This is a genomic window from Ensifer sp. GW101-20A05, assembly GCF_059424735.1.
In genome coordinates, this window is record NZ_JBWKZT010000028.1 from 1 (window position 1) to 48,033 (window position 48,033).

Sequence of the window (48,033 nt, forward strand, 5' to 3'; positions counted from 1 at the left end):
TCGGGCCTAGGGTGAGATACGGCCCTGGAACCAGCACAGTCAGATGCGGAAAACTTTCCGATTCTGACTGGAGGTCATGGAAGTAACCACAGCGTATCGGAAGCCGATGTCTCTGTGTTGGAGCGGCAATCATTTGAAGATCGAAGGTGCCGCCCGGCTCAAGGCCGTTTCCATCGACTCGCCTGTGGCGCATGCCCTGTGCGCGCGGCCATACCTTTTCGCGCGATGAAGTATCTCGTCGCCAAGCCGGAGATCCGAACTAAGATTACCAAGAGTTCCGATTGCTCGCGCACGGCCAATCCATGAAAACTCTGGCGCAAGTTTGGGTACGCGCGCACTGACCTTGCGCCAATTTATGGACCATCGGGCGCGATTGCCAAGGCACCGGCAGGGCTGAGCGTACCACAGCGCCAGAGCCGGTAAGATTGCTGCGTATCCCAGTCATAGTAGTAGGCCGCATCCAGTCGCTTCGCCTTGGCGAAGTCGGAAAAGACAGCGCGCATGGCGGCCATCGCGCCCTCGCGCTGGCTGTCGTCGATAGGACACGTGCGGGCCGTGTTGGCGATCCCCCACTCCGTCACCCAGCATGGCCTGCCGCTATCCGATGGCTCGCAGAAGTCGAGCAGCTCGGTGACGACGGATCTGATCGCTTTTGGATCCTTGCGGGCGGGGTAGATGTGGATGCCAAAGGCATCGACAAGCTGGTCCATTCCCCGTTCCCGCAGAAGCGTTATCACCTCAGCCGGATCGAGCCGCTCCATGCCTTGCCGGTCCGCTTCCTTGGCGCCCATGTCAGAGAGCCCGGCGGAGACAATGGCGGCACCGCTGCTCTTGGCGCTTTTGCGCACCTCGTCACGGGTGATCCTTAGCACCTCTATGTAGCGGTCGAGGCCCTCTTCGAAAGCTGCGCGATCCTTGAGATCGGCGACCGTTCGCGGCGTCGGCTGACCGGGTTTCTGATAGACGGCAAGATCGCCATTGTAGCCGGCAAGGTTGATCTCGTTTCCAGGCTCCACCGCGTCGAGGCGAACACCGAGAGCGTCCAGGCGCGTGAGCGCTTCGCGAAGGCCAAGGCGATATCGATCGAGGTCCAGCTCGGACAGGCGGTTGACGTCCCAGATGCGACCCTGGCCACTGCGGGGCCGTACCGCATCCGCATAGTAGCTTTTGTTCGCAAGCTGAATTTCGAGCAGGATACGCAATCCGAGCCGGCTGGCTATGCTGACTGCCTCGATGCTCTTTTCGACCGGCCGAGACAGGGAGAGCCGCACATGCGTCGCGCCGCTATCAGCGATCTCCTTGAGCACGCGCTCCTGCTCGGCGCGGTCGAGCCAGGCGAGATTGAGCCGATTGACGCCGTAGCGCGCGAAAGCCGCGTCCTCGGCCAACGCCGGCGAAGCATCAAAGATTGCCGCCAGGGAAAGCTGGGCGGCAAGGAGCAGCGCCCGTGGCGCTGCTCTCGCGAAGGGGCGATTAGATCCCAACCTGTTTGAGCGCACTTTGGAAGTTCGCCTCGCAAGCCGAGTACCGCTCGGTGACGGCTTGTGCATCGATCTTGGACAGGAAGTTGGCGAGATGGGCGCGCTTGTCGCTTTCGCGGTTCCACACGCCCGCCTCGATATAGGGGAAGCCGATGAATTCGAGCATCTCCCGCATGCGGTCGTCGACCGCAATCATCAACGACGGCGTACCCGCCTGCATGCCGATGACGCAACCGTGGAACCGCCGGCCGATGCAGAGGTCTCTCGACGACGACCAGGCGCGCCACTGGTTGGTGTCGAAGAACACCATGAGCTCGTTCTCTCTCTGCCACTTCTCTTGATGCTTGTATTCGGTCTTGCCGGTGATGCGCCCGCTTGAGCGGTCGTAGACCGGGGCGTTGTCGTCAACGGGAAGCGTAAGGTTATAGGCGACGACCTCGTCCTGAATGACGTAGCTTGCGACGCTATCGGGCTTCAGTAGCGCATGAGCATCGACGATCGTGTCGGCGACGCTGCCGAGATAACCGCCGAGCGCGAGCTTTTGGGCCGATGCCAGGTCCGCATTGGCAAGGGACGTCAGCGAACGTCGCATCTCGTTCGGCGCGAAGAAGAGCGAAGGGCAGCCGGTCGGCTTGACGAACTTCATGCCCTCGGCTCTCAGGAACTCCGCGGTGAAGTACCCCCGGGTCAGGAAGAAGCTCTCCTTCTGCTTCAACACTTCGAGGAACCGCAAAGTGCCGGCCGGCAGGTTCTCCTTGAGCCCTTCCCGCTTCTGGATGCCGATGCCCATCACCAGCACGGGCATCTTCAGTTTCTCGAAGACATCGGCTTCGAGATCGGCGGAGTATCCCGGGCGCAACAGGTTCGCCGAGGCGAACACGCACATGTCGAATTCCTTGTTCAGGGCATCATAGACATCGTTGGCGCCGCGGCTGTTGACCAGGTGCCAGAAGGGCACATAGGTCACGTCATGTCCGCGCAAGGCGTAAGCTGCGCCCTCGCCGATCAGGTAGTTACCGGTGTTGGCGATCTTTTTGACCTGATCGATCAGTTCCTTCTTGCTTCGGATATCGTCGAAGTAAGGCTTGTGAAGGACCGTCGCACCGGAAACACGCGAGACGGTACGCTGGAGATAAGAAGGGATTCCGGTGAGCAGGATACGCATCGATACACCTGAGTTATGGGCTGACCCACAGTTGACGTAGAGCGGGATGAGGAAACGTGGGCGCAGTCTTCCTCATCCCGCCCGAACATTATGAAATCGATCGCATTCGTGCCTCGGGTAGAACGCACCCGAGGCGTCAGCGATTTATTGGCCGATGCCGATTTCGCGCAGCACCGTTCGGAAATTGCGTTCGCGATCGGAGTAGCGGTCGACGAGTTCGGATGCGTTGAGCCCGGCCAGATGGCTGGCGACGAATTCCGCGCGGTTTTCGGCTTTTTCGAGTTCCTGCACCTCGACCGACGGAAGGCCGGTAAAGCCCAGCATTTCGCGCATCCGGTCGTCAACTGCCACCATTAGGCTCGGCACGCCTGCCTGCATGGCGATGATCGAGCCGTGGAACCGCCGGCCGAAGTTGAAGTCCATATGCGAGGCCCAGGCGCGCCACTGATTGGTATCGAAGAAGGTGCGCAAGTCGAACGGCACCTTCAGACGATCCGTACCCGGATAGGCGATATCGCCGAGCATCTTTCCGGAGCAGGAGTCAAAAACTCTGCCATCGGCATCCGGCTCGACCTTCATGTCGAAGTGCAGGAACTCATCCTGGATAACATATTGCGGCTTGGCTCCCTCGGGGTTCAGCGCAATCGCATCGACGATGCAATCGTGATTGGCGCCGAGATAACCCGAAAAGATCGTCTTTGCCTGGCCGATCTTGACGCTCGGCAGCTTCTTCATAGACGCGCGCATGTTGTTCGGCGCGAAGTAGACCGAGGGGCAGCCGGTCGGTCGAACGTACTTGAAGCCCTGGTCCTTCAGGTAGCCAGCCGTCTCATAGCCACGGGTCAGGAAATAGTGTTCACGGTCCTTGAGCACGTCGAGCAGCCGCTTTGTTCCTTCCGGCAGGCCTGTTTCCAGGTCCTTGCGGTTTTGATGGCCGATGCCGAGCATGACGATCGGCATCTTGAGCTTGCTCAACACATCGGCTTCGGCATCCGCCGACAGCCCCTTGCGCAGGAGATTTGCGCAGGTGAAGACGCAGATGTCGAAGTTGTTGTTGAACTCTTCGAAGCCGCTGCCGTTCTTGTGGCAGTTATAGAGATGCCAAAACGGGATCTGCTTGGCATGCGGCGCGATGGCACGCAGAGCTCCCTCACCGATCAGATAGTTGCCGGTGTTGCTGATGTTGCGAAGCTCCTGAAGAAACTCGTCCTTGGATTCGGGCTGTTTCTGCCGTTCCGAATAGGAAACCGACAGGCCATTCGCGCCATTGGCGAGGCGCGTGTAGTGGCCAGGAATGCCCGTCAGGAGGATTCTTGGACGCATGCGTAAGTCCCTTCTAGTTAAAAAGTCGCCCGGCGCGCTCAAACTGCTGCTGCAACGCCGGTATTGGATGTCTCACGCGCACGGATAACCTTGGCGCGCGAAAGAGATGAATTGTTCACGGAGCCGTCACACCAGCCAAGGAACTCCGCGAAAGAGTTTGGCCAGGCACGGCGCGCCGCCGTTCTGAGGCAGCCTTCCATGATGGGGGCAAGCAGGTTGCGGTCATGAGCAACCTCGGTGATCGCCTTCACCATGTCTCGTACCACTTGCGGGTCGGAGGGAGCGTCGATCAGGATGCCGTCCTCACGATCAACGATCAGCTCGTCGACGGCCCCGACGGCAGTCGCGATCGGGACGCAGCCAAGCTGCTGCGCTTCAGCGATCATCAAGGGCGCACCTTCCCAGCGCGACGGCATGACCAGCACGTCGGCCCAGCCGAGCGCCTTGATCAGATCCCGGCTTGCAAAGACGGGCGGGCGCACCTCGACGCCAAGCTCTTTCAGCCGGTCGGTCCAGGAGAAGCTGGCGTCAGCCAGGATCTCGCCGCCGATTGCCCGGGCATCGAACGGCACACGCGCAGCGCGCAGCTCCGAAATCGTCGCGGCGAGCCGGTCGATGCCTTTCTGCTGGTCGAGGCGGCCCATGTAGAGAAGCCTCAACCGATCGTCCTTACGTTCGATCCGCCGCACCTGCAGCACCTCCGCAAGCACCTTCGGCGGGACCGAGAAGCTCGCGCCGTTCGGAACCGCGAATATCTTTTCAAGCGGTACGCCGAAGCTGTGCAGATAAAACTTGAGCTGTTCCGAGCAGGTCAGGAAGGCGTCGTAGCAATGCTCGTGCGCGATCGCTGCGAAAGGCTGGCCAGCCGGACGCTTGAACGGCGTGTTGTCAACGACGTGCAGATAGCAGGCCGTGCGCGTGCCTTCGGAACGCAGCCGGGCGATCAGCGGGTGCATCGCCATGACGTGGTTGTTGATAACGAGATCGAAGCCCGAAAGCTGGCCCTTCAACGCGCCCCAATCGACCTCATGATGTTCGGCGATGAAGTCGTGTCCGAGGAACGAGCCGGAGCCGCCCCAGGCCGGAATGCCCTGATCCCAGAAATGAACGTAATCGAAGCTCGCATCGAACTCGTCGATCACGTCCATTCGGCTGGTGCCAAGCACGAACAGATGCGTCTCATAGCCGGCGGCGCGCAATTCCCGGGACGCAGCATAGATCACCTTCTCGGCGCCACCGAAGGAGGCGTTGGGCACGAGCAACGCTGCCGTTTTCTTTCCGGCCTCGCTGTGACCGAGCGGCAGCACCGGCGAACCGCCGATTTCCGTGCGTAAGGCTTTATGCAGATCGGAATAGGGCATGAGCCGTGGCGGGCGCCAGGTCCAGCGGCGGCCGGCGGTGCGGCGCAGCGGGCTCGTGGCAATGGCGTTGACGCAGTTGATCATGACCTGTTGCGGCGTGATGAGCGTGCGGCGCGGCAGGGCCCTCGGGAATGGGAACCGCACTTTGAGGACCGCCGATGTCGGCCAGACCTGCTGGCTGCCGATCGAGGCGAACCAGTCGAGCGCGTTGTTGCGGATGACATCGCGCAAAAGCGCCGTCGAAATGAAGATGAGATCCGGCTGGCCAAGGTGCTCGGATCCGGCATCGAGGAAAGTCGGCTCGATCTTGCGCTGTGTGGCGTCGTTGCCGAGGTGGACGAACACGACGTTCGCCTTCTCGCTCAGCCGCTCCAGGTGGCAAAGAACGTTCGGCAACATGCGCGAGCGCAAGAGCAGATCGATCGTCGCCCCGCTGCCGGCCATCACGAATGGCGGAAAGTGCACGTTGTCCGGCTCGCCGGTATTTGCCCAGAAGGCCGGGATGATATCGTCCAGGCGCAGCCTCTTCGGCTGCTTGGTCGGGTCGGTGAAGAACGAGATCGCCGCGTCTTCAGTGCGTGCGAAGAGATAGCGGGGGCATTCCTCGTGTTCAAAGTCGACAAGCATCGGCCTTTGGAACAGCGCTCTGTGGCGCTTCCTGAGGAAGCTTACGGACGTCGCACGGTCGCGGTTGGCTTCCTTGAACCGGCTTTCCGCCCGCAAGCGGTATTCGAAGGTCGTCTCGTGGCAAGGCGTGCCGACGAAACCGTGTTCCACGCAGGAAAGCCAGAATTCCCAGTCCTCGAAACCGTTTTGCCGGTCGTCGTTGAAACGAACGCCCTCCCGGAAGACATCGATGGAGATCATCGAGCCCGTGTCGCAGATGTTGTCGGTGATGCAGTGAACCAGCCTGGAATAGTGGTTGCCGTAGTGCGCTCGCCAGCTCACCGAGAAGGTATCGATATTGGTATAGACCCAGCCGGCGCCGCTCTCACGCAGTTGGCGGTAAAGGGTTTCGATCGTGCCCGGCAGAACGCGATTGTCGGCGTCGAGAAAATAGACAGCCTTCGCTTCGGACAGGTTTTCGAGCACATAGTCGATGGCCCGGTTGCGCGCGCCGCCCGGCCCTGCATTCCGGCCGAAGACCACGTGGATGTCGGGATGAGCCGCAGAAAACAAGAGCAATTGATCGAAGGTTTCGTGCCGTGGGTCACCATCGACCGAGACGACGATGGCGATCCGGCAATCTGAAAGCGCCGAAGCTAATGCGGACTCGATTGCCTCGAGTGCCAGCGCCGCGTGCCCGTAGAGCGGCATGGCAATCGCGATCAAGTCGCGTGGATCGCTATTGTTTGACATGAGACGCACCACCCGATTGCTTTACCATCCGGAAGCCCGACACCTTGAGCCAGGAAAAGTCGACGGAGTCGGTGACCGCGCGGCTGAGGATCATCAGATCCATGGGATGGCGCACCGGCTCATCCAATTGGAAATTGATATTGATCGGCTGCTGGTTCGTGACCTCGCGCCAGCCACTGAAAAAGGCCGAAGGCTTCACCGAGCCCTTGCGGGCGAGTTCGGCGACTTCCGAGCGCGCATTCGAAGTCGCAGGTGCCAGCAAGAAGCTGACCGCAGCCGGCGCCCCCTTCGGATGATCGACGATGGCGCTTGCCGAAAAGGATATGGTTCCGGGCTCGACCGCCCGACCGATGGCGCCGGCCGACACGCCGCTCGGCAGCGGGTGACAGACCACTGCGTGTTCGTGCTCGAGGTAGCGCACGGTCTGGAACTCCGGAACCACCGGCGTGACGGAAACATCGACGATCTGGCTCAAGAGATCCACCGACAGCCGGTAATCCTCGATGAAGTGACCGTCGAGCAGCGCCGTCGGTGCGATCATGTTGGGCATGCGTGTCGGCTTGACGCCGGGAAGGCCCGTATAGATGCGGAACGCGAGCGGACGCAGATCGAGGTCGGCGTGACGCGTTTCGGAGCGTGCGGTGTAATGCTCGCTGGCAATGGGATAACCGAGCGAAAGACCGATGGTTTCCGAGCCCGTCGTTGACACCCTCAACCGCAACGTTCTTGCGCCGCCTCCGCAGGTGCGGGGCAAGGCGAAGAAGTTCCACGTAGGCACCAGCTGTGAAAACGGCACGGACCATTCGGCCACGCCTTCGCCGCTTTCGACATAACTCAGGACGACGACCAGTTCGCCACCGTCTCTCGGAACCGAATTGAAGTGGAGCGCGATGCCTGCCACGCCATGGCTGGAAACCGGCAGGAGTTGCTCGACGAAAGCGTTGGCAATCAGATGGCCGATGCCTTCGTCCTTGGGGTCGACATAGGGATCGTGCGCAAAGACCTCGGTGACCGGCTCCCAATTGCGCGCCTGGAAGGCGTCTTCGAGCGCACGATAATTTTCGAGTAGCGTTTCGCGCTCGCGGCGCAATAGCGCGAGCTCCGAAGTGATCGCACTCGAAAACCGCGCAAGACGCCCGACACCACCGTCGACCAACGCCTGAATGATTACGGCACTCTCCGCCGCCGTGTGTGCGCTCAACCGCTTGACCGGGAAATCCGGTACGGTGCCAAGCGCACGCAAGGACACGAGCCGTTCCGCAAGGTCTTCCTCCCCCTCTTTTGAGAAGGCAAGCCCGATCAGCGGGAATACGTTTTCGAGAGTGGTTTGGGCCCGATCGCCCTTGGGAAGGAAATGAACCAGGTGCTCGATGCCGCTACCTTCGACACTCGCCCTATCATGATCAGATGCCACCACCAGCTTTCGCTTCGCCTGCGAATACCTCACGCCAGAAGACATCAACTCTTGCACGCGCCACCTTCAATATGAACAAGTTCCCTCTGAAGTTGAATTCGCCGAAACGAAATACATCGGCGAATTCAAGCTCATACGAAAAGCATATCAAGGTTATTTGCACTGCACAATAAGTGATATTTGTGTTTTTCGTGAAATAATACTTCGGATTTTGAAGTATTATCTGGATGAAACCAGTGAGATATTAGAGGTAGAAGCACTGCTTGTTGCCTTGTCCAGCAACATCATCTGCCGCGCGATGCAATCACCCAGCCGGAACCGCTGCTCGATCGTCCGGCGCGCGGCCGCACGCATGTCCGTATACTTTTCCGGATGACGCAACGCTTCGGAAACGACACCGGCGAGCGCGTCCGTATCAAAGAATGGCACAAGCAGGCCGTTGCGGCCGGAACTCACGACTTCCTGCATCGGGGCGGTATCCGACCCGATGACAAGTGCGCCGCAGGCCATGGCCTCCAGCACCGACCAGGAAAGCACGAAGGGATAGGTCAGGTAGATATGCGCCGCCGAGATCTGGAAGAGCTGTCGCAACACGCCATGTGGCACGACGCCCGGAAACAGGAACCTGTCCGCCGGCACATCCAGGGACTGAAGCAGGTGATCCCTCCAGGAGCCTCCGCCCGGCGGCGGAGCGCCGTAGCTGACGCCATCGCCCCCGACGAACACGAAGAGCGCATTGGGATGTTCCCGCGCGACTTTCGCCGCCGCCGCAAGCGCCTGTGGAAAGCCGCGATAGGGTTCGAGGTCGCGGGCAACGAAAGTGACGATCGGCGGATCGCCCGCCTTCAGCACCCGCCCATCCGGAAGCTTGAGAGACGCCGAGGCATCCGGACGGAAGACGCGCGTATCGACGCCCTCATGGCAAACGGCGATGCGTCCGCGGTGCTCGGCCGGATAGAGGCTCCTTTGCCAATGGGTCGGACTGATGCCGCCATCCATTGCCTCCAGCGACAACAGCTGCGCCATGTTGCGCAGACGCAACCGCTTTCGCGTGTCCGAATCGGGTTGGTCGTCAGGGGCAAAACCGATGTCCGCCCCTTCAGCGCGATAGAAGAATTCGCAATAGCCGAGCGCTGGCACGTTCGGCAGCACGTCCTTGACGAACATCATGCTGCCCCAGCCCGTATGTCCGACGATGACGTCGGGCACCTGGCCTTGCTTTGCCATCGCCTCGAAGGTCTCTGCGACCCGGTGACCTATGCGGACGTGATGGTCCGGGATGCCCAAATGCCTTGCCATTTGCGCATTGGCCTGCGGCCCCGGTTCCGCCCTGTGGCGGATGACCCGCGTGGACGGAATCCGCTGATCCACGGTTTCCGTCACGAGAGTTACTTCATTTCCCGTCTGCGCCAAATGGGCCGCGAGAGCGGCGAATTGGCAGAAGCCGCGCCGGTGTACAAATGCTACGTGCATGTTCCTAGCCTTTTACCGATGAAAGGACAGCGTTCGCGCCCCGGCTCAGATGCCGTAGCGCGTCGCATTCCCCCAAACCAGCTCAAGCCGGTGCAGCGTTTGAAATGCGGTTTCGAGATTGCGCCGGTCCTGCTCGCCGTGGCTGAGCACCCGTTCATAGGCACCGGCAGCTTTCCTGAGAGAATCGCAGAGCTGCCTGCCCTTTTCCGAAAGCCGAATGCGAGCCGAGCGCCGGTCGCGCTGCGATGCAGCCCGGTCGATATATTCCCCATCGCCCAGTTGCTTCAGATAATAGGACACGTTTGAACCGACATAGTGGCCGCGATCCAAAAGCTCAGCCACGGACACCTCGGCATCGCCGATCGCGAGCAAGACCATGGCTTGCGCCGGGCCAATGTCGTCGACGCCAAGCTTTGTCAGTTCGGCGCGCAACAGGCCGGTGAACCGTCTGCTGGCTCGTTCCATCATCCGCGCCAGTTCAAAATACGAGACCACGGAGGCTTCGCTCTCCTGGCCAATATCTTCGTGTTCAGCGGCACTACCAACTGCGTCATCCCCGGGGCGGATGGCAACAGCGCCGCCGAAATCTGCGAACGGATAGAGAATCTTTTGATTCATCCCTCTCTCCAACTAAGCATTACTACGATATTCAAAAATTACTTCAAATTTTGAAGCAATTTTTCGCCCCCTTTACTCCCCCCGAATATGATTATCTTGAGCATTCCACCATTATTGTGTCACACTTATCACGGCAACACTGTGATTTAAGTGATAACAAACAAAATAGCTTCCTCAAGACCCCAACGAACTTATCCAGAAATTCGCCACGCGTGACAGCAAACGAGGCAATATGATTAGCAAGAACCAAATTGGGCCAAAGACGGCGCAAAATGGAGCAAACGATCCACGGCTGCTTATTTTGAAGGCACGCCGCGTGTTCGTTTTGGCACTTATTTATGCAGCTCTGCTGAGCGCTTGCATCGGCATCTTGCAGCTCTCCACGCCGCTTTACATGATGCAGGTCCACGACCGCGTCCTGAACAGCCAGAGCATGGATACGCTTACCATGCTGACGATTCTGGTGATCGGCGCGCTCATTATCTATGGCGTGCTCGAATACATCCGGGCGCTGACGTTCCAGGCGATGGGAAGCGCGGTCGTGCGTTGGCTGAACCTGCCAGTGTTGACCGCGGCAGTGCAGGCGGCGGCCGATCAAGGGCTGACCCGCGCGACCCAGTCGCTACGGGACCTGGCTGAGTTGCGCAGCTTTCTCACGACCTCCGCCGTCAGTGCACCGCTCGATGCCGCCTGGTCGCCAATCTTCCTCGGCGTGCTCTTTGCGCTGCACCCGATGTTCGGCCTTCTTGGCGCCATTTCCATTGCCCTGCTCGTGTGTTGTGGATTGCTGACTGATTTGCTGACTCGCCGGCTGATGAAAGAGGCCAATCAAGCCAATATCGAGGCCGTCTCGAAAATTGGTGCGAGCTTGCGCCACGCCGAGGCAATTGAGGCAATGGGAATGCTCCCCGCACTCGCCCGCCGCTGGCGCGCGGCGCAACTGCATGCGCTGGATGCGCTCGAAGTCAGCGGCAGCCGAAGCAAGGCGATGGCCTCAATCACGCGCTCGATACGCTTCATGATCCAGGCGGCAGCGCTGGCGACGGGCTCTATCCTCGTGATGAAGCAGGAGATCTCGCCCGGCGCGATGATGGCTACGACCATTCTGGTCGGACGCCTTCTCGCCCCATTTGATTCGATGATCGAAAACTGGCGCCAATGGGTGCTGGCCATCGCCAGTTGGCGACGGATCGAGGCGGCACTCAAGGAAGATCTCGCCGTACGCCAGACGATGCCGCAGCCGCGCACGCAAGGCGATCTCGTCGTCGACAAGCTGGTCTATGCCGCCCCCGGTCTCGATGTGCCGATCATCAAGGGCATCGGATTTTCGCTTTCGCCGGGCGAGGTGCTCGGCATCGTCGGGCCGTCGGCTGCGGGAAAGTCGACGCTTGCCCGCCTCCTTGTCGGCATTTTGAAGCCGACCACGGGCGGCGTCTTCCTCGACGGCAACAACGTTTATCTCTGGGAGCGCGCTTCGTTCGGGCAGATGACCGGCTACCTGCCGCAATCGGTCTCGCTGCTCGAGGGTACCATCCGTGATAACATTTCGCGCATGGAGGAAGGTGAGCCTCAAAAGGTGCTCGACGCCGCCCGCCTTGCCGACGTGCACGACATGATCGGCCGGCTGCCACTTGGTTACGATACGCCGGTCGGTGACGGCCATTTGACGCTTTCCGGTGGCCAGCGGCAGCGCATCGCACTTGCCCGCTGCCTCTATGACCGCCCCCGACTGATCGTTCTCGACGAGCCGAACGCCAACCTCGACGCGATCGGCGAGCGAGCATTGATCCGTGCGATCGAGCGTGCCCGCAACGACGGCGCGATCGTCATCATGATCGCCCACCGGCCAACCATCATGCAGGCGGCAGACAAGCTGCTCGTCCTCGAAAACGGTCGAATCACCCAGTTCGGACCGCGCACCGACGTGGTCGCATCCATGACCCCGGGCGAACCGAGACGGGAAGGCGTTTCCGCATGACAAAGAAACCCAATCTACCGATCGCGCGCGATGCAAAGAACGCGGTGACAACACGTGGCGGGGAGAACCTGCCAGCCATCATCGACCGGCCTCATCCGCTGCATGGGCTGGAGCCCGATGCCGAAGGCAGCGCTTCCGCCCCGCTGCGCGGCGTGGTCCTTGCCGGTCTTACGACCATCCTCGTCGCCTTTGGCGGCTTTTTCGGCTGGGCTTTCTCGACGGAGCTCAGCAGCGCCTCGGTCGCAAGCGGCACGATCGTGGTCGATTCGAAACGCAAGACCGTCAGCCACTTCGAGGGGGGCATTCTCAAGCGCCTGCTCGTCCAGGAGGGGGATCGTGTTGCGGCCGGGCAACCACTCGTCAAGCTCGAAGATACCCGTGCGCGCTCCGACCTGCAGGCGCTGCAAAGCCGTCGCCTCGGTCTGATTGCGAAGCTTGCCCGCCTGAGGGCGGAACAGACGGATTCACAAGAAATCACGTTCCCCGATGATCTGAAGGGCGCGCCGGATCCGGCGGCCGATGATGCGGTGAAAGCGGAAACGAACTTTTTCGAGCGCCGGCGCGAAGCAAAAGCCGGTCGCCTTGATGTTCAGGGCAAGACCATCGAAGAATTTTCGGAGAAAGCCAAATCGCTCGCCGAGCAGATCCGCGCGACCGATCGACAGATCGAACTGATTACCGAGCAGCGAACCGCGATCGCCACTCTCGTCGCGAAGGAGTTCGCGCAGCGCTCGAAGCTTATCGAGATCGATGCCAAGCTCAGCGAACTGGCGGCAACCCGTGGCGAACTCGCCGGCAATAAGGCCCAGGCCGAAAAGGCGGAAGCCGGAGCAGAACTCGGGTTGACCGGTATCGAGAATGAGTTCCAGTCCGAGATTGCCGGCGAAATCACCACGGCCCGCCTTGAGCTTTCCGATGTCGAAGAACGATTGGTGTCCGCCAAGGACATCCTGACCCGCCTCGACATCCGCTCACCACAGGCCGGGATCGTCACCAACATTCAGCTGCGCACGGCAGGCAGCGCCGTCTCGGCGGGGCAACCGCTTCTCGATATCGTGCCCGAGGACGAGCCACTGCTTGTAGAAATGCATGTCGGCACCCGTGACATCGACAGCATCGACATCGGCTCGAAGACGCAGATCCGGCTGACGGCCTACAACCAACGCACGCACCTGCCTCTTGACGGCGAGATCAGCTATGTTGCGGCCGACCAGTCGGTCGATGAGAAATCGAATGTCTCCTACTACGTGGCGCGTGCCCGCATTGCGGCTTCGTCGCTCAGTGCCAACCCCGACATTCGCCTCTATCCCGGCATGCCTGCCGAGGTCCTGATCGTCCACAAGCCACGCTCGGCGATTGACTACATGGTCTCACCGATTGCGGACAGCCTGAACCGCGCCTTCCGCGAAGACTGAACTAGAACTTAACCACTATACGAAGCCGACGAAATTCATTTTCGCCGGCAATTTATTTCTAAATTTGAATTGAATTCCAAGTAATACCAAAGATACTTACCCCTTATATCCTAGGGATAATCATCAAAACGACACACAATATACATCTGAGGTAGCAGATAACAGCACAGTACATCTGTATTTATTTTGCTTTTGCTGTTGCCATATGTTTTTTTGCAGTGCAATGTCCCGGCGCTCATCCAAGGTTTTTTTGAGAGCCGGAGATGGGCGTAAGCAACAACTAAGAGGAGTAGCATATGGCCACGTTGGAAGGCGGCGCGTATGATGACGCCCTTTTTGGCTCACGCTTCGACGACTTCATCCACGCTCGTGCTGGCGATGACTTCGTGAACGGAGGCAATGGCGACGACACCATCTTCGGTGACGAAGGTGATGACCTGCTGTTCGGCGGCAACGGTAGCGATACCCTGTTTGGCGGTTGGGGCAGCGATATTCTCCATGGCGAGAACGGGAACGATGTCCTGTTTGGCGGCCAGGGTGATGACCTGCTTAATGGCGACAATGGGAACGACATTCTCATTGGCGGCGGCGGCAGCGACCTGCTTATGGGTGGCCGCGGCAGCGACATCCTGTTCGGTGGTGCTGACAACGACGTCATCAACGGCGGCCAGGGCGACGACGTCATGACCGGCGGCGACGGCAGCGATGTCTTCGTATTCGACGGCGGTGGCGGCAACGACGTCATCCTCGACTTCACGCCCGGCGAAGACCTGCTGCAGATTTCGAAGGACATCAACGGCCTCGACATCTCTTCTCCGGAAGATCTGGCATCGCGCGTCACCCAGGTTGGTGGCAACGTCGTGATCGACTTCGGCCATGGCGACACGCTGACGCTTGTCAATGCCGATGCCGACGACATCCAGGCAAACCCGAACCACTATTTCACGATCCATTGAGATTGACCGGCGCGCCCCACTTCCTCCCGGTGGGGCGCCCTCCCTTTTCGTCCTTCAGGAGTAGCGCGTGACGGCAGACGACCGTATCAGGAGCCTCAGCCAGGAGTTCGCAGGTGCTGTGGCATTCAGGCTCAGCCTTGATGTTGCTGTGCTGATCTGGGACGCACCCGCAGACCTGCCGGCGAAAACCAAATATGCGCTTTCTGCATCGCGATCCCTCGTTCCTCTTGTCAGCATGACCCTCCCGCGCGCCGACGGCGGGCAACGCGTCTTTTGGGCAATGCGTCCCGGAGACGAGCGCGAGCTTGCGGAAATTGCCGTCGATCACGATGTCCTTCAGACCGTCGTCCTCGAACCGGCTGGCCGGCTTCCGTTCCTCGATATGGCGGCGCAGTTCGCCAGCCTCATGCCGGAGGGGCGCTTCAAGTTTCTCAACACCCTGCTCACCGTTTGGCGCAGCGCATTCCGGCTTTCCCGCGACGAGTTTTTTACCGGTCTGGTCGACGACACGATCCATGCGCTGAACCTTGGCCAGCGCCCCGCGACGATCGCGTGCCGGCTTGCCCATGGCCGATACCTGGCGGAAACGACCGTCAGCGCCGAGTTTGGCGAAATCAGTGCGATCTACGCGCTGAGCGCCGACGCCGTCCTGCCGTTGCCGCAGCAGTTTGCCATAACCGGTCGGGCGGAGCGCGGCTGGCGCCGTTGCCACTTCGTGCTCGAAACACCACGCGCGCCGCAGGCACTTTCTCTCATGATCATGGGCAAGCGTGGCGTTGCCATCCGCGAGGTCGCCCATAGCAGTTCGCGCTCTCCGAGCGTCCAGGAATGGTGGCCCGAACACGGCGCCGCGCCAGGCCTCAGGGAATTCGCCGTTCGTTGCCTCTCTGCGATCCCTGAAAGCGGGACGGCGCTCGCAACCGACCTGCAGCTTCGTTCGCCCTTGCCGGCACGCCAGGCCGGAAAATCCCCACTCCACCCCGGTGCAGAGATCGATCTGGCGCTCGCGCTCCCCGATGGGCTACTGGTCGGCGGCTGGACCCGTGACCCGTCCGGCGTGCACTCGGGGATCGACTATCTTCAGGAAGACGGCACTGCGCTACCGCTTGACGCCAACTGGTATGAATTCCCCGGTTGGGCCCGCGGTGCGGAAGAAGGCTCGAAGACCGATGTAACGGGCTTTGTCAGCTGGCTGCCGATGCGCGAACCGCTCGGCGCCCTACTTCAGCCCCGTTTCCAGATGCGGCTTGCCTCCGGCGCCGTGAAATCGCTTGTGCCGAAGCCGCAGCCCTTCGATCCTGCGACACAACGCAACCGCATTTTGCGGGCTGTTCCGCCACAGCACGCCATCGATGCGGCATTCCGCACGATCCTCGCGCCCGCGCTTAAGGACGTGGAGCAAAGACTGGGAAAGACGATCAGGGTCGATCTGACGAAGGACTTCGGTCCTATGCTGGAGGCGCCTCTGGTCTCGATCGTCGTGCCACTCTACCGCGTCCTCGATTTTCTGCGCTTCCAGCTCTCAGGCCTCGCCACCGACCCCTTTGTCGCCGCCAACGCCGAGATCATCTATGTGCTGGATTCCCCTGAAATCCACGACGAGACTGAGCACTTGCTCGGCGGCTTTCACCTGCTGCACGGGCTATCGATGAAGCTGGTGGTGATGAACCGCAATGGTGGCTATGCCCGTGCATGCAACGCAGGCGCGCGCTATGCCCGCGGCTCCGTCGTCGTCATGCTCAACTCGGATGTCGTGCCCTGCGGGCCGGGGTGGCTGGAGACGCTTGCACTCCCGGTGCTCAGAGAGAAGTCGGTCGGCGCGATCGGCCCGAAGCTTCTCTTCGAGGACGGTTCGCTGCAGCACGCGGGTCTCTACTTTGCCCGCAACAAGCAGGACATCTGGCTGAACCACCATTTCTACAAGGGCATGCCCGGTGCCTATGCGCCCGCGCAAAAGACGCGCGTCGTGCCCGGCGTCACCGGTGCCTGCCAGGTCATGCGCCGGGAGGTATGGGAACTCGTCGGCGGCTATGCCGAGGACTTCGTGATCGGCGACTACGAAGACAGCGATCTCTGCCTCAAGATCCGGCAGGCCGGCTTCGACATCGTCTATGAGCCGGCTGCCTGCCTTTACCATCTGGAGCGGCGGTCGATCAGCCGAAGCCAGGATTACACGCGCGGTGTTGCGAGCCAGTACAATGCATGGCTGCACACCGAACGCTGGAACGACGACATCAGCGCGCTGATGCCAGCCTACCTCGGCGCCGAAGAGGCGGCAGCGCCGAGCGGTCACAAGACTGCCGCCAGGAGCGCCGCATGAACCAACCCGCACTTCGCCACGCAGAGAGCCTGCAAACGGCCTGGCAGCCGAACGAGGACCGCATCGACGGGATGCTTCAAACGGTTCTTAACAATCGTTTCCTGCCACAGCCCGACAGCAATAGCGTGTTCGTCGGAGACGGCAACTACCGGGCGGTTGGCGCCGAGTTTCTCGGCCATTTCATCCGCATGGGCGGATTGCAGCCGGAAAGCAGCGTGCTCGACATCGGTAGCGGCATCGGCCGGATGGCAGTTCCGCTCACACAGTATCTCGATGCCGATCGCGCCCGCTACGTCGGCGTCGATCCCGTGGAAGGCGGTGTCGCCTGGTGCCGCAAGTCCGTGACGCCGGTCTACCCAAATTTCACTTTCGAGCATGTGGACATTGCCCACGAACTCTACAATCCCATGGGCAAGATCAACGGCAAGGCGCTGAAGCTCCCCTATCCGGATCGAACCTTTGATTTCGCGATCATGACGTCGATCGTCACCCATCTCCCGCCGGACGAAGTGCTTGTCTATTTCAGCGAGATCAGCCGGATGCTGAAGTCCGGTGGCCGGCTTTTCGTGACCGCGTTCGTGGTCGATCGCGGGGCCGCGAAGAATGAAAACGGCAGGCGGGATCCGCGCCTTGGCTTCAATCGCAGCGGCGATGGTCCCTGCTGGTTCGTGCCGGGCCTGCCGCCGCTTGCCGCTGTCGGTTTCGATGACGGCTTTCTCGATCGGGCGCTCGAACGGGCGGGCTTTTCAACCATCCTGAAATCACTCGGCCATTGGCGCGGGCAGGATGCCGGTCACTACCAGGATGTCTTCGTTGCCGAACGCCGGGGTGCAAACGGATGAAGAAGCGCATTCTGGTCGCCGCGCACAATCATCCCGCACTCCATCCGGGCGGTACGGAGATTTTCGCGCACGACCTCTTCCGCGCCTATCAACGCGCCGGCCATGAGGTACTCTTCCTCGGCGCCACCAACCAGACCCATCGGCAGGTGCGCCCAGGCACGAGCTTCCAGGCGGTTGGCTCTGAGGGCGACGAGGTGCTTTTGTGGTCCGGTCACTTCGACCGTTTCTTCATGAGCCAGATCGACCTCTATGGCGTCGTGCCTGATCTGACCGAGCTTTTGCGCGATTTCCAACCGGACGTGGTCCACATTCACCACCTGTTGCTGCTCGGCGCCGAGTTTCCGCACATCGTGCGCCGGACCTTGCCCGAGTGTCGCATCGTCATGACGCTGCACGACTACTATCCGCTTTGCCACCATGACGGACTGATGGTGCGAACCAGCGGCAAGGAGCTTTGCCACAAGTCGACGCCCGACCGCTGCCACGCCTGCTTCAAGGATATCCCGCTCGACCGCTTCGTGCTTCGCGAGCAGCATCTTAAAGCGCTGTTGCGCACGGTGGATCGTTTCGTATCGCCGAGCCAGTTCCTGAGGCAGCGATACATCGACTGGGGCCTCGACGGAGAGCAGATCGATGTCATCGCGAATGGCTTGCCACGGCGGGACCTTCCGACCCGGAAGGATCGACAGGAAAACGACCGGCCGATCTTCGGTTACTTCGGTAACCTCAATCCCTGGAAGGGCACCACCGTTCTGCTTGAGGCCGCGCGGCAACTGATCGACGAGGGCCTGCGCTTCGAGCTCAGGGTACACGGCGGCGCGCCGTTCCAGAGCGATAGCTTCAAGGACGAGATCGCCCGCCTGTTCAAGAAGACCGCCCCCACCGTCCAGCAGCGCGGCGCCTACCGCCGCGACGACATTGCCGAACTCATAGCTGCGGTCGATTGCACCATCGTGCCGTCGATCTGGTGGGAGAATGCGCCGCTCGTCATTGGCGAGGCGCAATCCCAGCGCAAGCCCGTAATCGCGAGCAATATCGGCGGCATGGCCGAAATGGTTCAGGACGGTGTGAGCGGCCTGACCGTTACGCCCAACGACCCGCGGGCGCTTGCCGCCGCCATGCGCCGCATCGCGGAAAACCCGGATCTCAGGCGTCGCCTTTCGGCGAACGCCCGCAAACCCGATGATATCGACGCCACTGCCCGCCGCTATCTCACGCTCATCGATAAGATAGAGCCGGCACGAACCGCCGCGGCCTAGAGGAATGACCATGTCTGTAGTAGTCGATAAACCGGATGTCGCACCGGAACAAAACAATGCAAAGCCCTTGAAGGGCCGGGTGGACGCGATCGACCAGGGCCGCGTTTTCGGTTGGGCATTCGATCCTGAGACGCCAGAGAAACGGCTCGCCATTCGCGTGCTGCTTGATGGCAAGGTGATCGCCGAGGCACTGGCCGACCGCAACCGATCCGACCTCAAGCGCAACGGGATCGGCGACGGTAACCACGCCTTCGAAATCGCGTTGCCTGACATGGCCAGCGCCCGCGCCGGCGAACTGGTTGTCATGGCGTCTACGGAAAAAGGCGGCGAGTTGCCGCTTCGCGTTCCCAAACCCGACGAACAGGCGGCCGAGGCTTTGATCGCCGCTCCGCTGGCAAAAGTGCTCGACAAGCTCGATGTGCTGATGGCGGCACAACGTCAACTCCAGGTCTCTCAGCGCTCAGCCATCCGCCAGAAGCTCGACGACGGCGAGGAAGGCGAAGCGGCCGGACTTGCCGCTGTCAGCGACGACGTCGCGAGCCTGCGTACAGAAATCACCCAACGATTGACCGATCTCGACGTGCACCTGATGCGTCTCGATGGGGTTGTGGCTGGCATGGAAAAGAGCCTCAATGCCTTGAAGCAACGCTCGAACGGAGACTTGAAGCCGGCATTTCTGCTTCTCTTTGTGCTTGCGGGCTTTACCGCAGGTGCGATCCTGACGCTTCTCCTGCGGACCTGAGGGGCGCATCATGCCCAATCAGGAGCTTTCCCTTTCGCCGAACCCGGCACCGCTTGCCCGGATCATGCGCAGCGGACGGATCGTGGTGTGCCCGATCGACGAAGCCTTGCTGCTGGTGATCGGCGCCGGCGGCCCGATGGCCGATCAGCTGCCGGTCGAGATCGACGAAGATCCCGCGACCCAGGCGATCGCTGCCATCATCGGCTGGCGGCTTTCCACTCCACAGGCCACCGCCACCCATGGTTTCGCCGCGCTCATCCCGGTCGAGGGAGTGCGTGGCATGCCGGCAACGCTGCGCTTCGGAAGGGAAGGCAGCGGCAAACGTTACGTCGTTGCGCCCCGCACCGTGTCGACAGGTGACGTCGCCGCGATGCTGAAAGAGCTCGCCGGCCCGCAGGTCGTTCACGTGCTTGGCCGCCTGGTGGACGTGTTGATGAAGCCGCCGCTCGACCCACGGAAGCTGACGGCGATCACAGCCCTCCTCAAGGCGGGAACCGCGAAAGACGGCTACATAGAACTGCTCGGTGAGAGCCACGATGATGCGATCGCGCTCAAGGGTTGGGCGCATGACATTGCTGCCGGCGTTAGCCGGATCATCATCCGGGCCGAAAACGCATCGGTCGCCGAGTGCAGCATCGCGGTTTTCCCGCGCAACGACGCACCGGAAGACGCGGTCGGCTTTCTGGGCCTCCTGTCTGCGGATGATCTTCCGCGGGCGCGTGACATCCAGGGCATTTTCTATCGTGGGCGTGGCGCCTGGCGCTATGCGCCGGTCCACGAGCGCAAGTTCGTTGCGGGCCCCCTTGAAACGCCGGGTCATCTTCGCGCGATGCTGCTCCAAAGCCAGAGCTCGCCGCAGGTGCTGTTGCGCCTGCGCGAGGCGGCCAACGGCTTTGACGGTACAGAAACGATCTCAATCCTCCCCGTTCCGGTCCGACTCGGCGTCGACGCACTCTATCAGGGCGATGAAGGCGCCTTCCTGATCTCGGGCTGGATGCTGGATCCGGACGATCATGTGCAGAGCGTTCGGCTGCGTCGGGGGCGCGCCGGGGCGCGACTTGATGGCGCCTGGACCCGCACCGAGCGGCTGGACGTGGAAGATGCCTTCGTGGACCGGCCGGAATTCAAGGGCGCGATATCCGGACATCGCCGTTCGCACGGTTTCATCGCTTTCGCGGATGGCCTCGTCGGCGATCCGGCAGCACCCCTTCACCTCGAAGTCACTCTTCGCGATTCTCGTCGCGCCTATATGCCGCTTCACCCGACACGGCTGCCGGCAAGGCATTCGGCGCTGCGGCTGCTCAACGCCATCGATCCGACCAGTTGGGCCTTGCCCGATATCGTCGATCGCCAGATCGTTCCGTTCATCACTGCGGCTCGCACTGATGCTCCGACCATCGAGACCGTCATCGACATTGGCCGCTTCGGTGAGGCTGTGGGGGCGGCAATCCTTGTCGCCGTGGGAGAGGCCGAGGAGGATTTTGCCGCGCTGTTGGGTCTTCTGGCGCTCGATCCGCATACGCAGCAGGCACCGATCGTGCTCGTCCTGCAATCGGAACAGTTTCGCCGGCGCGCCGCCGGCATCCGGCGACTTGCGGAATTTTATCGCTTGCCGCTGCGTCTGGTGTCTGTCGAAGATTCGGGCGATGCAACCGACCTGGCGCGGACTGCGGCGCAGGCAATCGACAATGAGACCGTCATCCTGCTGTCTGCTTCCCTCACGCCCGCCAATCCCGGTTGGTACCAGACGCTTGTTATGAACCATGAGACCAGAAGCGGGAGCATCATTTCACCGACCCTTGCCTATGAGGATCATTCGATCCGTTGGGCCGGCAGTTCGTCGCTCGATCGCGCGGATCATCTGCAGTCGAGCCGGTATGCCGGTTATCCAGTCGGCGCTGTGAACCGCTTAAAGCTGACCCGGGTTGCGACCGCGTCGCTCGAATGCTGCATCATGCCCCGCAAGGCGCTTCTCGACGATACCGGCCTATCGCCCGCCTATCTCGGTGCGTCTCTCAATGGGCTGGATTTCGCCTTGAGGCTGAGCCGCAGGGGCTACGAATCCTATTGGCTGCCCGCCCTGCAGATGCTCGGGTCGGATGAAGCGTCCGGTGCCGTTTCGGCAGCCACGGCCAGGTACGTGGAGCGTGTCGATCAGACGCTGTTTCGCGGCCGCTGGATGCAGACCGTCGAGCCAGAGAACACGACCCATAATGAGGTTTCGACATGAGTGACAAACTCCGCGTGCTGGTCGTCTCGCACGGCCACCCGACCCATTCGCTGGGCGGCGCCGAGATCGCCTCCCACGGCTTGCACAAGGCGTTGAACGGCCTGCCGGGTATCGAATCGATCTACCTTGCCCGCGTCGGAAATCCCGTGCCGCGCCACGGCGCATCGGCGCTGATGAGCCTTCGCCTGGCGATGGACGAAGTGCTCTACCATGCCGAGGACTTTGATCATTTCTTCCTGTCCAACGGCGATACCGACGCGATCCGCCGCGACCTCTTGCGCTTCGTGGGAGACATCAAGCCGGACATCGTCCACTTTCACCATATCATCGGCTTCGGGCTTGAAGCGCTCTATGCGGTGCGCGACGCTTTGCCGAAAGCACGCATCGTCGTGACCTTCCACGAGTACCTGCCGATCTGTCACAACCACGGGCAAATGGTTAAGCGGTCCTCGGGCCAGCTTTGCAATGGCGCTTCGCCAATCAGCTGCCACACGTGTTTCCCCGAAATCCCGGTTTCGCGTTTCGTACGGCGTGAGCAGTTCGTGCGGGGCATGCTGAACCTTGCCGACGCCTTCACCGCCCCGAGTGCTTTTCTCGCCAATCGCTATGTCGAGTGGGGCATCGCTGCCGAGAAGATCTTCGTGATCGAAAACGGCATCGTCCTGGGTGAAAAGACGCCCGCGCGTGAATTGCCTGCGCCGACGGCACGTCGCAATCGTTTTGCCTATTTCGGGCAGATGACGCCCTTCAAGGGCGTTCACGTGCTGATCGACGCGGTATCGCGTGTGCCCGACGATATCTGGGGCGACGATTCAACGCTGATGATCTTCGGCGGCAACCTCGAGCGTCAGCCGACCGAGTATCAGGAGCGCGTCGCGAAACTGATCGAGGACGCCGGCCGTCGCGTCCGCTTTTACGGCTCCTACCAGAACCAGGACATGCCGAGGCTGATGCGATCGGTCGATTGGGTTGTGATGCCCTCGGTCTGGTGGGAAAACTCACCGATCGTGATCCAGGAGGCGCTTCACCATGGCAGGCCGATCATTTGCTCCGACATCGGCGGCATGGCCGAGAAGGTTCGCGACCGGCTGGACGGCTATCATTTCCGGACCGGCAGCGCGCAAGATCTTGCTGATCGACTGATCGATGTGCTGAGCACGCCAAGGTCATGGGACAACCTCAGGGCAACGCTTAGGCGCCCAATGAGCCATGTCGACTGCGGCCGCGAACATGTCGCGCTCTACCGGAAACTGCTCAAAGAGGAGCAGCCGGTTCACCCGAGCGCCGCTGTGGCCTGAACCGAAAAGCGCTCTGTCCTCGTCTCTCACATTGCATTTACAAGTGACCGACTTCCCGACTCGACGGCCATTCCATTGCTTATCGGGCAATGGAATGGCCTGGTTTTTTAAAAGTCAACTTGAACGGTGAAACCGGCACCAAGCGCCGGAATGGAATTAATCGCCGTTCGGTTCCCACCATCGATGGAAGTGGTGAACCGGTCCCCGACCCTGCCCGATTTTGAGCGCTGCTGCGGCAACAAGCGCCTCATGCAGATAGGTCTTGGCGGCGGTAACCGCGTCTTGAAGTGTCTGCCTACGGGCAAGACCGGCGGCGATTGCGGCAGAGAGCGTGCAGCCGGTGCCATGATCGTTCCTCGTTTCAACCCGCGGGCGCGACAGGCGCAAAGCGTTGTCCCCGTTGAAGAGGATATCAGCCGCTTCGTCGCCGCTGGCATGCCCGCCTTTCATCAGCACGGCGCGCGCACCAAGCTTCAGGAGCATCTCCGCCTGGCGGCCCATTTCTGTCTCGCTTTCGGCAACGCTACGCCCCGTCATCAGTGCCGCTTCGGGCAGGTTCGGTGTCACGATAAGCCCAAGCGGCAGCAATTCCTCTTTGAGCGTCGCGATCGCATCCGGACGTAACAAAATGTCCCCTGAAGTGGCGACCATCACCGGATCGATGACTGCTAAATGCCCGTATCGCTTCAGGCCGGTCGCGATCGCAGCAATGGTCTCCTGGCGGGACATCATGCCGATCTTAACCGCGCCGACGGCGAGATCCGAAAACACCGCATCGATCTGGGCTGCGACCACGGCCGGCGAGATGTCCTCGACGGCCGTGACCCCGCGGGTGTTTTGCGCGGTGATGGCCGTGATCACGCTGGCACCATAGACGCCGAGCGCCGAAAACGTCTTCAGATCCGCCTGGATACCGGCACCGCCACCGGAATCTGAGCCTGCGATGGTAACGGCGATGGAGGTCATGCCTGGCTCCGCTGAAATGTAGAAGCGGGTCCAATGATGTCGAGCGCGCACTCAAGCCACCGGCTCAAACACGCGCAAACTGAGGCGGGTCTTCCATACAACCTCGAAGAATCCGACAGATTGAGCCGATGGGTCGGTCGTCCCGTCCCCCGGAGTTCTTCGTCGCTACATTCTAAACGGCGTATTGGCACCAGCGATCTCCCGAAACCAAAATCACGGAGATCCAGATGAACGGCGAAGACGCGGGGGTGCCAGAGAGGCCCTTGCCGTTCCTACGCCGGTATGATCCGGATCAGGTTCAAGGGTCTGGCTCACCGCCATCTCAGCACTGTCAGGTGCGCCCCTCGGCAGGCATGAATGCTATGGGAGCGTGGCAGGGGATGTCAATTGCTTGAGTTTAGCGGGCCCGTATATGCGTCGGCTCGACGCGGAAGACGGAGGACCTGAAAGGAAACAACCAGCAAAAAGGCCCCTTTTGCCTCGAGAGCATAAGGAGCCTTCCGTCTGAGCGTTCGACTTCACAGACCTTGGCAGACTATCCACCTGAAGGCCGTTAAGGCAAGGGGATTTCGAACGCGAGCCTATGCAATCCCGGAGTGATTTGGTCGGCAGCACTACCGATTCACTCAGTGGCGACGGGCCTTCCACGCATAACGATAGATGTTAGGCGCCTCATCGCATCATATCACCGCAATGTTTTGAGAATTGCACTTGCTCGGTCCAAGGCGGCTTCCGCTGCACGCGGTTCGGGTGTGACAGACAGAATATCGCGGTGTGCCATTGCGAGCACGACCTGCAACACTTCATCAGGCCAGCAGAATGAGGTGCCATCGGTCGGGGCCGCGATCGCCGGCTAGCCAATATCTCGTCGTTCGGCCAGCGCATGATCGTCTTTATCGCACGGCCTCCCCCACCCAATTCGTGACGCAGCGCCGCCGCAACGGCGGCAAAGTAGTCGTCTTAGCGGCGCGCGCTGATGCTGTAACCATTGTGCCTGTATTCGGAACCATACTGCTCACCTCCCCGGTCGATACTCCGGCATTCTGACCTCAATTCACACATGATATACCGGCACGTCATGGTTATCGGTTGGACTGAGAACGGCGACGAACACCCCCCTCGGACGAGCGACGCAAGGTTCGCGCGGCGATCTACGTTCGGATGTCGACCGAGCATCAGAAGTACTCGACCGACAACCAGATCGCCGCCATCGAGCGCTGCCCGCCAAGCGTCGCTTCGAAATCGCGTGGACATACGCCGACGAAGGAAAAAGCGCCAGATATCTTGGCAGAGTTCCAAAAGATCTCGGAGCTTCGGAAGGCAGCGTAGGAAACCGGTCCCTGCATGTTGCTGAACGGCTGCAGGAAATTTCTGACCGCAATGTTCTATTTAGCTGTCCGCTTAGTGCACTGGTTCTCTCGCTTGATGCAAGCTATCTCCGCCGTCGAGCATTCGGCAACGCCGTTGACGATCGCGCAATGCGAGCACTGGTCGGTGAACTCCAGGCAATCCGGATTGGCCTTGATGAAGTCCTGCAGACTAACATTCTCAGTCTGTCGCGGCTCAGGAATGATATCTGCAACGGGCATATCCGCCGCGTAAGCGCTCGCCATTCCCGCCATGGTGATCGCGAGGCAAACCGCGTCACGGAAGCTGAAATGGCTCATCCATTTGGTCCTCCTGAAGGCAAATCCGGACGCGGCGCAAACGGCTCTCCGTCGGGAATTGCGCAATTTCTGAGAGTGCCATCACAACAACCGTTGAGCAAGCGACCTTCCGGCGCTGCCCTCACCCCAGCTCATTGCGGATCGCCCGCATGAACACCCGTGCGCCCATGCCGATCAGCTCGTCAGGAAAATCATAGTCCGGATTGTGCAGCCGCGCGTGGTTCTCGCCGGCGCCAAGGAAGAACATCGCCGCGGGCGCCACCCGCCCGAAGAGCCCGAAATCCTCCGAGCCCTTCATCGGCAACACGCCCTCGCCGTGATCGTGGCTGACGCCCTCCTCGTCCATGGCGCGTTCCAGCGCGATGACTGCCGCTTCCGCATTGCTGCATTGGTGGAACACGTCCTCATGGCCGATCGTAACCTTCAGCCCCGCAGCCTCCGTCTCCTTGGCAACCAGCGCCTCGGCGCGGGCCACGAGATCGGCCATGCGTTCGTCGGTCAGCGTCCGCAGCGTCGCCCAGATCTCGGCATAACCGGGGCTGATGCCGAAGGCGGCCTCGCCGAGGCGGGCATGCGTCACCGTCACCAGCGTATAATCCTCGTCGAGCGGCCCGTTGTTGCCGAGCGCCGTCAGGCCGGAAAGCAGCGCGGCAACAGCGAAAGTCGGCGCAATGCCGTCCTCCGGCGTCGAGGCATGCGCCGTCTTGCCGGACAGCGAAATGCGCATACCGCGCGAAGCGCAATTGACCGGACCGGTGCGCAGCGCCGCTTCTGTAGCTGGCACTCCGCAAACCTCCGTTCCAGCGCTTGACGTAACTCAAGCGCCTGCTCCTTTCTTACGCAATGGCAGATCGCGTCGTCTGCATAGCGTTCAAACGGGATGGTCGGAAACTCCCTCTGCATCCAGCGATCGAACGCGTAGTGAAGAAAGAGATTCGCCAGCACGGGGCTAACCACAGCCCCTTGCGGAGTACCTCTCTCTCGCGCAACCACTCGGCATGCTCACAGGCGCCTGCAACCACCGTTCAAGGTAGAGCAGCCCCCATGGGCAGTCCGTGTGCAGCCGCACCGCTCACATCAGGAGATCCCAATCGATTTCGTCGAAAAAGCTCTTGATGTCGAGGTCGAGCACCCAGTCATAGGCCCAGCAACGCTGCCGAGCTTTGACCAAGGCATCATGTGCTGACTTCCCAGGCCGATATCCGTAAGAATCCCGGTGGAACACCGGCTCCAGAATCGGTTCCAGGTGCCGCTTGACTACCATCTGGGCGATCCTGTCTGAGACCGTCGGAATCCCGAGCGGCCGGGTTCCTCCAGTGTCGCCTTTTGGTATGTCAACGCGCCGCACGGGTGACGGAAAGTAGCTTCCGGAGGACATTCTATTCCAGATCCGATAGAGGTTCTTACCCAGATCCTTATCGAAGTCATCGATGGACTGCCCATCCACTCCAGACGCCCCTCTGTTGGCCTTCACTTGCTTGTACGCCTCCCACACTTCGCGTTTAGCGATACAATACGGCTTCACCCTATCCATGGAGGTCTTCCCCTGCCGGGTTGCCCGCTGAATAGAGTCGAATGACGATGTCCCTTTGGTCCGTGCTGTCCAAATTTCCCGAGCCAGCTCTCGGTAATCATCTTCACGGTGCAGTGCAATTGGTTCGTCGCTAACGTCGCGGTCGGTCACAACCCCAAATGCATAGCGCTCTTCAGGCTAGAACTGTTTGCGTGTAATCATTCGATACATGTGGGGAAGAGCCGCAGACCGCAGCCTTAGCACAAATCAAATTCAATAGCCGCGCAGAGGTCGTACGCAAGCCTGGGGCGGTAACACGGCCAGAGCCGATCTCATCTGCCCCGGCGGCCCGTTGATCGGCGCCTTCGTTACCATGCGTGTTAACTACCCGAGAATGATCCTATTGACTAGCCCTTCGTCAAGCAGGATTTAGAAGGCCCGTATTCACTCGACAAATCAACAGTGATTTGCTTCATTCTTGTTATGTTGCGCCTGCCGGTTAGTTCAACGAAAGAAACGAGCATGATTTCGTCGGTGATCGGACAGACTGGGTTCCCATTGTTTGGCCCGTACATTGACCTTCCGGCCGGCAGTTACATTGCTCGGTTTTGCCTTGATGCTGATGGAATGTCTCCCATCACTTGTGGGCACGTCGATGTGTGCCGGGACTTCGGGGAAACCATCCTGACGCAAGCTGGTTTTTCACCTTTGTCCCTCAAAAGCAACTCCGGAATCATTGAACTAGGCTTCGAGGTCGACACGCCCGGCACGTATGAGTTCAGAGTCGCTAGTAATGGAAGGTCTGAATTCCGGATAGGCGAACGATCGTTGAAAGCAGAGAACGACTACTTTGGGGTGACGGGGTCGCGAAACAACCCTGTTGTTCTCGACGAATTTTTCTTCCAGACCTCGTCGCAGTTTCTACACATGGTCAAGTACGGCGGAAGATTATCCAACTTTGAGAGCAAGCTCGTCCTGACTATGAATGGGATTAGAATGCACCTCAAAAGCGTCGAAGATTTTCAGATTATAGATGAGGTGCACATCCTTAATACATACAACTTTCAATTGTCTAAGCGCTGTTGCGTCATTGATATTGGTATGAATGTCGGGTTTTCCACTCTTTATTTCGCCCGACGCGACGCAGTGGAACAGGTCCATTCTTTCGAGCCCTTTGGCGCGCCCTACTTGAGGGCTATGGAGAACATTGCGCTCAACCCAGAGATATCGGACAAGATCACGACCCACAATTTCGGCTTGTCTGCAGAGACCGCCACCAACACTGTGATGTACGACGACAGCACCACGATCGGTGCGTCTATTCGCGGAAATGGCGGCGCACGAGGTACTACCATTTCACTCCAAACCGCATCAGGCGTCCTAACAGACATTATCTACTCAGCGAAGGCGGCCGGACAGGCGGTCGTCGTAAAGATGGACTGCGAGGGTTCAGAATTCGCAATACTTGACGACCTCGCATCGAGCGGCCTCCTACCACAGGTAAATATCATCATGATCGAGTGGCATAAGTGGTGGTCGCCAGATAAAACCGACGAGACCCTTATCGATCACCTGTTACAAAGCGGTTTCTCCGTCTTCAATACAACGCAGTTGCATGACCCCTTCGCGGGGATGATCTACGCCGCTAAGACGGCGTCCTGAATGGATCAGCGATTGACTCAATCGCCGACATCCGTAACTCCTCACTTCGGAGAGACAGTGACAGAATGGAGAATGTGGTGTTTCGCAAAGGATTTAGGCTGGCGACTGCGTTAAAACGTAAGAATCAGCCTTCATCGGAAACTGAGTTTCGGGATTTGCCGAACGAGCATGAAGACAACTCGCTCGCTGCCGCCGCTACAATGGCTCGACCACCGTATCCATTAACCGGCCTTCCGGATTATCAGTCGTACATGCCGCTCATTGTCTTTCTGCCACCTCCTATTCGGGGTCAGAATAGGGCGTTGGCCGAGGAGGTACGTCACCAATTTCTGCAGGAATCGCTCTATACGGCCGAGCGGTGGCACGAACGGATCGAGGAAATTCATCTCCAGGGGAGGATCGACCTGCAGAAGCGAGATGACTTTCACGAACACATCGCCATTGTACTCGAGGATCTGCGCAACAAAATGGACGCCGATTTCTGGCTGTCGATTCAGGGCAGACAGAAGAACAAGTACACCCACGAGTTGATCCGCGACTATCTTAGAGAAAACTCTGGCAACAGACCCCGTGAACGCCGATCGACGGCATCTTCACCGGAAGCGCTATACGGAGAGAAATCGGATTTCTTTATACCTGCGGAAGACTTCTTGTTTCAGGGTTGTACGCTCGAATCTGGCACGATTGTCTCACACCTTGAGATCACGGGCGATTACATTATCTATGGGCCATACCGCCCCTACCCAATCGGCTTGTACGAGGTCAGCTTTGACCTCAAGTATGACACTAAGGTTGCCGTTCCGGGGCTCAATCTGACGGTGGACATCACACAGGGCGGTAAAATCTTGGCATCCTCCAGCCGCGATAGCCTGAGTATGGCATACAAGGGCGGACCCGAGTCGCTCAAGTTCACAAATTCCGACCCCGGGGCGCTCACAGAGTTCCGAGTCCACGTTGACGGCATCGTTGCGGGCGCCAAGATCACGTTCAAAGGCGTGAGAATGTTCAAAACATAAGCAGTTTCCCACCGGTCTATGACCTTGGACGCTCGACATAAATCAGCCAATCCTCCCCAACCTTCTGCTTCAAGATGGCGTCGATGCCGACCAAGTGTGCACGACCATCGCCGCCGAGATATTGCAGTTTTCCATAGACGCTCCAAAGCTCTTCCAGGACTGGCCGGGCATCGTACCCACGGCCACAGTTCAGTTCGATCATCATACTCGGCCGCTGCTCGCGAATGGTCTTTGACATGCCGCGAAGAATCTCAAGCTCAGCGCCTTCGGCATCGATCTTGATGAAGTCGATCCAACCGAGGTGGCCGGCCATGTCGTCGACGGTCGTTACCGGAACATCTACAAAGCGTCCTTCTGTGGCCAGCTTCTCATCATAGCCTTCCATCAATCGGGCGTTTTTGGGCTCGTTCGTCGGAATGTAGAATTTCATCGATCTGTCTGTGACGTCGCTGAGCGCGATCTCGAAAACCCTTGCGCGATCGTTAAATCCGTTCACCGCGATTGACTTCTTAAGCAGGCCCGCGGCCAGTACATTTGGCTCGAAGACGTCGCAGTGTCCGGTGTCCTGGACAAGGTCCGACATCAAAATAGAGTAGTATCCGAAGTTTCCTCCGATATCGAGAACGCGCATGCCGGGCTTTATGTTTCGGACCATGAATTCGGTTAAGGGCATCTCCCAGATACCACGATGCATGACGTGAGGTGTGAAGCCAACGTCGTTGGTGTCGACGAAGAGATGATAACGTCCAAGCATTCGGCAAAGCGCTGTATTGTTGCCGAGATAGCTGGTCATGCAACGGCGGCGAATACTATCCTCAACCTTGGCGCGCTCGCCTATCACGAGGTTTGCAGTCAGAAGAAGAGACCCATCATCGGGCGCAGCTTCCCGCAGCCCCCCCACCTTTGCTTGGTATTCCTCACTGGCCACGATGCTTCTAACGATGTTCATAACCGCGCGCTCTTGCTCCTCCGAAACTTTTGGCGCGCTGTGGCTATCGATCACTGCCTGTTCTGGTTCCCGGCCTAAAAGCACTCGATAGCAGCTTCTGACGAGAGCTTCCTCGAAAGAATGGAAATCGACATTCAGTTGCGACATGGTCTTCTCCGGAACGATGGGCAGTCGCGCGATCTTTAGCGCATTGACCCGTCATCGCAACACCTAACGCGAGGCAATTCACCGTTCAGAGCGCTCGGCTATCACATTACTGAGTCTCATGATAGAAGCGCCAGAAGCGCCGCGACGCGTCGCCGGATGTTGCGCCCGACTCTCTAACCCCGCCAAATTGGAATGGAGACGTTCGATGAAATCGCCTTCTCTCGTCGCCGCTCTTCTTGTTGGCAGTCAGTTGCAGTGGACGCCCGAAGCATAGCTCGTGCGCGACCGTAACCACGCAACTTGCAAAGAAACCAAATTTTGCGCCAACATCTTCAAGGATATCGGAAGGTGACTCGGTAGCCGGCTGTTTTGAGCGTGATGATTTCTAACGCGCCAGCCTGCCATGATGCTGTTACGTCCAGCTTCGAAATGTCGCGGTAGAACCGTTGCCATCATTTGCACTCAACGCTGCGAGAGGAGTGTTTCTTATGCGAATCGAGGAAACCGCTATTCCTTCCGTTTTCTTGATTACTCCGAATCGATTGAGAGATCCGCGCGGTTACTTTGCCGAAACCTTTCGGGTTGACCACTTCGCAACAATCGCCGGAGACTATCGCTTTGTTCAGGACAACCAGTCAATGTCTCTGGGTGTCGGCACCGTGCGCGGCCTGCACTTCCAACTTGCACCGCGAGCGCAAGGAAAGCTGGTGTCCTGCATCTCGGGTGCCCTTTGGGATGTGGCCGTAGACCTGCGAAACGGATCACCAAACTATGGAAATTTCGTAGCTGCGGAACTCTCTGAAGAAAACGGGCGCCAGCTCTGGATACCGCCGGGGTTCGCGCACGGCTTTTGCACGCTGAAGCCCAAAACAATGATTAGCTACAAAGTGACTGACTATTATAGCCCAGATCACGACCGCGGTTTACTCTGGAACGATTCAGCACTCGGGATCGATTGGCCCGTCTCTGCGAGCGAAGCCATTTTATCAGATAAGGACCGAACCCAGCCGAACCTAAGTGAGATACATACTAATTTTGCATACAGCTCCTAAAGCTTCGCAAAACGAACCTATTTACATCAAGTGGAGTTCACTGGGCCTATGCGTGTTCTTGTTACAGGTGGGGCCGGCTTTATCGGGTCGGCAGTCATTCGACACCTCATTTTAGAAAAAGGATATGAGGTGTTGAATATCGATAAGTTGACGTATGCCGGAACGCTTAGTTCGCTTCTGTCGGTTGCGCACAACCCCTCATATCGCTTTCTCAGAGCTGATATATGCGATGGCAGAGCCGTCGCCGAGGCATTCGCGACATTCAAGCCCGATCGCGTCATGCACCTCGCAGCCGAGAGCCATGTGGATCGCTCAATTTCCAGTGCCGGCGAATTCGTACAGACGAACGTGCTAGGGACCTTCAATATGCTTGAATGCGCCCGAACGTATTGGCAATCCATGACAGGTGAGACCCGGCACAAGTTTCGGTTTCTTCACGTTTCGACCGATGAGGTATACGGCTCATTACCGGAGGGTCAGTTGTTCTCTGAGAATTCGCGCTATGATCCTAGTTCGCCATATTCCGCGTCAAAGGCGGCGTCCGATCACCTCGCAAAAGCATGGGCTCGAACTTACAATATGCCCGTCCTGGTATCCAACTGCTCAAACAACTACGGGCCGTTTCACTTCCCCGAAAAACTGATCCCACTAGCTATCCTGAACGCCCTGGAGGGTAAATCAGTACCGCTTTACGGTGACGGCACGAACATTCGAGACTGGCTGTTTGTTGAAGACCATGCCCGCGCCCTCGACACAATCGCGGAGCGGGGCCGTGTCGGGGAATCTTACAACGTTGGAGGCCGAAATGAGTGGCGAAATATCGATGTCGTTCGGCTCATTTGCTCTACTCTTGACGTGCTCGTTCCTGCGGATCGCCCGCGCGAGGAACTAATCCAGCTTATCGAGGACAGGCCTGGGCATGATTTGCGATACGCAATCGACGCCGCGAAAATGGAGAAGGAACTCGGCTGGAAAGCACTTTGCAGCTTTGAGAGTGGAATCGAGAAGACGATCGATTGGTACTTGGCTAATCAGTGGTGGTGGGGCCCACTTCGTACACACCATGATGGCGTCCATCTTGAAACTTTGAAGTCGGGCACCACGAAATGAGATCGCCGGTACGTTTACTTGCCACAGGTTTGTCGGGACAAGTAGTTCAGTGTTTGGTTGAGCGAGCGAGGGCGCATGAGGATTTAGAAGTTATCACGCTCGGTCGACCATATCTTGACTTAATGAATACCGAAACGGTTGCCGGCGTCGTCAGAACTGCTGCCCCCGATATATTAGTTTCGGCCGCGGCATACACATCTGTCGACCTCGCAGAGAGTCACGCGGCGACAGCATTTAAGATAAATTCAGAAGCACCGGGGGCACTCGCAGCTGTCGCAAATGAAATGGCAATTCCAATCATCCATCTTTCCACTGACTATGTATTCGACGGCGCAAAAACAGAGCCATATGCCGAGGCTGACTTAACGAACCCATTGGGGGTTTACGGCCTCAGCAAATTGTACGGTGAGCGCTTAGTCGCCGCGAATACACAAGATTACGTTGTTTTAAGAACCGCCTGGCTGTTTAGTCCCTTCGGAAAAAACTTCGTAGGGACAATGCTTCGCAGTTCCGAAACGGCTGACGAACTTCGTGTAGTTGATGACCAGTTCGGAAATCCCACGTCGGCACTAGATCTCGCAACAGCTATATTGCTCATTGGCAAAAACTTGCTGAACTCCGATGACCCCGATCTTCGCGGCATTTTTCATCTGGCCGCAACTGGAGACGCTAGTTGGGCGGATCTCGCTGAAGAAGTCTTTAGAGTATCACGATACTTGGGTGGATCGTTCAGCAACGTAAATCGAATTTCATCTGCTGACTATCCGACTGCCGCCCGGCGGCCCGCAAATTCTCGCTTAAGCTGCGCGCGCGCTGCCATGCATCATGGCATCTGCTTGCCCCACTGGCGGGACTCGGTAGGGGAAACGGTCAGACGCCTAATAAGCATACGAGCAAAGACGGAGACGACCGAATGAAAGGTATTATTCTTGCTGGCGGCAGCGGAACTCGCCTGCACCCCATGACGTTGGCGAGCTCGAAGCAATTGCTGCCAATCTACGACAAACCGATGATATACTACCCTCTTTCAACACTGATGCTCGCCGGAATCCGCGATATTCTTATCATTACCACGCCGCGGGATCTGCCTAGTTTTCAATTGCTTCTCGACGACGGTTCGAGGTGGGGACTAAACATTTCCTATGCCGAACAGCAATCGCCGGATGGCCTTGCACAAGCCTATATAATCGGGGCAAAGTTCGTCGACGGGGATTCATCTTGTCTAATTCTCGGTGACAACGTCTTTTTTGGGCACGGCATCACAACACTCTTTGAGACTGCCGTGGCGCGCAATTGCGGGGCAACGGTCTTTGCATATCACGTCAGCAATCCTGAGCGGTACGGCGTCGTCGAATTCGACGGGGACATGAAAGCTGTCGCAATAGAAGAGAAGCCTACGAAAGCGCGATCGAATTGGGCCATCACAGGACTCTATTTTTATGATGCAGACGTCGTAGACATCGCTGCCAATCTTAAACCTTCTGCAAGAGGGGAACTGGAAATAACAGATGTCAATCGAACTTATCTCGAGAGGGGAAAGCTGCATGTCGAGAGGATGGGGCGAGGCTATGCCTGGCTCGACACGGGCACACCGGATAGCCTTCTCGAAGCATCAGAATTTGTGGCAACGCTTGAACGCCGGCAAGGCTTTAAAATTGCGTGCCCTGAGGAAATTTCCTACCGACTTGGGTTGATTGATACCGAGCAACTTGAAAAGCTTGCAAGTTGTTTTGGCAATAGGTCTTACGGGCGCTATTTAACCAGCCTTCTGAACACTTAGCGTTACCGCACCGCCAACAGAAGATAGGTTAGGTCGCTGGAACGGACGCTGAGTTGCGCAGTTGATCTCGCCCAATGGCACTTCACTTTCGGTGATTACGAAGACCGGAAAGCAAATTCCGATGACTAGGATCTGCTCGAAGCCAAGCTACGGCAACGCAATCTCGTGGAACGGTTCTTCAACAGGATCAAGCAGTTCCGAGGCATCGCAACCCGATATGACAAGCGCCCGGAAAATTACCTCGCCGCCGTAAAGCTCGTCGCAACAAGAATATGGTGCCAAAGTTTATGAGTCGACGCCGTAGTACCAAGTTCCGGCAAGCTTCGAAGGAAGCCTTTGCCACCGCGGCGCAACTTCGGTCGAGCGAATATCAGCCGCCCATCCAGTATAACCGCGCGGTCCATCTGGCCCCAGCTTGGCGCTTACAACTCAGAGGCAACCACAGAAATAATAGGCCCACTTCTGCCAGCGATCACGTGCCGCCTATTCCACAATCCTGGTGACAACTGGGATTGCGTACTGCGTCGTCATATGGTGTGTACCGGAACCGACACGCGCGAACCATGAGCGTAGTCTGAGTACTGCAGAGGATAGAGATGGCCTTAGAAGTAGCAGTGGCGGCATTGCCAGAAAAGTATCAACCGATCTACCGGCACGAAGAGCTCTCAAACGATGCGTCACGCGGCTCCGAGGATCGTTTAGAGCAGATAGTTCGCGTTTACGATTCCCTCTCCGCCTTTCTCAAAAGACCGTTGCGCGTCTTAGATATCGGCTGCGCACAAGGATTCTTCAGTTTTACGTTGGCAGAGCGTGGCGCGGTGGTAACAGGCATCGACATGGACCAACGGAACGTCGATGTTTGCGAATGTTTAAAGTCTCTCTATCCTCAACTACACGTTAGCTTCAGAACTCAGCGCGCAGAACGCGTCGTTATGGATCTGAAGGACGGACAGTACGACATAATCCTCGGTTTCTCAGTCTTTCACCACATAATATACGAAAACGGTTTATACTATGCGATCGACCTCATGAGCCAGATCGCTCAGAAAACTGGAGTTCTAATCGCCGAGCTGGCGCTCAATAGTGAGCCGCTATATTGGGCCAAACACCTGCCATCTGATGAGCGCGAACTCCTCAAGCCATTCCCATTCGTGATGGAGTTGACCCGACACAAGACGCATCTATCAAGTATTCAACGACCAATATTCGTAGCAAGCGGCCGATACTGCGTACTCCAAGACTATGTCCAGACTTTCACGCGGTGGTCCAACAGGTCAAATCAACTTGCTGTCGACGCATTTGGTGGGTCCAGAAGCTATTTTTCGAACGATCACGCGATTGCCAAAGTGTATCGGTTCGGAAATGCGTGGGATCAAATCAATAGGCGCGATATGGAGCGCGAAAGAAAAAATCTGAGTTCTTTGCCAGAATCGGCAACTAAGACGTCACTGATTACGTCCATTGACACTACTACTGAGAGCTGGACGGTGATTAAACGATCTGCCGGTATGATGCTTTCCGACATCATTGGCAGTCGCATCTCTTTCGACCAGGATACAATTCTCGAGGATGTTCTTCGCCAGCTAGCCTTTTATGAAGCCCAAGGTTTGTATCACAACGACGTAAGAACTTGGAACGTAATCGTCGACCAACAGGGAAGAGCATCCCTCATTGACCTTGCTTCCTTGACCGAAGAAAAAAGAGATTGCAGTTCACCAGACGATCTCTTCCTGTCATTCTTCATCTTCCTGCATGAAATCATCAATCGGGATGAGAATTTTGACGGCGGAGGAGCAGCTCACCAACGCCAGCACAGCATCAACCCGTTTTCTCTGCCTGAGCCCTACAGAAACTGGGCCGTGAAATTCTGGCATTCCCCGCCCGCTGAATGGTCGTTTGCAAGATTGCTGGCGAGCTTTGAAAAGAGGGGCGAAACGGCAACAACAGATATAGGCTCATCCGATCTATGGTGTCTCGCGACCGAGGCTGCCATAAACGAATCTCGGCGAAAAATGCTCAGCATCGACTGGGAACTTGACCAACTTAGGCAAAATATTAACGCTATCGCGGGCGCTAACCATCCGGTCAAACTCCCGACCAAGGAAGATCTTCAATTGGGCGAGTTAATCCAAGAGATTGGGGCAATTCGTGAAGAATTGTCTTTAATAAGGCAGCAGCGCGACCGCTACTTAACCCAAATCACCTCTTTGGCTCAACAACCTGGGGGAGTTTCGTTTTACGGAAGCCAGCTTAGGACAGTCGTTGGGACAGCAGACACTCATTCAATTGCTACATCTGGGATCGCAGGTACGTTGGCATTCGGTCCCTACACCGCAATGGATCGAGGTGTATACAAAATTACATTTCTATTTAGCCACATCGTACACATAGAAGGCTGCGTCGTTGATGTTGTCGCATCGTTTGGGCGTGAAACTATTGTTTCCGCATCGAGATTAATCAGAGATAGAGACGAAATGGAGTGGACATTCCAAGTGGCCACCGAGCGTGACTACAGCGACGTGGAATTCAGAGTTATGGTCGAAGAATCAACGCAATTAAAGTTTCAGCGTGTGTCGCTAGAAAAAGTTGCCTAGAGCGAGGGCATCAGGTTGCCCAGTATCCGCGCACTAAGAGGGTTACGTAGCTTGCGCTCACGGAACGAAACTTATAGTTGCATATTCAATCGCCCCTCGACAGGTGGCGAGAGGCAGCACAGAGGATGTATAAATGCGCTTGGTTCGCCATGAGTTGTTCCTGCGTCCCGCTAGCTATCGACTCCGTCAACGAGCCAGAGAGTATGCAAGGCGACAAGACTGGGAGCAAGCCAAACAATGCTACCACGAGCTCCTGGCAAAGATGGCAAATAGTCCAGCAATTTGGATGCAATATGGCCATGCGTGCAAGGAAGCCAGAGACTATTCGGAAGCCGAACATGCCTACCGGAGTGCGGCATCATTGGTCCCCCGCGCTGCAGAACCGCATTGGCATCTAGGCCTCCTGTTGAGAACGCTCAACCGTCCAGGAGAAAGTTTGGATGCGTTTCTCCGAGGTGCTGCGGCCGATCCACGGTCGAACGACCTTGCTTCAGAACTCAGACGAAATGGGTTTTCAACTGAGGAAATAGCCACAATGTCAGCGTTGTCAGCGCTGGAGCTTGGCACATTGACCAAGGTAGAGCGTCGCCTACTAATCGCGCCAGCACTTAGATTCCTGTTGGTGAACATTGCGTTGCCCTTTGTACGCGCGGCTGCTAAGCGGCACCGTTGGGGCGTTGCGAGAGAAGGATACCGACAGCTGCAGAGAATCGATCCAGCGAACCCGAATCTCGCGATCCAACTCGGCCATTCACACAAGGAGCTCGGCGAACTCGAGCAGGCACGCTTTGCGTATCGCGAAGCAGTAGCGTGGAACCCCTGGCATGCCGACGCCTATTTACATCTCGGTCACGTCGCGAAGCTATCCGGCGAGACGGAAGCGGCAAGAGGTTGGTATATTCATGCCTGGCGGTTAGCCCCAAATACTCCAGGCTTGCAACAAGAGCTCAGCGCATTTGATATCCCGCGAAATCTCGAAGTATTTCGCCAATCATGGCTATCAAACGAAGGTGCCGGCCAGCAAAGGTACCCTCCACTGTCAATGCAAAGGAGGCAGGACGGAAGAGCTATCGGACGCTTAGAACGTGCCCCTCAAGGCATGTCGCTTTCCGGCCACTCACTTTGGTTCTCGATGGCAAGAATCTCTAATAAACGGGTCTAGACTAGTGCATATTTTAATCGATTTGCAGTCCTGCCAAAATGGAAGTAGGAATCGAGGCATCGGTCGCTATGCGCTCTCAATAACGCGAGCGATAATTGCACGCGGTCGGCATCAACATTCTTTCAGTGTTTTGCTTTCCGACCGTTTCAGCGAAACCGTGTCGGACATCCGAAAAAGACTCGCGGATATCCTTCCTGTTGAGAACATTCATGTTCTCAATCAGCTATCGAGAACAAGCGCCGCAGACGTTTCGAATGCATGGCGCAACGAAGCTGCTCAGCGCCTCCGGCAGCTGGCTATCCGCCAGCTTGACCCTGATGTTGTATTCGACCCAAGCCCGCTCGAAGGCTTGTGGGACGATACTAGAACTTCCGCCTCACAGGGTCGGCACATAAACGTGGCAACGTTGCACGACTTGATACCGCTCTCCAACCGAGAGCAACTGTTACCCGCCGACAATGATTTTCATGCATACCTACGACTCCTCGAAGAGGTGAGGCGGGCGGACGCTATTCTGGCGGTCTCTTCCTATACAAAAAGCGAGGCGGTTCGCCTCCTCAATATTGATGCAACAAAGATATTTGTCGCCGAACTTGGCAGCGACGAAAGTATCTTCCGACCGAGCCGCCCAACCGATTCTGCTAGCGCTGCCTTATTATCACGCCTCGGAATTTCTAGAAAGTTCATCTTAAATACAAGCCCACTTGAGCAGAGAAAAAATGTAGAAGGGCTAATAGCTGGATATGGGCAACTGCCCATTGAACTTCGCGATCAATATGAACTTGTAATTATCGGTCGGTTCGATGACTACGCACGGAACTATATATCAGGATTAGCGGCAGCCGAAGGCGTTCCGTTAGAGCAAGTTATTTTGCCCGGATACGTTTCAGACAGTGAACTAGCGCTACTATATTCGCGTTGCGAAGCGTTTGTTTTTCCCTCTCTAGCAGAGGGTTTCGGGCTTCCTGCACTAGAAGCCATGGCCTGCGGCGCTCCCGTCATTGGCTCCAATCTGACCAGTATACCTGAAGTAATTGGACGGGATGATCTTTTATTTGATCCCCGCGATCCCATGGACCTTCGTCTCCGGTTGCAGCAAGTGCTGACGGATGACGTGTTCAGAAGCAACGTTCGCGCATATGGCCAGCGGCGAGCAGCGACGTTCACATGGGAGGCTACCGCCGACAAGGCATTGCGAGCGATGGAGGCTTCATATGCCAAGAAAATACATACGGGTGAGGTTTACGCCAATTCATGTAGTTCTACCCTTCGCAAGGTCGCGTTTTTTTGGCCCGAGCCACGCAAGAATAGCCGAGTAGAAGGCGTCGCGAGAAGATTGTTGCAGGTCTTCTCAGAGACGACCGCATTTGTTGTCGTGCATGACTCGACAATTGACAAAGACGATTGGATGGCCGCCAACGTAGAGTTTCGCCCAAGTTCGTGGCTGGAGTGCGGTGAAGCCGAAAGCTATCGTTTCGTTCACTTGGTTCCCAGTGACTCTGACCAACAAGCACTTGAGCGGATGGTCGATAGGCACGGCACAACTATCGTGATCGATGACATTCAAATTCGTGAGGCAGAGATCCGGCCGCCACTATGGGCCATGGATGCCTTGTTTGGACAGGGGGCAGCAAAACTCGCCGAAGGCTTGCAATCTAAAGAGGGTGGAGTCGGTCTAATGTCCGGAGAACTTCTCCGAGAAGTTTCCGAGCGCGTTATTCTATCCGATCACCACTCTAGGAACTCTGACCTAGGTGAACAAAATCACAACGTCTTCCGTGCACCTCCGCTACCGATCGCAAAATCGGTTAGCATCCGAGAGACATTCCGGAGATCATTAAATGTCAGCGGCGAGAAACTAGTTGTTGCATTTGTTGAAAATGAAAAAAGCGCGGGTGATATTGTAAACTACGTGCGTGGTCGAGGCGAAAAGGCTAAACTGGTTGTACAGCATGTGCTCTCGTCACCGGGAATGAAAATTTCTCAATTGATCGCAGACGTCTGGCAAAGATACCCTCCGGAGTTAAACTATGACGAACTGCTGAACGCGGCAGATGAAGTTATCATAAAAGAGGAACTACAAGAAGGCTTGCAGTCGTTGCTGCATTGCGACTGCAACGGCGTCGGAATTCCGCTTACGTGTCTTTCGAACGCTCAACACACGACCCAGACTGGCGGTGAGCCTTGGGAACCCCGCGCGCTCTCAAATTCAATTCTCGGATGCCCTACCCCCTCCCGCGCGGATTGGCTACCAGGTTTTATGGAGCCTGTACGGGGCGTTTTGCCTAGCGCTGACGATGTGGCCGCCGCGGCGAACGCAATCGCGACCAACGACTCTCTTCGTCGCGCCCCTCGCATATATGTCGATATCTCGCCCTTCTCGAGCGGAGTGATAAGAAAACCGGGGCCGAGAATTGCAAATTTTCTGCGCGGGTTAGCATCGTTAGATATTGGAGAGCAACGCATACGTTTTTGCTACCAAAAGGAGGATGCGATTTTCTCCGGAGAGAAATTCTCCAGTCATTTGTTCGCACTTCCTGGCGACTGGGGCATGGATAATATAACAACGATTAGGGCTGGCGATTTGGTTGTGTTGCTCGATGCAGTAGCAGAGATAAACACCGATCAGCATTCTTGGTATAAAGCGGTGACAGACCGAAACGCAACCATCCTCGTTCTTGCGGTCGAGGAGGCCTTGCGCAAGTGCGCAGGCAACTCGTTCCAACTTGGCCACTTAGTTGCAGAATTCTTACTACAGTCTCGTTCTTCTATAACAAACTCTGCGAAGTCCGATTTCTCTTTGTCGGGCAACACCGCGAACGCACAGTCACGCAGCCGCTTCTCCAGAGTAACTGAGCAGGTAGTCGCCAGTACTGTTCCGTTCGTAGGTATTGACTTGAATTCCGTCAGCGAAGGTGGGGCTGACGATTTGTATCGAGAGTTTTCGGTCGCGCTAGGTAACTTTTGGCGATTGGGTGACCAATCGGACTTGGGGAAACAAGAGGCATACAATCGATTTGTTGTATTTGGTCATATGCTCGGGACTTACAGTCTTGCAATTATCAATCGCTCTGTTGCCGGGGCGCTTGAGCAAACCTATCCTGGAAATGTGCGCATTCAGGCGGTAGAAACCGTTCCCGTGAACGACTTCAGTTCTTTGCTCCGACCTGATCGTGAATTACTCGAAAAACTCGCAAAACGAACAAGGCCGATTGGCCGTAAGGAAGTCGCGATTTGCCAGCACTATCCCATTATCGAACCACCTGAGGCGGAACTCAGTCTGTCCTTGTTAGCCTGGGAGGAAACGCGCCTACCAAAACATATCGTCGACACTCTGAATGCCAACTATCAGGGTGTAATCGCACCGGCGCGCTCGGTTGAAAAGGCCTTGGCCGATTCGGGAGTACGCATACCAATTGGTACGATAGGTCAGCCCACGCAGTCATTGACTTACTACAGCGACGAGCCTCTTGTTCCGCGGCGGGCCGGCCAAGGTACAATGACTTTCCTTCACGTTTCGTCATGCTTCCCACGCAAGGGAGTGGATGTCCTGCTGCGTGCATGGCAGCGTGCATTTAGAATGCACGACCCCGTTCGTTTGATAATCAAGACATTTCCCAACCCGCATAACACAATCGAAAGTGATGTGTCGGCGCTCCGCACGTCCGACGAAGGAAGCGCTATCATCGAGATTATAAACCAGGACCTCAACGAGTCGGAGATGATTGATCTGTTCAAGCAAGCCGACGCAATGGTCCTTCCCACTCGCGGGGAAGGTTTCAATTTGCCAGCCCTTGAAGCGATGTTAGCTGGCGTGCCGCTCATTGTGACTGGTTATGGCGGGCACATCGACTTTTGTTCAGATCAAAACTCGAGACTCCTCGACTTTGACTTTGCACGTGCAGAGAGCCACGTTGCAGATCGGCATTCCTTATGGGTGAACCCAAACGAAGACGACCTCGTTCACGCGCTCAGGGAACGGGTCGATGAAGCATGCTACCAACTCATACAAGAGCGAGTAGTACGCGCTAGGGAGACGGCACTCCAGATCGCCGATTGGTCCGCGTGGACGGATCGACTGGATGAATGGCTGGAGACCGTGCAACAGCCGCCGGAGCGACCCCGAATTGCGTGGTTGAGCACTTGGGACGTCCAATGCGGAATAGCGCAGTACTCGTCCTTCTTGATTGAAGCCATGTCACGGGAGACGCGGGAGGAAACGTTAGTGCTTTGTGACTCCCGCACACGGCGGAAATCCGACGCCAGCGTGGTGCCATGCTGGTCCGTCCAGCAGACCGGTCTAAAAGAAACTGTGTTAACACAAGTCGTTTCCGCTGACGCGCAGGTCATAGTGGTACAGCATCAAGACGGTCTCATTAGCTGGAGAGAGCTTGCAAGCTTCGCCAATGATCAACGGGTCCGGTCGAGGACTAGCATTTTCGTTTTACACAACCCGCGCGGGCTCCTCGTTCCTTCATCTGAGGAACGCGACTACGTCGTTAACGCCCTAAGGAGTGTGGACAGGCTGCTGGTTCATAGTGTTGCAGATGTCAACTTGTTGAAGCAATTCGGCCTCGTCGACAACGTCACTCTTTTTCCTCACGGCGCGAGCAAAGGAACCATCCGGCCCCGCCCGGTCAGAGAAATCACCGACGGATCACCGATTATCGGCTGCCATGGCTTCTTCCTCTATCACAAAGGGATTGAAAAACTGGTCGCAGCTCTTGCACAACTGAGGCAGCAGTGGCCAGGCATAAAACTTCGATTGTTGAATGCCCGTTTTCCCGATCCAGTATCAGATGCCGCAATTCAGTCGTGCAGGGATTTAGTTGCTAAACTTGGGTTAGATAGCTCAATAGAGTGGTATCTCGACTTTCTCCCCGTAACTGAGATTCAAGCCAAGCTAGCGGACTGTGATTTGATTGTGCTGCCTTATGATCAAAGCCAAGATTCTGCGAGCGGTGCGGCTCGTATCGCGCTATCTAGCTACAGCCCTGTTTTAGCGACAAATGTAAACATCTTTGCCGAATTCAAAGATGTAGTAGATATGGTGCCAAATAACGACCCTGATGTACTGGCAAGTCGCATCGATGAGCTCTTGAGACTTCCCAACGAGCGGTTACGGATTCAAACACAGATTGATGAGTGGCTGTCCAGCCATGAGTGGCAACCTACGGCCGAACGGTTGGAGGACATAATCTATGCGCAACTGCTTAAGAAAAAAGTCAATGGCGGTACCGCGCACTGATTTGAGAGTACGCTTCAAACCACCATCAAATTCAAGCATATCTCAAGGAGAGGCTGATTGATTTAGTGGCATCAAACGTGGCAGGGCCTCGGCTTGAATATACGCTCGTACCCCCCGTAGGAGGTCGGCCTGAAGCGATCTCTCGCGAGAAGCATTTTTGTTTTCTTTTTACACGGTTGTCCGCACCAGATACGAGGCGCCGATGAACTAGGGTTGGTGATATGAAATTCGGAACAAGCGGTTTGCGGGGTCTTGCTACAGACCTAGTTGGTAAGACTGCCGGCTTGTACAGCACTGCATTTGGCCAGTACATTTTGGAGGCAGGGTATTCCAAGCCAGGCGATGAGATATTGATTGGACGCGATTTTCGTTCGTCTAGTCAGGAAATCGCTCTGAATTGCGCCTCAGCTTTGTCTACCATCGGCTTTCGCGTGCTTGATTGCGGCAATGTACCGACGCCTGCGTTGGCTCTATACGGGCAAAAGAGGGGATGTGCGTCTTTGATGATCACGGGATCGCACATACCGGGAGATCGCAACGGGATTAAGTTCTACCGAACTGATGGTGAAATTGACAAGACCGACGAAACTCACATTACTCGTATAGCGAACCAACTTATTGAGTCCGATTATTCCTTTGAGGCTTCGGATGTAGAATCGGACGATCACGAAGAAAAATGCAAAGCGATGTTTCGCGCGCGCAATTTTGGTTTCGTTTCTAACGTTGCGTTGTCAGGATTAAAAATAGGCATTTACCAGCACAGCACAGTGGCCCGCGACTTGCTCGTCGATGTATTGAGGGGTCATGGGGCGGAAGTAGTAGAACTCGGTCGTTCGAGCGTCTTTATCCCGGTGGATACGGAAGCGGTCTCAAACGAGACGATTGCGCATCTAAAGAGGTGGGCTTTAGAACATCAACTTCACGCCATTGTCTCGGCTGACGGAGATGGCGACCGTCCGCTCGTCGCAGATGAGAATGGAATTCCACTTCGGGGTGACCTACTCGGCCTGCTCGCCGCAAAATTCCTCGACGCGAACGTAGTGGTTACCCCAGTCACTTCCAACTCGGGCATAGAAGGAACTGGATCGTTTGATGTCGTCCGAACCAAGGTTGGCTCCCCGTTTGTTATCGCTGGTATGCTAGCGGCAGTCGCGTCTGACAACGACCGAGTGATGGGTTTTGAAGCAAATGGCGGCCTTCTGTTGGCAACCGACTTCGTATCAGACAACAAATTGATTGAAGCGTTGCCAACACGGGACTCTTTTCTTCCGATCCTTATTGCACTCGTACTCGTGGCTCGCATGCGAGAGCCGTTATCGGTTGTTGCCAGCCGCGTCGAACTTCCGTTCGCGGCCGCGGATCGCTTGGAGAACTTTCCCGTAACACAGAGTAATCAGTTGATGAGCTTTCTTCGCGCGTCGGCGGGCAATCTTTCGCAATTTTTGAGCCCTATCGGTCAGGTGATTTCGTGTAGTGACGTCGATGGCCTCCGCGTCGAACTCGACAACAGACGTGTTGTGCACCTCCGCCCGTCAGGAAACGCACCAGAAATGCGTTGCTATGTGGAAGCCGGCAATCGACGAGAAGCCGAAGAACTGCTACAGGCGGGGCTAAACCGCATTATGTCTTGGCGCAATCCAACATGATTTCATAATTTTGATATCAAGACCACAGCTCCTCGAGTATTCCGTGAGCGATGGGGTGGACGCTCCCACTCAACGGCATCTTCGTGCCAGAATGGTTGTGTTGGAACGGTGTAATCATGACCGCGATAGCCCTTATCATAAGCCCGATCCACCGCTATCGCCAGACGGGGTCAATGCACCGCTTACCGGTCTTCGCCGGATGCTTACTTCAGACTGCGGCCTTGGCCGGATGCTTACGGCGTTCACGCCCCATTGATTTTTCAATTGCAGCGATCTGAGGTTGATCGTATCCATCCGAGCAAGGCCGCGGGATTTTGGGCGCCGCGCGTGGTAACGTCGGTGCATGGAGATCGATTGACCTGCCACTGAAGTTTCATCCAGCTGCGACTAGAGCCTCGGCGGTTCTGAATACGCCAAGTGGCGCGGTGGGAGCAACCGGCGGAAACGCGAAGCTTTCATCTTGCGCAGCGTTGGAGCCGGTTGCGGCGATGGACCCGGCATAGTCTGCCGGGGTCTGGTATCCGAGCGATGAGTGCGGCCGGAAATGGTTATAGTCATCCGCCCACTCGGCGATGGCACTGCGGGCATGATCGAGGCCGAAGAACAGGCTCTCGTTCAGCAGTTCGTCCCGCATCCGGCCGTTGAAACTCTCTACATAGCCGTTCTGCATGGGCTTTCCTGGCGCGATGTAATGCCACTGGACCTTATGATCCTTCGACCAGGCAAGAATGGCGTTCGAGGTGAACTCCGTGCCGTGGTCAGAGACGATCATACCGGGTTTGCCACGCCTCTCGATGAGGGTCGTCAGTTCCCGCGCCACGCGACGCCCAGAGATGGAGGTGTCGGGGATGGCGGCCAGGCACTCGCGCGTCACATCATCGACAATGTTGAGAACGCGGAAGCGCCTGCCGCAGACGAACTGGTCATGCACGAAATCCAGCGACCAGCGGGCATTGGCCTTCGCCTCGACCAGGATCGGTGCACGCGTGCCGACGGCACGTCGCCGGGCTTTCCGCTTGCGAACGGAAAGTCCTTCCTCGCGATAGAGCCGGTAGATGCGATTGACCCCGGACGGTTCTCCGTCCCGCCGAAGCAGGACGAACAGTCGCCGATAGCCGAAACGCCGTCGCTCATTGGCGAGGTCGCGCAGCTTCGCCCGCAATTCTACCTCCGGCGGTCGGCAGGACCGATATCGCACCATCCTCCGATCCGCAGATATAATCTGGCAGGCCCGCCGTTCCGAAAGACCCATGACGGTCTTCAGATGCGCGACGGCGTCGCGTTTGGCGGCAGGCCCTACCATTTTTTTGCAAGAAGCTCGCGAAGTGCGGCTGCATCCAGCATCTGTTCGGCCAGCAGCTTCTTCAGTCTCGCGTTCTCGTCTTCAAGCGCCTTCAGCCGCTTCGCCTCGGAGACTTCCATGCCGCCGTATTTGGCTTTCCAATTATAAAACGTTGCTTCTGAAATTCCGTGCTTGCGGCAGAGGTCGGCCACCTTCGCACCAGCCTCCTGCTCCTTCAGCACCGCAATAATCTGCTCTTCAGTAAATCTCTGCTTCTTCATTCGTCCGTCTGCGGATTCCAGGAATTAACCGGACGGGATTCCAATCAAAATCCGGACGGCGTTCCGATCTGAAGCCGGACAGCATTCCGATCAATTACCGGACGGTTTTTCCGTCCTGACGATGCCTTTGGGTCAGCAACCTTGGCATGAAGCTCCTCTGTATCCACGAGGGGGATTTCATGCCGTCAAAGAGAAGGCTGACCATGCGACACATACGACAAATGCTGCGGCTCTCTGCCGGCGGGACAAGCGTACGCGAGATTGCCGTGTTCCTCGGGATCGCCCGCAGTACGGTGCAAGACAATCTGGATCGGGCCAAGGCCTCCGGGTTGAGCTGGCCATTGCCAGGAGAACTGACAGACGATGCGTTGGAGCATCGGCTCTTCACCCACGCCGGCGTCAAGCAGGGCCAACGGCGACGTCACGAGCCGAACTGGGCGCAGCTCTCTGTTGAATTGAAGAAGCCCGGCGTAACACTGCTGATCCTGTGGGAGGAATATCGCAGCGTCCATCTCGATGGTTATGGCTATAGCCGTTTCTGCGAGCTGTTCCGCGGCTTCGAGCAGCGCCTTTCGCCGACGATGCGCCAGGAGCATGCGGCCGGCGACAAGGTCTTCGTCGACTATTCCGGCAAGAGGGTGCCGATCGTGTCGATACCGGATGAATACTCCTCAGAAGTGCCGTTTGAATTTTCCCCAGTTTAGCGACGCCGCCGGTCTTCCGG

31 protein-coding genes, 3 pseudogenes and 1 riboswitch are annotated in these 48,033 nt (G+C 57.5%); of the genes and pseudogenes, 21 read left to right on the forward strand and 13 right to left on the reverse strand.

The genetic code is table 11. The features are described from left to right. Window positions 1-353 precede the first annotated feature (353 nt). From AC070A_RS33315 to AC070A_RS33345, 7 genes are all read right to left on the reverse strand, one after another. Entirely contained in the window at window positions 354-1,442 is a 1,089-nt protein-coding gene (locus AC070A_RS33315; protein WP_492384414.1) for a glycoside hydrolase, read from the reverse strand. A gap of 31 nt (window positions 1,443-1,473) precedes the next feature. Continuing rightward, the gene (locus tag AC070A_RS33320) at window positions 1,474-2,646 is read right to left on the reverse strand and encodes a polysaccharide pyruvyl transferase family protein (protein WP_058329273.1); all 1,173 of its coding nucleotides are present in this window, start codon (window positions 2,644-2,646) and stop codon (window positions 1,474-1,476) included. Window positions 2,647-2,790: 144 nt separating this feature from the next. Next, window positions 2,791-3,969 (reverse strand): polysaccharide pyruvyl transferase family protein, encoded by a 1,179-nt coding sequence (locus AC070A_RS33325; protein WP_492384125.1) that lies wholly within the window; start codon window positions 3,967-3,969, stop codon window positions 2,791-2,793. A gap of 38 nt (window positions 3,970-4,007) precedes the next feature. Continuing rightward, window positions 4,008-6,689 carry a glycosyltransferase gene (locus AC070A_RS33330; RefSeq protein ID WP_492384126.1) on the reverse strand — a complete coding sequence of 894 codons (2,682 nt, stop codon included), beginning with the start codon at window positions 6,687-6,689 and terminating at the stop codon, window positions 4,008-4,010. After that, window positions 6,676-8,148: a DUF6212 domain-containing protein gene (locus tag AC070A_RS33335; RefSeq protein WP_110879222.1), complete on the reverse strand. Its 1,473-nt coding sequence runs from the start codon at window positions 8,146-8,148 to the stop codon at window positions 6,676-6,678. The genes AC070A_RS33330 and AC070A_RS33335 overlap by 14 nt, the downstream gene beginning before the upstream one ends. Before the next feature lie 174 nt (window positions 8,149-8,322). Beyond that, on the reverse strand, window positions 8,323-9,576 hold the full coding sequence (locus AC070A_RS33340) for a glycosyltransferase family 4 protein (protein WP_492384127.1): 1,254 nt from the start codon (window positions 9,574-9,576) through the stop codon (window positions 8,323-8,325). A 45-nt stretch (window positions 9,577-9,621) separates the two neighbouring features. Next, a complete protein-coding gene (locus AC070A_RS33345; RefSeq protein WP_057249450.1) occupies window positions 9,622-10,194 on the reverse strand; it encodes a MarR family transcriptional regulator in 573 nt (190 codons plus the stop codon). Window positions 10,195-10,426: 232 nt separating this feature from the next. Between AC070A_RS33345 and AC070A_RS33350 the strand changes: the two genes are divergently transcribed. The 9 genes from AC070A_RS33350 (at window position 10,427) to AC070A_RS33390 (ending at window position 23,234) form a co-directional block, all read left to right on the forward strand. After that, entirely contained in the window at window positions 10,427-12,172 is a 1,746-nt protein-coding gene (locus AC070A_RS33350) for a type I secretion system permease/ATPase (protein WP_110879224.1), read from the forward strand. After that, on the forward strand, window positions 12,169-13,587 hold the full coding sequence (locus AC070A_RS33355; RefSeq protein ID WP_492384128.1) for an HlyD family type I secretion periplasmic adaptor subunit: 1,419 nt from the start codon (window positions 12,169-12,171) through the stop codon (window positions 13,585-13,587). Before AC070A_RS33350 ends, AC070A_RS33355 begins: the two co-directional genes overlap by 4 nt. 296 nt (window positions 13,588-13,883) lie before the next feature. Next, window positions 13,884-14,543, forward strand: a complete 660-nt coding sequence (locus tag AC070A_RS33360; RefSeq protein ID WP_093233196.1) for a calcium-binding protein — start codon at window positions 13,884-13,886, stop codon at window positions 14,541-14,543. A gap of 67 nt (window positions 14,544-14,610) precedes the next feature. Further along, complete coding sequence (locus AC070A_RS33365; RefSeq protein WP_492384129.1) at window positions 14,611-16,863, forward strand: glycosyltransferase family 2 protein; 2,253 nt, start codon at window positions 14,611-14,613, stop codon at window positions 16,861-16,863. Continuing rightward, window positions 16,860-17,705, forward strand: coding sequence for a class I SAM-dependent methyltransferase (locus AC070A_RS33370; protein WP_492384130.1), 846 nt, complete (start codon window positions 16,860-16,862; stop codon window positions 17,703-17,705). Before AC070A_RS33365 ends, AC070A_RS33370 begins: the two co-directional genes overlap by 4 nt. Then, window positions 17,702-18,964, forward strand: coding sequence for a glycosyltransferase family 4 protein (locus AC070A_RS33375; protein ID WP_492384131.1), 1,263 nt, complete (start codon window positions 17,702-17,704; stop codon window positions 18,962-18,964). Before AC070A_RS33370 ends, AC070A_RS33375 begins: the two co-directional genes overlap by 4 nt. Before the next feature lie 10 nt (window positions 18,965-18,974). Continuing rightward, window positions 18,975-19,706, forward strand: coding sequence for a hypothetical protein (locus AC070A_RS33380; protein ID WP_492384132.1), 732 nt, complete (start codon window positions 18,975-18,977; stop codon window positions 19,704-19,706). 10 nt (window positions 19,707-19,716) lie between these two features. Then, window positions 19,717-21,936 (forward strand): hypothetical protein, encoded by a 2,220-nt coding sequence (locus AC070A_RS33385; RefSeq protein WP_492384133.1) that lies wholly within the window; start codon window positions 19,717-19,719, stop codon window positions 21,934-21,936. After that, complete coding sequence (locus AC070A_RS33390) at window positions 21,933-23,234, forward strand: glycosyltransferase family 4 protein (protein ID WP_492384134.1); 1,302 nt, start codon at window positions 21,933-21,935, stop codon at window positions 23,232-23,234. Before AC070A_RS33385 ends, AC070A_RS33390 begins: the two co-directional genes overlap by 4 nt. A gap of 156 nt (window positions 23,235-23,390) precedes the next feature. On the opposite strand, the gene thiD is transcribed toward AC070A_RS33390, so the two are convergent. From thiD to ltrA, 4 genes and pseudogenes are all read right to left on the reverse strand, one after another. Then, entirely contained in the window at window positions 23,391-24,200 is an 810-nt protein-coding gene (thiD, locus tag AC070A_RS33395) for a bifunctional hydroxymethylpyrimidine kinase/phosphomethylpyrimidine kinase (RefSeq protein WP_492384135.1), read from the reverse strand. A 252-nt stretch (window positions 24,201-24,452) separates the two neighbouring features. After that, a riboswitch (TPP riboswitch) is annotated at window positions 24,453-24,555 on the reverse strand. Between the two features lie 1,030 nt (window positions 24,556-25,585). Next, window positions 25,586-25,867: a hypothetical protein gene (locus AC070A_RS33400; RefSeq protein WP_492384136.1), complete on the reverse strand. Its 282-nt coding sequence runs from the start codon at window positions 25,865-25,867 to the stop codon at window positions 25,586-25,588. A gap of 121 nt (window positions 25,868-25,988) precedes the next feature. Next, a pseudogene (locus AC070A_RS33405) lies at window positions 25,989-26,630 on the reverse strand (M20/M25/M40 family metallo-hydrolase); the annotation flags it as partial. 8 nt (window positions 26,631-26,638) lie between these two features. Further along, a pseudogene (gene ltrA, locus AC070A_RS33410) lies at window positions 26,639-27,401 on the reverse strand (group II intron reverse transcriptase/maturase); the annotation flags it as partial. Between the two features lie 501 nt (window positions 27,402-27,902). Between ltrA and AC070A_RS33415 the strand changes: the two are divergent. After that, the gene (locus tag AC070A_RS33415) at window positions 27,903-29,042 is read left to right on the forward strand and encodes an FkbM family methyltransferase (RefSeq protein ID WP_492384137.1); all 1,140 of its coding nucleotides are present in this window, start codon (window positions 27,903-27,905) and stop codon (window positions 29,040-29,042) included. Between the two features lie 65 nt (window positions 29,043-29,107). Beyond that, window positions 29,108-30,058: a hypothetical protein gene (locus AC070A_RS33420; protein ID WP_492384138.1), complete on the forward strand. Its 951-nt coding sequence runs from the start codon at window positions 29,108-29,110 to the stop codon at window positions 30,056-30,058. Window positions 30,059-30,074: 16 nt separating this feature from the next. On the opposite strand, the gene AC070A_RS33425 is transcribed toward AC070A_RS33420, so the two are convergent. Further along, window positions 30,075-31,154 carry an FkbM family methyltransferase gene (locus AC070A_RS33425; RefSeq protein ID WP_492384139.1) on the reverse strand — a complete coding sequence of 360 codons (1,080 nt, stop codon included), beginning with the start codon at window positions 31,152-31,154 and terminating at the stop codon, window positions 30,075-30,077. 488 nt (window positions 31,155-31,642) lie between these two features. Between AC070A_RS33425 and rfbC the strand changes: the two genes are divergently transcribed. The 9 genes and pseudogenes from rfbC (at window position 31,643) to AC070A_RS33470 (ending at window position 45,746) form a co-directional block, all read left to right on the forward strand. After that, window positions 31,643-32,206 carry a dTDP-4-dehydrorhamnose 3,5-epimerase gene (rfbC, locus tag AC070A_RS33430; RefSeq protein WP_492384140.1) on the forward strand — a complete coding sequence of 188 codons (564 nt, stop codon included), beginning with the start codon at window positions 31,643-31,645 and terminating at the stop codon, window positions 32,204-32,206. Between the two features lie 48 nt (window positions 32,207-32,254). Next, window positions 32,255-33,316, forward strand: coding sequence for a dTDP-glucose 4,6-dehydratase (gene rfbB, locus AC070A_RS33435; RefSeq protein WP_492384141.1), 1,062 nt, complete (start codon window positions 32,255-32,257; stop codon window positions 33,314-33,316). After that, the gene (rfbD, locus tag AC070A_RS33440; protein WP_492384142.1) at window positions 33,313-34,233 is read left to right on the forward strand and encodes a dTDP-4-dehydrorhamnose reductase; all 921 of its coding nucleotides are present in this window, start codon (window positions 33,313-33,315) and stop codon (window positions 34,231-34,233) included. The genes rfbB and rfbD overlap by 4 nt, the downstream gene beginning before the upstream one ends. Beyond that, a complete protein-coding gene (rfbA, locus tag AC070A_RS33445; RefSeq protein WP_492384143.1) occupies window positions 34,230-35,096 on the forward strand; it encodes a glucose-1-phosphate thymidylyltransferase RfbA in 867 nt (288 codons plus the stop codon). The genes rfbD and rfbA overlap by 4 nt, the downstream gene beginning before the upstream one ends. 150 nt (window positions 35,097-35,246) lie before the next feature. After that, window positions 35,247-35,387, forward strand: a pseudogene (locus tag AC070A_RS33450) (IS5/IS1182 family transposase); the annotation flags it as partial. Window positions 35,388-35,692: 305 nt separating this feature from the next. After that, window positions 35,693-37,690, forward strand: a complete 1,998-nt coding sequence (locus AC070A_RS33455; protein ID WP_494773634.1) for a methyltransferase domain-containing protein — start codon at window positions 35,693-35,695, stop codon at window positions 37,688-37,690. Window positions 37,691-37,976: 286 nt separating this feature from the next. Further along, window positions 37,977-38,852: a tetratricopeptide repeat protein gene (locus AC070A_RS33460; protein WP_494773637.1), complete on the forward strand. Its 876-nt coding sequence runs from the start codon at window positions 37,977-37,979 to the stop codon at window positions 38,850-38,852. Between the two features lie 4 nt (window positions 38,853-38,856). Further along, a complete protein-coding gene (locus AC070A_RS33465) occupies window positions 38,857-44,100 on the forward strand; it encodes a glycosyltransferase (protein WP_494773635.1) in 5,244 nt (1,747 codons plus the stop codon). 221 nt (window positions 44,101-44,321) lie between these two features. Further along, the gene (locus AC070A_RS33470; RefSeq protein ID WP_492384146.1) at window positions 44,322-45,746 is read left to right on the forward strand and encodes a phosphomannomutase; all 1,425 of its coding nucleotides are present in this window, start codon (window positions 44,322-44,324) and stop codon (window positions 45,744-45,746) included. Between the two features lie 373 nt (window positions 45,747-46,119). Here the strand turns inward: AC070A_RS33470 and AC070A_RS33475 are convergent. Next, window positions 46,120-47,309 (reverse strand): IS3 family transposase gene (locus tag AC070A_RS33475; protein WP_492384147.1). Its coding sequence is split into 2 segments (ribosomal slippage): window positions 46,120-47,057 and window positions 47,057-47,309, totalling 1,191 coding nucleotides; the frame shifts between segments, so codons are not numbered across the junction. 146 nt (window positions 47,310-47,455) lie between these two features. Here AC070A_RS33475 and AC070A_RS33480 point away from each other — a divergent pair. Beyond that, window positions 47,456-48,013, forward strand: coding sequence for a helix-turn-helix domain-containing protein (locus tag AC070A_RS33480; protein ID WP_494773636.1), 558 nt, complete (start codon window positions 47,456-47,458; stop codon window positions 48,011-48,013). Window positions 48,014-48,033: the final 20 nt, after the last annotated feature.

Bases quoted from the DNA above. Each gene is read 5' to 3' on its own strand.
- AC070A_RS33320 (WP_058329273.1), bottom strand. From the start codon at position 2,646: ATGCGTATCCTGCTCACCGGAATCCCTTCTTATCTCCAGCGTACCGTC.
- AC070A_RS33325 (WP_492384125.1), bottom strand. From the start codon at position 3,969: ATGCGTCCAAGAATCCTCCTGACGGGCATTCCTGGCCACTACACGCGC.
- AC070A_RS33330 (WP_492384126.1), bottom strand. From the start codon at position 6,689: ATGTCAAACAATAGCGATCCACGCGACTTGATCGCGATTGCCATGCCG.
- AC070A_RS33335 (WP_110879222.1), bottom strand. From the start codon at position 8,148: ATGTCTTCTGGCGTGAGGTATTCGCAGGCGAAGCGAAAGCTGGTGGTG.
- AC070A_RS33340 (WP_492384127.1), bottom strand. From the start codon at position 9,576: ATGCACGTAGCATTTGTACACCGGCGCGGCTTCTGCCAATTCGCCGCT.
- AC070A_RS33345 (WP_057249450.1), bottom strand. From the start codon at position 10,194: ATGAATCAAAAGATTCTCTATCCGTTCGCAGATTTCGGCGGCGCTGTT.
- AC070A_RS33350 (WP_110879224.1), top strand. From the start codon at position 10,427: ATGATTAGCAAGAACCAAATTGGGCCAAAGACGGCGCAAAATGGAGCA.
- AC070A_RS33355 (WP_492384128.1), top strand. From the start codon at position 12,169: ATGACAAAGAAACCCAATCTACCGATCGCGCGCGATGCAAAGAACGCG.
- AC070A_RS33360 (WP_093233196.1), top strand. From the start codon at position 13,884: ATGGCCACGTTGGAAGGCGGCGCGTATGATGACGCCCTTTTTGGCTCA.
- AC070A_RS33370 (WP_492384130.1), top strand. From the start codon at position 16,860: ATGAACCAACCCGCACTTCGCCACGCAGAGAGCCTGCAAACGGCCTGG.
- AC070A_RS33375 (WP_492384131.1), top strand. From the start codon at position 17,702: ATGAAGAAGCGCATTCTGGTCGCCGCGCACAATCATCCCGCACTCCAT.
- AC070A_RS33380 (WP_492384132.1), top strand. From the start codon at position 18,975: ATGTCTGTAGTAGTCGATAAACCGGATGTCGCACCGGAACAAAACAAT.
- AC070A_RS33385 (WP_492384133.1), top strand. From the start codon at position 19,717: ATGCCCAATCAGGAGCTTTCCCTTTCGCCGAACCCGGCACCGCTTGCC.
- AC070A_RS33390 (WP_492384134.1), top strand. From the start codon at position 21,933: ATGAGTGACAAACTCCGCGTGCTGGTCGTCTCGCACGGCCACCCGACC.
- thiD (WP_492384135.1), bottom strand. From the start codon at position 24,200: ATGACCTCCATCGCCGTTACCATCGCAGGCTCAGATTCCGGTGGCGGT.
- AC070A_RS33400 (WP_492384136.1), bottom strand. From the start codon at position 25,867: ATGAGCCATTTCAGCTTCCGTGACGCGGTTTGCCTCGCGATCACCATG.
- AC070A_RS33415 (WP_492384137.1), top strand. From the start codon at position 27,903: ATGATTTCGTCGGTGATCGGACAGACTGGGTTCCCATTGTTTGGCCCG.
- AC070A_RS33420 (WP_492384138.1), top strand. From the start codon at position 29,108: ATGGAGAATGTGGTGTTTCGCAAAGGATTTAGGCTGGCGACTGCGTTA.
- AC070A_RS33425 (WP_492384139.1), bottom strand. From the start codon at position 31,154: ATGTCGCAACTGAATGTCGATTTCCATTCTTTCGAGGAAGCTCTCGTC.
- rfbC (WP_492384140.1), top strand. From the start codon at position 31,643: ATGCGAATCGAGGAAACCGCTATTCCTTCCGTTTTCTTGATTACTCCG.
- rfbB (WP_492384141.1), top strand. From the start codon at position 32,255: ATGCGTGTTCTTGTTACAGGTGGGGCCGGCTTTATCGGGTCGGCAGTC.
- rfbD (WP_492384142.1), top strand. From the start codon at position 33,313: ATGAGATCGCCGGTACGTTTACTTGCCACAGGTTTGTCGGGACAAGTA.
- rfbA (WP_492384143.1), top strand. From the start codon at position 34,230: ATGAAAGGTATTATTCTTGCTGGCGGCAGCGGAACTCGCCTGCACCCC.
- AC070A_RS33455 (WP_494773634.1), top strand. From the start codon at position 35,693: ATGGCCTTAGAAGTAGCAGTGGCGGCATTGCCAGAAAAGTATCAACCG.
- AC070A_RS33460 (WP_494773637.1), top strand. From the start codon at position 37,977: ATGCAATATGGCCATGCGTGCAAGGAAGCCAGAGACTATTCGGAAGCC.
- AC070A_RS33470 (WP_492384146.1), top strand. From the start codon at position 44,322: ATGAAATTCGGAACAAGCGGTTTGCGGGGTCTTGCTACAGACCTAGTT.
- AC070A_RS33480 (WP_494773636.1), top strand. From the start codon at position 47,456: ATGAAGCTCCTCTGTATCCACGAGGGGGATTTCATGCCGTCAAAGAGA.